Origin of the sequence: Microbacterium sp. NPDC086615 (assembly GCF_040686055.1) — a bacterium.
In the GTDB taxonomy this organism is placed as follows: domain Bacteria; phylum Actinomycetota; class Actinomycetes; order Actinomycetales; family Microbacteriaceae; genus Microbacterium.
The window spans coordinates 1-43345 of the sequence record NZ_JBFBJJ010000022.1; the positions used below are offsets into that span (position 1 = coordinate 1).

The following is a 43345-nucleotide window of genomic DNA, read 5'->3' on the forward strand; positions in this document are numbered from 1 at the left end:
GCGGGAACCGGGAATTGGTGCACCGACGACGACCAGGCGGTCCCCGTCCGGATGAGGACAGTGGTCGGGGTGACAGGATTTGAACCTGCGGCCTCGTCGTCCCGAACGACGCGCGCTACCAAGCTGCGCCACACCCCGTGGCCAACCCTGAAAGTCTACCCCGTTCGCGGACGTGCGCCCAATCGGCGTGCACAGCGGGAGTGTCGGTTGCGTGGCTCGTCCTCGCGGAAGCGTCGCCCGCGGCGTGCGGGCGGGCTCCCGCGAGGACGTCGGCCCCGGACGTCGGCCCGGACGTCGGCCCCGGACATCGACCGAACGTCAGGAATCCGCGTCAGGGGTGACGTGTCGGGCGGCGCCTCGCGACGATGGCTGCCCCGGTGCCGAGCACGATCGCGATGATTCCTCCGACGGCGGCTCCGCCCGCGGAGGCGCTCGAGACGCCCGTGGCGGCGAGGGCCGTGGGAGCGGGGGACGCCGACGGAGCCGGCGATATCGTCGGAGCGACCGTCGGCGTCGGCGTGTGCGACGGTGGGGTGGGGGCGAGCTGCTCCGTCTGCGACGGGGAGGCGAAGCGCTCGGCCCAGGCGTATCCCCGAGGCAGGTGCGGCGCGACAGCCGGGTCCTGCTCATCGCGGGAGATCCGCCAGACGGCGGTGTACACGCCCGGACCCGGAAGACGGTCGGCGAGCTCGACCCGGTAGGTGCCCGGTCCTCGGGCGGGATCCGTCGCCAGCGTGAGTCGCGCCACGGGGGAGAGGTTCGAGGGCACCTCGTCCGACTCCGCGGGGAATGCCCCGGTCCGGTAGAGATCGGCCGTCGCGCTGAGCGGGACGAAGGAGCCGTCCGCGAGGCGCGGCCACACGCCGTCGTCGACGGAGACGGTCACGTCATCGATGAACCGATCATTCTCGATGCGAGCCGAGGTCTCGATCCGAGGACGGAACTGCACGGGGCGCGCGGAGGTGTCCTCCGTGGCGAGGGCGAAGGTCTGCGGATCCGCGGGACCCGCGGACTCCTGCTGACCGGGCGTGCTGTACAGGCGCACCGCAGCCGCGCGCACGGTGAACGTCCCGGACGCGCGAACGGTGTATGGACGCCCGTCGCTGCCCTCCGGGCGGGGAGCAGAGATCGGGTAGACGACGCCGGCTCGGACGTCGTTCCGTTCCGCGGAGCCCGTGTCGGCGAACACGGCGTTCTCGAGGCGCAGGACGCCACTCGCGTCGGGGTCGACGTCGGCGACGATGGTGCCCTCGGTCGGCTCGTCGGCGGCAGTCGTCAGGGTGAGGGAGCCGCCGACGCGCGGCACGCGAACAGCCGCGGCCTCGGTGAGGTACTGCTCGACCCGTGTCTGGATCGCCGAGCTGTTCTCCGGGCTGGCGCGGCGCATGATGTAGTCGATCGCTTCGCTGAGCGAGTCGCCGCTGTACCCCCAGGAGTGAAGCGTGGTGTCGCGGTCGACGATCGCCTTGACGGCCCACCCCACGCTCGCGGCTTGGACGGGATCGTCGGTCTGGCCGTACGTGGAGACGAGATGGTTGATCGAGACGAGCTGCTGGGCGCTGAGCCCCCGTACGTCGGAGCTGACGCCGAGGTCGGTCGTCGTCCCCGTCGCGACGGGCAGTCCGGGATGGATGCAGTACGTGTGAACGGCGCCGACGCGCATGGACCCGTGCCATCCCGTGGAGGACAGGGGTGCCCACGTGCCGAATCCCGTTCCGCGATCAGCAGCCGTCGCCGGCGCGGCGAAGAGGGCTGTGGCGGTAGCGACCAGAGCGAGCACGGCGAGCAGCGCGCGTCGACGTCGGGGAGGTCGGGAGGAGCGGGGGTGATGCATGGAGAGTCCCTTCGATTGAGAGACTCGATCTTCGCTTCGCGACGAGTTCGCGAAACGGGCGGAGGGGCCGTTCCGTGGACGGAACGGCCCCTTCGGACGGTGTGCAGGAGCGGTCAGCGGGGCAGCAGCGTGAGCAGCGTCGCCTCCGGTCGACACCCGAAACGAACGGGTGCGTAGATGGAGTGGCCGAGGCCCGCGCTCACGTTCAAGGGCACCGAGCGGCCGCTGTGGGACCACTCGCTGAGGCCGCGCGCCTGGTCGAGCGGGAGGTCGCAGTTGGACACGAGTGCTTTGCGGCTGAAGGGCACTCGCACCTGACCGCCGTGGGTGTGTCCCGCGAGAAGGATGTCCGCCCCCAGGTCGGTGAACGTGTCGAGCGTTCGACGGTACGGGGCGTGCATCACTCCGAGCGTGAGGTCGGCGGCATCCAGAGTCGCCAGGACAGGCGGAATCTGGTCGGGGCGGTCCCACTTGCGGTGGGCGTCGTTCACTCCGAACGCCGTGATGCGCACACCCTTCACCTCGAGCGATACGGCGGTGTCGTCGAGGATGTTCCAGCCGAGGTCGTCGGCGAAGAATCGGTCGAGAGCCTCGACGTCGAGGTGCTTGTGGGCGGGGACGTTTCCGGAGGGGCCGAGGAAGTACCGCAGGGGATTGCGCGGCGACGGCTCTTGGAAGTCGTTCGATCCGTGCACCACGAGCCCGGGGATGCCGCGCAGGGGTGCGAAAGCGGTACGGATGCCGGTAAGCCCGTCGCGGTGGCCGAGATTGTCGCCCGTGTTCACGACGAGGTCGGGTGACAGGTCAGCGAGCCGGGCCATCCATTCCTGCTTACGGTGTTGCCATGGAGCCATGTGCGCGTCCGACACGTGGAGGACGCGAATCGGTTCCGCGCCCTTCGGAAGGACACGGAGGGCGTGATAGCGGACCGTGAAGAGGTAGCGCTCGATGCCGACGCCCCAGACGGCGGCGCCGACAGCGGCCGCCCCCGCAACCCCGAGGGGTGCGAGGGCGGCCGTCACTGCGGGACGGGTCACGGGCAGTCCTTCGCGGCGATGCTCAGCGACACCGGGGTGTTCTTGTTCGTCGCGGTGCCCGCGGCGGGGTTCGTCCCCGTCACGCGGCCCTCGGCGGGCGCGCTCGCGTCCTTCTCGCAGCTGCCGATCGAAACGGTCCCGAAGCCTGCGGCGAGCAGAGCGGCCCGGGCGGAGCTGACGGGGTTTCCGGACACGTCCGGGACCGTGGCACCCTGGCCGTTGCCGGGGCTGATCGTGATCGTCGATCCCGCGGGCGCCGTTCCGCCACCGGGGTTCTGCGCCGCGACGCGATCGCCGCCCATGTCGGAGTCGACGGGGGAGCCCACGGTCACGCTGAAGCCTGCGGACTCGAGCGTCGATCGGGCGTCGTCGATGCTCTTGCCCACCACGTTCGGCAGGTCGCGCTGGATCGTGCGCGTCAGGTTCGACGGCGGCTGCGGGAAAGCGTCCCCTCCGTAGAACTCGTCCGCGGCGCTCTGAGCGCCCTCGGCGATCGTGTACCTCATGTTCGAGAGCTGTTGCCCGTTCCAATACTTGCCGAACAGGGTCTCGGTGCCCTCCCAATTGCCGACCCACACCGCGGTGGTGACGTTGGTCGAAGACTCGATCATCCAGGTGTTCCAGCCCTCGTGGGTACCGGTCTTGCCGATCAGGGCGGTTCCGTCGAACGGGTTGGCCGACTGTCCGGTTCCGCCGCCGGTCATGACCCCCTGCAGAGCGTAAGCGGCCGCGGCGGACACCTCAGGCGTCAGGGTACCGGGCGTGCACTGGCGGTCGGGGATCGGACGCTCGGCACCGTCGCTGTCCGTCACCTTGTCGATGACCTTCGGCTGGCAGTGGGTGCCGCCGTTGGCGACCGTCGCGTAGGCGCCGGCCATCGCGATCGGAGAGACGTTGTCATCGCCGATGACGTTGTTGGCGACCCGCATCTCGATGTCGGTGCCGTCGCCACGGGTGACGCCGAGCTTCTTGGCGACCTTGGCGATGTCACAGAGGTCGAGCTGCGCGGCCATCGCGAGGTAACCGGTATTGAGCGAGTTCTTGGTGAAGGTCATCGGGGTGCCGTAGTAACCCGGGTCGGACGCGAAGTTGTTGATGACGGTGCCGCCCCCGTTGATCCAGTCGCCGTAACAGGAGTTCTTCATGTTCGGCACCGGACGCAGGCGACCGTTGAGGTTCTCGTTGAGCGAGTGGCCCTTCTCCAGCCAGTCCACGAGTGTGAAGAGCTTGAAGGTCGATCCGGCGTTGAAGCCGATGGAACCGCCGGTGTCCTTGTCTCCCGCGAAGACGATGGAGTTGTAGGCCGGATCGGATTCCGCCTGCGTGGGGTCCTGCGTGAACTTCGTGTTCTGCGCGATGCCGAGGATGCGGCCGGTCTTGGCCTCCATGCTGACCGCGGTGGAACCGAATTTCATTCCGTCGAAGCTCTGCGGCGCGTTCTCGTTCATCGCGGTCTGCGCGGCATCCTGAATACGCCAGTCGAGCGTGGTCTGGATCGTGAGACCGTCCTGGCGGAGCGCGTCGACGCGGTCGTCGACGGTGGCGCCGAAAGCGGGGTCGTTCAGGATCGTCGCGACGACGTACTGGCAGAAGTACGGGGCGCCCGAGTTCGCGCAGCCCTGGTCGGTCGCGGTGATCTGCGGGGTGATCGGCTCGATGGCCGCCGCGACGTATTGCTCGTGCGTGATCTTGCCGTCCGCCTCCATGCGGCTGAGGACATACAGCTGGCGACCCTTGGTCTCGCTGTAGCCGTCGGCGGCGTTCACGAGCTGCTCCTGCGTGATCTCACCGTTGTCGCGCAGTGTGTAGAGCGCCTGGATGGTGCTTTGGTCGACGTCGTCGATCGACCCGTCCGGCGCCTTGTTCCACGAGGTCTCGCCGTCGCTGATCGACCCTTCCGGGCGGTCGATGCGGAAGCGGTTCGGGTTCTGCACCATGCCCGCGAGGACGGCGGCCTGGCCCACGTTCAGCTGCGCAGCCGGGACGTTGAAGTAGTACTTGGCGGCAGCGTCGATGCCGTAGGTCACGCCGCCGAAGTTCGCGATGTTGAGGTACCCGAGGAGGATCTGATCCTTCGTGTACTGCTTCTCGAGCTGGATCGCGTACCGCATCTCCTGCAGCTTGCGCTGGTAGCCCGCGACGCCGTCGGACTGGATCGCCTCGAGGGCGCACGCCTGGAGGGCCTCATCGCGCGTCTGCGCGGGCTGGCCGTCGGAGCCGTCCGTCGCTTTGGCGTCGCGCTCGCATCGCTGCACGAGCACGTTCTTGACGTACTGCTGGCTGATCGAGGAGCCACCCTGGGTCTCGCCGCCCGAGGCGTTGCTGAGGAGCGCACGGGTGGTGCCGATGAGGTCGACGCCGCCGTGCTGGTAGTACCGCGGGTCCTCGGAGGAGAGGATCGCGTCGTACATGACGGGGTTCACCTGGTCGAACGTGACGGGGGATCGGTTCTGGTCGTAGAACTTCGCGAGGACCCGGTCGCCGGCCATGAGCGTCGTGGGCAGCATGAGCGCGTCAGGCTGCAGGTAGCTCGGCATATTGTCGAAGATCGTGATGGCGCTGCTGGCAGCGGCACCTGACACGGCGATCGCCGGGGTGACGGCGGCGGTCAGCAGAACACCGGCGGCCGTGCTCAGACCGACGAGGCCGAGGATGCCGCCGAGCGCACCGCTAGCCGTTCGTTTGTTCTCAGGCATAGGGTTGATGCTAAGCGACGTTGCTGGGCGATGCCTCGATGGCGTGCGCTCGCGCGCGTACGCGTCCTGGCCGCGCACACCTCGTGCGCGGCATCCGAGTCACCTTCGGGAGCTGCGAATGACCACGTGGGAGTACCTCACCACGCCGCTGTTGATCCACAACACCGCGGCGATCCTCAACAACTGGGGAAAGCAGGGGTGGGAGCTCGTGCAGGTCGTCACCGGCCCCGAAGGCGGGCTCGTGGCGTACTTCAAGCGCCCGACCGGCGGTGGCACGGCCAACGCGGGCCTCGGGGCAGCCGAGGCCGCGGCGCGTCAGTTCGAGGGTCAGCAGTGAGCGTCGCGGAGCGCCTCGCCGCGCTGGGTGTCGAAGTCCCCTCGGTCGTGCCCCCGGTCGCGGCCTACATCCCCGCGAAGCAGCACGGCGATCTCATCTACACCTCCGGTCAGCTGCCGATGGTGCAGGGCGCCCTGCCCGAAACGGGCAAGGTCGGCGAGTCCGAGGGTCTCGTGAGCCCCGCGGATGCCAAGACCTACGCGCGCCAGTGCGCGCTCAACGCCCTCGCGGCGGCGGCGGCCGTCGCCGGCGGTGTCGACAAGCTGACGGGCGTGCTCAAGCTCACCGGGTTCGTGGCATCCGTCCCCGAATTCACCGGGCAGCCCGGCGTCATAAACGGCGCGAGCGAGTTCCTGGGCGAGGTCTTCGGCGATGCCGGGGTCCACGCACGCTCCGCCGTCGGTGTTCCCGTCCTGCCGCTGGACAGCCCCGTCGAGGTCGAGGTCGTCTTCACCGTCGCCTGAGCCGCACGAACGTCGGAGGGGGCGGGACCGCACGGGTCCCGCCCCCTCTCGCATTCCTACGCCTCTTCGGGTCGGGCCGCGGCGGCGCGGTCCGACCCGGACGCGACGTATCCCCCGACGTGCCGTTCGTCGACGCCGGTGTACGCCGACAGCGGGCGGATGAGGGCGTTGGATGCCGTCTGCTCCATGACGTGAGCCGTCCAGCCCGTGACGCGGGCCGCGACGAACAGCGGGGTGAAGGTCGGGGTGTCGAAGCCGATGAGGTGGTATGCCGGTCCGGACGGATAGTCGAGGTTCGGGTAGATGCCCTTCCGCGCGACGAACGCGGTCTCGAGCTCGTCGTATAGGGCAGCGAGTTCGTCGGCGCCGTAGTGGGCGACGAGCGTGTCGAGGGCCGCCTTCATCGTGGGAACGCGAGAGTCGCCCTTCTTGTAGACCCGGTGCCCGAAGCCCATGATCTTCCGCTTGTTCGCGAGGGCGTCGTCGAGCCAGCCCGCGACCCGCTCGGCCGAACCGATCTCGTCGAAGATGTGCATGACCGCCTCGTTCGCGCCTCCGTGCAGAGCGCCCTTGAGGGCACCGATGGCGCCGACGACGGCCGAGTACAGATCAGCTGTCGTCGAGGTGATGACGCGCGCGGTGAACGTCGATGCGTTGAACGAGTGCTCGGCGTACAGGATCATCGACACGTTGAACGCCTCGGCGACGACGTCCACCGGCTCTTCGCCGAACGTCATCCAGAGGAAGTTGCGCGAGTAATCCAGGTCGTTCCGGGGAGGAACCAGCTCCTGCCCCCGTCGGCGGCGCTGGTCGTAGGCCACCATCGCGGGGATCTTGGCGAACAGCAGCTTCGCCTTGGCGAGATCGGCCGACGGAGAGTTGTCGGCCACGTCGGCCGCCGAGGCGCCGAGGGCCGAGACGGCGGTCCGCACGACGTCCATGGGGTGAGCGTCGAGCGGGAGGAGGTCGATCACGGTCTTAATGTCGTCGTCGAGGTCGCGGTGCGCGCGCTCGAACGTCTCGAACTCCGCGCGCTCCGACTCGGTCGGCAGGTCGCCGTTCCACAGCAAGAGGGCGACGGCCTCGAACGACTGCGTCGCGGCGAGCTCTTGCACGGGATACCCGCGGTACAGGAGCGAATTCGTCTCGGGATTGACCTTGCTGATGGCGGTGTAGTCCACCGTGACGCCGGCGAGGCCCTTCTTGATGTCGTCCTGGGTGTCAGCCATGCTCACTCCTTCGTGATGGTGAAGTCGAAGATGTTCGTGTCGAAGTGGTTGTACTGCTCGTAGTCGATCAGGTCGTAGAGATCGGCGCGATGCTGCATCGACCCGAGCTGGCTCTTCAGATGTCCCTCGTCCTGGAGGACCTCCAGGGCGCGGTCGGCGGCCCCCATCGCGAGGCGCAGGAGCGAGACCGGCCAGATGACGATGTTCACGCCGACGCTCCGCAGGTCGTCGACGCTGAAGAGGTCGCTCTTGCCGAACTCGGTCATGTTCGCCAGGATCGGCACGTCGACCGCAGCGCGCACCGCTTCGAACTCGGCCAGGGTGCGCATCGCCTCGGGGAAGATCGCGTCCGCTCCGGCGTCGACGAGCTGTCGAGCGCGGTCGATCGCGGCGTCCAGGCCGTCGACGGCCCGGATGTCGGTGCGGGCCATGACGAGGAAGTTGTCGTCACGCCGCGCATCGATCGCCGCGCGGATGCGCTTGATCGCGGTGTCGGTGTCGACCACCGCCTTCCCGTCGAGGTGGCCGCACCGCTTCGGGTTGATCTGGTCTTCGATGTGGCATCCGGCCAGTCCCGCGTCTTCGAGCGTCTGGATGGTCCGCGCGACGTTCATGGGTTCACCGAAACCGGTGTCGGCGTCGATGATCGCGGGGAGGTCGGTCATCCGGGCGATCTGCTGCCCGCGACCGGCGACTTCGGTGAGGGTGGTCAGACCGATGTCGGGAAGCCCGAGATCGGCGCTCAGCACCGCTCCCGAGATGTACACGCCCTCCAACCCCTTGCGTTCGATGAGGCGGGCCGACAGCGGGTTGAACGCCCCGGGGAAGCGGAGGAGCTCGCCGGATGCCAACCGCTCGCGGAACGCCCGCCGCTTCTCGGCCGCCGAGACCGACGAGTACAGCATCAGAACAGTCCCTTGGGTGCGGGAGCGGATGCCAGGACGCCGGGCTTCGCGACGATGGTGAGCTGCATGACCTCGGCGGGGGTGAGTTCGGGCAGGCGCTCGGCGAGGGCGAGGAAGCGTTCGATCTCCTCGGGGAGGAGGACGGGCTCGGCGAGGATCCGGAACTTGCGGATGTAGTCCTCGCGGGCGAAGGGCCGGGCGCCGAGGGGGTGGGCGTCGGCGACGGCGATCTCGTCCTCCAGGGTCGACCCGTCGGTGAGGGTGATGACGACGCGCCCGCCGAAGGCCTTCTCGTTCGGGTCCTCGGAGTGGTACCGACGGGTCCACTCGGCATCCTCCGCCGTCGTCACCTTGTGCCAGAGCTCCACGGTGTCCGGCCGGCCCGCGCGTGCGGGGGCGTAGGAGTCGACGTGATGCCAGGCGCCGTCCTGCAACGCCACGGCGAAGATGTACGGGATGGAGTGATCCAGCGTTTCGCGCGAGGCCGTGGGGTCGTACTTCTGCGGGTCGTTCGCGCCGGAGCCGATCACGTAGTGCGTGTGGTGACTGGTGTGCAGCACGATCGAGGCGATGTTCGCCGGGTCGGTGAGGTCGGGGCGCTCGTGGTGGAGCTTGCGGGCGAGGTCGATCCACGCCTGCGCCTGGTACTCGGCGGAGTGCTCCTTCGTGTACGAGTCGAGGATCGCCCGCTTGGACTCCCCGTCACCGGGCAGCGGGACGTCGTAGGTGGCGGTGGGGCCGTCGAGCAGCCACGCGATGACACCGTCTTCGCCTTCGTAGATCGGGGACGGCGACGTCTCGCCCCGCATGGCTCGGTCGACGGCTTCGATCGCCATCTTCCCCGCGAACGCGGGGGCGTGCGCCTTCCACGTGGAGATCTCGCCCTTGCGGGACTGGCGGGTCGCGGTGGTGGTGTGGAGGGCTTGGCCGATCGCCTGGTAGATCGTGGCCTGATCGAGGTCGAGGAGGGTACCGATGCCGGCGGCGGCCGAGGGGCCGAGGTGGGCGACGTGATCGATCTTGTGCTTGTGCAGGCTGATCGCGCGGACCAGGTCGATCTGCACCTCGTACGCCGTCGCCAGCGCCCGCACCACGGCGACGCCGTCACGGCCGGTGTGCTGGGCGACGGCGAGGATCGGGGGGATGTTGTCGCCGGGGTGGGAGTAATCCGCCGCGAGGAACGTGTCGTGGTAGTCGAGTTCTCGCACGGCGACGCCGTTCGCCCACGCCGCCCACTCCGGGCTCGAACGTCGCTCCAGCGCGCACCCGAACACCGTCGCCCCGGCCCCGCCGATCGACACCGCGTGATCCAGCGCCTGCTGACGCGCCGCGCTGACCGGCTCGCGCGACAGCGACGCCGCAGCGACGGCGGCGTTGTCGATCACCCGGTTGATGATCATGTCCGCCACATCGGCGTCGACCGCCACCGGATCGACCGCGATTCGCGCGAGAGACCATGCGAGTTGTCCCTCACGGGCCAGGTTCTCTTCGCTGCGGTGGACACGAACGTGGTGCGTGATCGTCATGATCTTCTCTTTCGGCCGGTGGATTGCGTGCTGGACGCGAGGGTCGGGGAGGTCTCGAGCGAGTCGAGGATGCTGGTGAGGGCGTTGTGCAGGTGGACGTGGACGGCATGCGCGGCGAGGTCGCCGTCGCCGGCCGCGATGGCCGAGGCGATCAGGCGGTGCTCGGCGACCGAGGCGGCGAGTCGTTCCGGGCGGTACCGGGCGAGACGCCGGACGCGCACGAGGTGAGCGCGGACGGTGCGCAGCGCGCCGACCAGATAGTCGTTGTCGGCGGCGGCATCCATCTCCTCGTCGAACTCGGCGATGAGCGCGTAATACGCGTCGCGGGCGGTATCGCCGTCAAGATCGGCGGCGGCGAAAGCGTCCGCCAGACGGGCGAACGCTGTCGCCGAGGGCGATGCCGCGGCCAGGCGGGCCGCCGTCTCCTCGAGGGCGCGGCGGACGGTGAAGAGCGCGCGGATGTCGTCGCTCTGCACGTCGGTGACGACGGTGACCCGGGGGGACGACTGGGCGACGAGTCCGTCGGATGCCAGGCGAGCGAGAGCCGTGCGCAGGGGAGTCCGGCTCACGCCCAGGCGGGCGGACTGCTCGACTTCGCCGAGGACGGTGCCCGGCGCGAGGACGCCTGTCTGGATCTCTTCGAGGAGGGTTGCGTAGGCCCGATCGCTCGCGCGCATGCTGGCCTCCTCGACATCGCCGGTCACCGCTGAGTGTATACGCAAGGCGCCCTGCGGGGCGGCGATCGGGTCATTGAGGGGTTCAATGTATCCAGAACACGAAGGATCCCGGATGCCGAGGGCATGGCATCCGGGATCTTCCTTGTCGTGTCGTCTACTTCACCTGCGCGCTGATCACGCTCATGACGGCGGTGTCGGCGAGGGTCGTGGTGTCGCCGACCTCGCGGCCTTCGGCGACGTCGCGGAGGAGACGTCGCATGATCTTGCCGGAGCGCGTCTTGGGCAGCTCGCCGACGATGTAGACGTCGCGCGGGCGGGCGATCGGGCCGATCTGCTCGCCGACCCACTTGCGCAGCTCGTCGCCGAGCCCCTCGACCGGGTGCTGTTTGAGGTAGCTGCTCTTGATGATGACGAAGGCCACGACCGCCTGCCCCGTGGTCTCATCTGACGCGCCGACGACGGCCGACTCGGCGACGCCCTCGTGCCCCACGAGGGCCGATTCGATCTCGGCGGTCGAGAGACGGTGACCCGAGACGTTCATGACGTCGTCGACCCGCCCGAGGAGCCAGACGTCCCCGTCGTCGTCGAGGCGGGCTCCGTCGCCCGCGAAGTAGTAGCCCCTGTCGGAGAACTTGTCCCAGTACGTTTCGCGGTAGCGGTCGGGGTCGCCCCAGATGCCCCGCAGCATGCTCGGCCAGGGCTCGGTGATCACGAGCAGACCACCGCTGCCGTTGCCGACCGGCTCGCCCTGGTCGTCGACGACGGCGATCGAGATCCCGGGGATCGGCACCTGCGCCGAGCCGGGCTTCGTCTCGGTGACACCGGGGAGGGCGGAGATCATGATGGCGCCCGTCTCGGTCTGCCACCAGGTATCGACGATCGGCGTCCTGTCGGCGCCGATGATGTCGCGGTACCAGACCCACGCCTCGGGGTTGATCGGTTCGCCGACCGATCCGAGCAGACGGAGCGAGCTCAGATCGAACTTCTGCGGCACGTCGCGGCCGATCTTCATGAACGAGCGGATCGCGGTCGGCGCGGTGTAGAAGATCGTGACGCCGTGCTTCTCGATGAGCTCCCACCACCGGCCGGGGTGCGGGGTGTCGGGAGTGCCCTCGTAGAGCAACTGCGTCGCGCCGTTGGCGAGCGGACCGTAGGCGACGTAGGTGTGGCCCGTGATCCAGCCGATGTCGGCGGTGCACCAGTAGACGTCGGTCTCGGGGTGCACGTCGTGCACGACGCGGTTGGTGAAGGCCGCCTGCGTGAGGTAGCCCCCGGAGGTGTGGAGGATGCCCTTGGGCTTTCCGGTGGTGCCGGAGGTGTAGAGGATGAAGAGCGGCGTCTCGGCGGGGAACGCCTCGGCCTCGTGCTCGCCCGAGGCCTGTGGTACGACGTCGTGCCACCAGACGTCGCGGTCGTCGATCCACTCGACGTCGTTCTCGCCGCGCTTGACCACGAGCACGTGCTCGACGGTCTCCTGGATGCCGGACCCGTTGCGGTCGGCGAGCGCTTGGTCGACCGCGGGCTTGAGGGGAGACACCTTTCCCTTGCGCCAGCCGCCGTCGGCGGTGATGACGAGCTTCGCGCCGGCGTCGTCGATGCGGGAGCGGAGGCTGTCGGCCGAGAAGCCGCCGAACACGACCGAGTGCACGGCGCCGATGCGGGCGACGGCAAGCATGGAGGCGATGGCCTCGGGGATCATCGGCAGGTAGATCGCCACGCGGTCGCCGCGCTCGATCCCCAGATCGATCAGGACGTTGGAGAGGCGCTTCACCTCGTCGGTGAGCTCGGCGTAGGTGACGTTCCGCTGATCGCCGGGCTCACCCTCCCACCGCAGCGCGATGCGGTCGCCGTGGCCGGCCTCGACGTGACGGTCGAGGCAGTTGTACGCGACGTTCAGCTCGCCGTCGCCGAACCACTCGGCGAAGGGTGGGTTCGACCAGTCGAGCACTCGTGTGAACGGCGTGTGCCAGTGCAGTTCTCGTGCCTGGTCGGCCCAGAATCCCTCGCGGTCGGCCGCGGCACGCTCGTAGAGACTCGCGTCGGCGACGGCGTTCGCGGCGAACTCCGCCGAGGGGGCGAAACGGCGGGTTTCGTTGAGGAGATGGTCGATCTGGCTGCTCATCGCGGCGCTCCTTCGCGGTCGAGGGGATGCCGCGTCGTCGCAGGCATCGTCACCGTGATGACGCTAGCGAGAGCCCCCGACAACCGGCCACCTCCGATAGTTGGCATCCCCGCCGGAAGAAACAGGTGATATATCAGGGTGCGGTGGTGCGTGGTGAGTTGGCGCGGCCGTCTGAGGCGCGTAATCTAACAACGCCCGAACATCGCTTCCGGCATCCGCGTCGGTGGGAGCCCCCCAATTTCCGCCGGCGCGTGGCGGCATCCCTCGCCCCCCACTGACGGGATGCCGCCCCCTCTTTTTTCTGCCCCGGTCCACTGTCGGACCGTGTGGGGCGGCACTTCTTCTCCCCGAGCCGCGGGCTCGGCGATCTCTCCACGAATCCGACATTCGGCTCGGTGCGAGGCGGGCTCGCCCTCGTACCGTCGTCGGCATGTCTCCCGTCCTTCCTCTCCGGTCTCCCTCGGAGGTCTGGCGCGACCCGGCGCTGTCCTTCCTCCGGCCGTTCCTCGATGACCCCGCGGTCACCGACCTGTTCCTCAACGGCGAAGAGGGACTCTTCGTCGACCGGGGGAGCGGGGTCGAGTGGGTTCCGTCGTGGCGAGCGGGTGAGGGGGAGGTCCGTCGACTCGCCGTTCGTCTGATCGCCCTCGGAGGGCGGCATCTCGACGACGCGTCGCCGTGCGTGGACGTACGCCTGGACCGCGGAATCCGGGTGCACGCGGTGCTGTTCCCCGTCACGACGAGAGGGACGGCGGTGTCGATCCGCGTGCCGCGGTGGGATGCGCCCGACCTCGACCGGCTGGAGTCGGCGGGCATGTTCACCGCGCACGGTCGGTCGCACCTCGATGCGCTCGTCGATGAGCGGGCCAACCTCCTCATCACCGGTGCCACGGGGGCGGGGAAGACCACCCTGCTCAGCGCTTTGCTCTCGCGGGTTCCGCACGGGGAGCGCCTCATCACGATCGAAGAAGTCGCGGAGCTCCGGCCCGATCACCCGCATCACGTGGCTCTCGAAGCGCGGCAGCCCAACCTTGAGGGCGCCGGCGGCATCGGCCTGGCCCGTCTGGTCCGTGAGGCGCTGCGGATGCGGCCCGATCGCCTCGTCCTCGGGGAGTGCCGCGGAGAAGAGCTCCGCGAGCTTCTCCTGGCGCTGAACACGGGGCACGACGGGGGAGCGGGAACCCTCCACGCGCGCAGCCTCTCCGACGTTCCGTCGCGTCTCGAAGCGTTGGGGGCGCTCGCGGGAATGGACGCGGCGGCAACGGCGCGGCAGGTGCACAGCGGCATCGACGTCGTCGTCCATGTGGAACGAACCCCCGTGGGTCGACGCATCGTGGGGATCGGTCGACCCGTGGTCCGCGATGAGCGCCTGTCGATCGAACCGGAGCGGTGGGGATGACCGTCCTCGGCCCCCGGTCGCGCCCTGTCGGACCGGATCCCCTCGACACCGTCCTGCGCCTCGCCGTTCTGCTGGCGGCGGGTCTGAGCACGGCCACCGCGTGGCGGCACCTGGCCGAAGACGCGGGTCCGGTGGGACGCGACGCGGCCGCAGCCGCCGCGATCGGTGACGACGTCTCCCGAGTTCTTCGCGAGGCGGGCGAGGGGTGGCTCGACATCGCGGCGGTGTGGGCCGTCGCGACCGCGGTGGGCGCACCGCTCGCCGACACGCTCCGCGGGGTCGGGACGTCGCTTCGCGAGGCGCGTGACATCGTCGACGACGTCCGGGTGGCTCTTGCCGAGCCGCTCGCGACCGCGCGCCTGCTCGCCGGGCTTCCGCTCGTGGGTGTTCCCCTCGGCATGGTCCTCGGATTCGATACCGTCCGGGTGCTCGTCACCGACCCGATCGGTCAGGTCTGTCTGGGGGCGGGGCTCGCGCTGACCGTCGTCGCGCGCGTGTGGTCGAAGCGCCTCGCGCGGAGCGCGACGCCGCCGCTCGGCGTCCCGGGAATGACCGCAGAGCTCTTCGCGGTCGCCCTCTCGGCCGGTGCCTCGGTCGAACGCGCGCGTGCCCTCATCGCCGCGGAGCGACACCGCACCGATCCTGCCGCGGTCGATGACGACGTGCGGCGTGCTGAGGCGACGCTCGAGCTGTCGCTGCGCGCCGGTGTCCCCGCGGGCGAACTCCTCCGCGGCGACGCGTGGCTCGCCCGACAGGCGGCCCGAACCGCGGGTCGAGAGGCCGCAGCACGGTTGTCCACGCGTCTTCTCCTCCCGCTCGGGGTGTGCACGCTCCCCGCCTTCCTGCTGCTCGCCGTCGCGCCGCTCATGATCGGCATCCTCCGGTCCGGCGTCTCGCCGTTCTGATGCGTCCGTTCGTTCCATCCACACCCATGAAAGAGGTCTCCATGTCCGCCCCGTTCTTCTCACCTGCTGCACCCGCTTGCGCTGTGCCCGCGCTGCCCCCTCTGACGACCCGCCGTGCCGGAGCGCTCTTCCTCGACGACCGCGGCGCCGCCACGGCGGAGTACGCCATCGCGACCATGGCCGCGGTGGCCTTCGCGGGCTTGCTGGTCGTCATCATGAGGAGCGATGAAGTGCGCGGCATCCTGACCGATCTCGTCCGTCGTGCGCTCACGGTCCAGTGAGGAGCCTCTCGTGAGGCGGACGTGGCGCGATGAACGCGGATCGGTGACCGCCGAGTTCGCGGTCGCGGTCCCGGCCGTCGTCATCGTCCTCGCGCTCTGCGTGGGCGTGCTGGCATCGGCTGCGACGGCCGTTCGGCTCCACCACGTGTCGGCGGAGTCCGCGCGAATGCTCGGGCGCGGTGACGAGGCGCGAGCGTTCGCGGCGGTCGGCGAGGTCGGCGCATCCATGGCGGTGTCGCGGGCCGACGGGCTCGTCTGCGTCGACACGTCGGCCCCGGTATCGCTCTCCGTCCCGCTCCCGCCCGTGACGGCGCGAGCGTGCGCTCTGGACGGGGGCGAGTGATGGCCGGCACCGTCACCGTCGTCGGGATCGCGGCGGCGACCGTCGGTCTGACGCTGGCGCTCGCCGCCGCGTGCGGCGCGGCCGTCCAGGCGCAGAAGCTCGCCGGGACAGCGGATGCCGCCGCCCTCGCCGCCGCCGACACGGTGAGCGGCGCCGTCGACGGCGTGCCCTGCGACGCCGCCGCCGCGGTCGCTGCGGCGGGCGGAGCGACCCTCGAGGAATGCGTGCTCGACGGCCTCGTCGCCACGGTGACCGTCGGCACGGCGTACGGTGGAATTCCGTTCGATGCACACTCGCGAGCCGGTCCACCCGATACGACCGCCCGAGCGGTCTCCGGGAACCCCACCAGGAATGCGTGTGTATGGTGTGCAGCGAAGAAAGGACCCCAGTGGCAAACGGCAAGAAGCTCGTGATCGTCGAGTCCCCGACCAAGATGAAGTCGATTCAGGGATACCTCGGTGACGACTATGAGGTCCTCAGCTCGGTCGGGCACATCCGCGACCTCGCGTCGAAGAAGGAGATCCCGGCCGACAAGAAGGCGGCATACGGGAAGTACTCGATCGACGTCGAGAACGACTTCGACCCCTACTACGTCGTCAACGACCGCAAGACGAAGACGGTCGCCGAGCTGAAGCGGGCGTTGAAGACGGCCGACGAAGTCCTGCTCGCCACTGATGGTGACCGCGAGGGCGAAGCCATCGCGTGGCACCTCCTCGAGGTCCTGAAGCCCAAGGTTCCCGTGCGTCGCATGATCTTTCACGAGATCACGAAGGACGCCATCCGCGAAGCCGCCGAGCACACGCGCGACCTCGACGTCTCGCTCGTCGACGCGCAGGAGACTCGTCGCGTCCTCGACCGCCTCTACGGGTGGGACGTCTCGCCGGTCCTCTGGCGCAAGGTCGGCTCCGGCCGCGAGGGGACCGCGCTCAGCGCGGGCCGCGTGCAGTCCGCCGCGACCCGCATGGTCGTCGAGCGTGAGCGCGAGCGTATGGCGTTCGTGTCCGCGTCGTACTGGGACGTCGAGGCTCGCGCGTCGCAGGCGGGCTCGTCGTTCACCACGCGGCTGAACCGACTCGACGGAGCCCCGATTGCACGCGGTGGCGACTACGACGACAACGGTCAGCTGAAGAAGGCCGTCGTCGTCCTCGACGAGGCGCAGGCTCGCGCGCTCGCCGACGCCGTGACTGCCGCCGGACGCGCCACGGTCGCCAAGGTCGAGGCCAAGCCCGGAACCCGCAGCCCCCGTGCCCCCTTCACGACATCCACGATGCAGCAGGAGGCCGGTCGCAAACTCTCGATGAGCGCCAAGCACGCCATGGGCGTCGCGCAGCGGCTCTACGAGAAGGGGTTCATCACCTATATGCGAACCGACTCCGTCGCGCTCTCCGCCCAGGCGATCTCGGCGGCTCGCGCGCAGGCGGTGTCCCTCTACGGCGACAAGGCCGTGCCCGCCAACCCCCGCGTCTACAAGAGCAAGTCGAAGAACGCGCAGGAGGCGCACGAAGCCATCCGCCCCTCGGGCGAGACCTTCCGGACCCCGGCGTCCGTGGCCTCCTCGCTCGACCGTGACGAGCAGAAGCTCTACGACCTCATCTGGAAGCGCACCGTCGCCAGCCAGATGGCGGATGCCAAGTACGAGACGACCACCGTCACCCTCACGGTCCAGGCGGACGAGAAGGTCGCGGAGTTCACGGCATCCGGAACCGTCTACACCTTCAAGGGCTTCCTCGAGGCCTACGAGGAAGGCGCCGACGAGAAGCGCAACGGCCGCGACGACGACGAAGACCAGTCGCTGCCCGCGGTCGCCGTGGGCGACGAGCTCACCGTCAGCGACGTCGAGCCCAAGGGGCACAGCACCTCGCCGAAGCCGCGGTACACCGAGGCGAGCCTCGTCAAGGCGCTCGAAGAGAAGGGGATCGGTCGTCCCTCGACCTTCGCCAGCATCATCGGCGTGATCCTCGACCGCGGGTACGTCACGAAGCGCGGCCAGGCGCTCGTTCCGAGCTGGCTCGCGTTCAGCGTCGTCCGTCTGCTCGAGGAGCACTTCGCCGACCTGGTCGACTACGACTTCACCGCGGCCCTCGAAGACGACCTCGACGCGATCGCCCGCGGCGAGCAGCGTCGCACCGAGTGGCTCAAGGAGTTCTACTTCGGCTCCGACAAGCAGATCGGTCTGCGTCACATCGTCGACAACCTCGGCGAGATCGACGCGCGTGAGCTCAACTCCACGCGGATCACCGACACCGCGACGCTCCGTTTCGGCAAGTACGGCCCGTACCTCGAGGTCACCGAGCCCGGTGCCGATCCCGAGGCGAAGCCGCGCATCGTCAACATCCCCGAGGACCTCGCGCCCGACGAGCTCACGCCCGAGAAGGCGCAGGAGCTCATCGACGCCCCCGTGGCCGGTGACCGTGTGCTCGGGGAGAACCCTGAGAACGGCAAGCTCGTCGTCGTGAAGGACGGCCGCTTCGGTCCGTACGTGCAAGAGGTCGAGCCCGAGGACCCCGAGGAGGTCGACCCCGCCACGGGTGAGGTCGTCGAGCAGCCGAAGAAGAAGACGACGAAGAAGGATGCGGCTCCCAAGCCGCGCACCGCGTCGCTGTTCCGCTCGATGTCGGTCGACACCATCGACCTCGACACCGCGCTGCAGTTGCTGTCGCTCCCGCGTGTCGTGGGCGTCGACTCTGAGTCGGGGGCCGAGATCACGGCGCAGAACGGGCGCTTCGGCCCGTATCTGAAGAAGGGCACCGACTCGCGTTCGCTCGACAACGAGCAGCAGATCTTCGACATTACGCTCGAAGAGGCCCTCGCGAAGTACGCCGAGCCCAAGTACGGGGCACGTCGCGCGTCGAGCGCCCTGAAGGAGTTCGACGCCGATCCCGTGAGCGGCAAGCCGATCAAGCTCAAGGACGGCCGCTTCGGTCCGTACGTCACCGACGGCGAGACGAACGCCACGGTCCCGCGCGGTGAGGATGCCATGGCCATCACCTTCGAGCGCGCCGTCGAGCTCATCGCCGACAAGCGTGCCAAGGGTCCCGCCCCGAAAAAGACCGCCGCACGGAAGACGACGACCACCCGCAAGGCCCCGGCGAAGAAGTCGTGACCGCGGATTCGACCCGGCCGCCGCGCGCTCCCCGAGCCGCGACGGCCGGGGGACCCGGTCTGTTCGTCACGTTCGAGGGCGGCGACGGCGCCGGCAAGACCACCCAGGCGGCGCTCCTCGAGGAGTGGCTTCGCGAGAGCGGCCGCGAGACCGTCCGCACGCGTGAACCCGGCGGTACCGAGGTGGGCATCCTCGTGCGCGACATCGTGCTGCACCACCGCGGACACATCGCGCCACGCGCCGAGGCTCTGCTCTACGCGGCGGATCGCGCGCACCACGTCGAGACCGTCGTCCGCCCGGCGATCGCGCGTGGCGAGGTCGTCATCCAGGACCGGTACCTCGACTCCTCCGTCGCGTACCAGGGGGCCGGGCGAGTGCTCGACTCCGACGACATCCGCGAGCTTTCACTGTGGGCGACCGGCGGGCTGCTTCCCGATCTGACCGTGCTCCTCGACCTCGACCCCGCTGCGGCCCGGACGCGCCTCGACGCAGACGCCAAGCCGTTCGACCGACTCGAGGCCGAGAAGGAGGAGTTCCACGCTCGGGTGCGCGCGGGTTTCCTGACCCTCGCGGCGGCCGAGCCCGCACGCTTCCTCGTGCTGGACGCACGCCAGCCCGTGCCCGTCCTCGCCGCCCGCGTGCGCGAGGCCGTGGCATCGCGTATCGGGTGACGCCGTTTCACGAGGCGAGCGCACAGCGGATCGCCAGCGGCGCTGTCGGAACCCGCGTCTAGGGTGGAACGCATGCCCGCCGTGCTCGACCCCTCACCCGACGTGGCCGTTCCCGCGCCGTTCCCCTGGGACGCCGTGTGGGGACAGCCCGAGGCCGTACAGACGCTGCAGGCGGCGGCCTCCGACCCCTCGGCTCTCGCGCACGCCTGGCTCATCACCGGGCCTCCCGGTTCGGGTCGTTCCACCCTCGCCTACGCCTTCGCGGCTGCGCTCATCGCCGACCCGGGTGACATACCCGCACAGCGTCAGGTGATCGCCCGTACCCATCCCGACCTCACGGCGCTCCGGACCGAGCAGGTCGTCATCCGCATCGACGAAGCGCGCCGGCTCGTCGAACGCGCCTCGTTCGCCCCCTCGCTCGGGCGATACCGCGTCATCGTGGTCGAAGACGCCGACCGCATGGCCGAGCGCACCTCCAACGTCCTCCTCAAGGCGCTCGAAGAGCCGCCCGAGCAGACGGTATGGGTGCTCTGCGCGCCCAGCGACGCCGACCTGCTCCCCACGATCCGCTCGCGAGTTCGCGTCCTGCGCCTGCGAGAGCCCTCGGTTTCCGATGTCGCGGCACTCATCGTCGAGCGCACGGGGGCCGCCCCCGATGTGGCCGAAGAGTCGGCCCGTCACGCGCAGCGCCACATCGGAATGGCTCAGCGGCTCGCGACCGACGACGACGCGCGCGCCCGTCGGGCTGAGACGCTCGCCGCGGTCCTCGGCGTCCGCGGCATCGGCGACGCCGTCGAGGTCGCCGGGCGGATCGTGCGGCTCGCGACTGACGACGCCAAGGCGCTGACCGCGACCCGAGACGAAGAAGAGCGACGCAACCTGCTGCGCATGCTCGGTGTCGCCGAGGGCGCCGCGGTACCCCCGTCGGTGCGCGGCCAGGTCAACGCCCTCGAAGACGACCAGAAGCGGCGGGCGACACGGAGCCTCCGCGACGGAATCGATCGCGTGCTGACCGACCTGCAGTCGCTCTTCCGCGACGTCGTCATGCTGCAGTTCGGCCGCGACACCGATCTGGTCAACGGCGAGCGCGCCGACGGCCTCCGCGTGCTCGCGGGGGAGTGGTCTCCGGCGCGCACGCTCGGCGTGCTCGATCGGATCTCCGAGACCCGGCGCAATCTCGAGCAGAACGCGGCCCCACTGCTCGCGCTCGAGAGTCTGCTGATCACCGTGGCCGACGGGTCGGCGCCGTGAACGCGCGTCGTCGTGTCGTCGCCCTGGTCGCGGGTCTCGCGACCGCGATCCTCGCCCTCTCGGGCTGTCTCTACGCCCAGATCCCGCCCGCCGCGCCGGCCCCGGGGCCCTCTCTCGCGCCGCAGACCGACGGCGTGGCCCCCGAGCTGCTGCCCTACTACTCGCAGGCGTTGACCTGGGAGGAGTGCGGCACCGGTCTCGACTGCACCACGGTCACGGCCCCCCGCGACTACAGCGACCCCTCGAAGGGTGATCTGCAGCTCGCCGTCGTCCGACACCGCGCGACCTCCGGCACGCCCCTCGGCTCGCTCCTGACCAATCCCGGCGGCCCCGGCGCCAGTGGCGTCGACCTCGTGAAGTCGTCGCTGTCGATCCTCGTCGACCAGAAGCTGGCCGACGCGTACGACGTGATCGGCTTCGATCCCCGCGGCGTGGGTGCCTCGACGGCGGTCAGCTGCTACGACGCGAAGGGTCTCGACAGCTACTTCTACGACATCCCGCCCGGCGCGCGCGGCAGCGACGAACGCGAGCAGGCCCTGAAGGAGCGCGCCGCCGCCTTCGCCCAGGCGTGCGACGCGAACAGCGACGGCATCCTGCCCTACATCAGCACCGAGAACTCCGCACGCGACATGGACCTGCTGCGCGCGGTCCTGGGCGACCCGAAGCTCAACTACCTGGGCTTCTCGTACGGATCGTTCCTCGGCACCACCTACGCGGGACTCTTCCCCGAACGGGTCGGCCGCATGGTGCTCGACGGGGGGATCGACCCGACCCAGTCGCAGTCCGAGGCCTCGATCGGTCAGGCCGAGGGCTTCGAGCAGTCCCTGCGCGCCTTCATGGCCGACTGTCTCACCCTGTCGGAGTGCCCCTACGGGGGCTCCGTCGACGATGCGATGTCCGACCTGGCGGCGACGCTCGCCCGGGTCGACGCGCGCCCGATCACGGCGAGCGACGGGCGTCAGCTCGGCGGAGACACGCTCATGACGGCGATCGTCGCCGCGCTCTACAGCCAAGACAGTTGGCCGTACCTGCGTGCAGCCCTGACGGATGTCGGCAACGGCCGCGCCGACGTCGCGTTCCAGCTCGCCGACTTCTACAACGATCGCCAGGGCGGCAGCTACGCCAGCAACACCATGGAAGCCTTCATCGCGTACAACTGCATGGACTACCCCGACGAGGGGTCCGATGCCGATGACGCGGCGTTCCGTCAACGTCTGGCCGAGGCCGCCCCGACGACGGCCCCGTACTGGGAGGGTGTCGACGTCTGCGCCTCATGGCCGGCCCCGCCGACCGGGACGCGCGGAGCGATCACGGCGGAGGGCTCGCCGCCCATCGTCGTCATCGGAACCACGGGCGACCCCGCCACCCCCTACGTGGGGGCGCAGCGCCTCGCCGAGCAGCTCTCGCAGGGCGTCCTCATCACGAACGTCGGCGAAGGCCACCTCGGTTACAACAAGGGCAAAGCGTGCGTGACCGACGCCGTCGATGCTTATCTCGTCGACGGGACCGTGCCCGAGAACGGCCTGCGCTGCGAGTGAGGGCGGTCCGCTCCGTCTCGCCGCCGCCCAGGTCGGAACACCTAGGCTGGTTCACGTCCCACCCGAAGGAGTCCCCATGACCGCGCCCGTCACCGACCTGGCCCGCTACATCGACCACACGCTGCTCAAGCCCGAGGCCACGCGCGCCGACGTCGAGCGCATCATCGCCGAGGGCGCTGAGCTCGGCACGTACAGCGTCTGCCTGTCGCCGTCGTTCCTGCCCGTCGATGTGCCCGCCGGGCTCAAGGTCGCGGTCGTGTGCGGTTTCCCGAGCGGCAAGCACCACGCCGAGGTCAAGGCCGCCGAGGCCGCGCTCTCCGTGGCCCAGGGTGCCGACGAGATCGACATGGTCATCGACGTGGGCGCGGCGATCGAGGGACGCTACGACATCGTCGAGACCGAGATCCGCGCCGTGCGTGCCGCCGCTCCCGCGCCCACGGTTCTCAAGGTCATCATCGAGTCGGCTGCACTCTCCGACGACGCCATCGTCGCCGTCTGCGAGGCGGCGGTCGCCGCGGGCGCCGACTTCGTGAAGACCTCGACGGGCTTCCACCCCGCCGGCGGCGCGAGCGTGCACGCGGTCGAGCTCATGAAGCGCACCGTGGGCGATCGCGCCGAGGTCAAGGCATCCGGGGGCATTCGCACCCGCGCCGCGGCCGAAGAGATGATCGCCGCGGGCGCCACGCGGCTGGGTCTGTCGTCGAGCCGCGAGATCCTCGCCGACCTCTCGGCGACCGGCGACTACTGACGCGTGCGTCGACACGCGCTGGAGCATGTAAGATCGATGATCGTGCACGCGACAGCGCGCACACGCCGCCTTAGCTCAGACGGCAGAGCGATTCACTCGTAATGAATAGGTCAAGGGTTCGATTCCCTTAGGCGGCTCCACCACAGAAGGCCCGGGACAACCCCGGGCCTTCTGTCGTTCGCGGCCGCTTCGACGCGGTGGGTGCTCGCGGCCCCGGAACTCGGCGTGCGACCCCTGCCCGGTTCCCTCGCCGCGGTCGCTCGCCATCGAGGCATCTCGCGGCGCCACGACGGCCGCGGTCGTACTCTCGGGAGCACAGCCCGGGAGGCCGCATGACCCTCGCACCCGCACTACTGCGCCGCGTCCGCTTCTGTCTGACGGTGGTCGTCGTCGGTCTCGTCGTGAGTGGAGTGACCGCTTTCCCCCTGCGCGAGGAGCTTGCTCTGGCGCGGGACGTGCTGGCGCAGCTGAACGTGGGGTCGATCCTGCCGGGCGCCGTGTGGTGGGTGAACCGCGTCGCCGAGGGCCTGGATGCCACGGCCGCGGCGTATCCGTTCATCTCCTACGGCACGGACTGGCTCGCGTTCGCCCATCTCCTCATCGCGGTGGCCTTCCTCGGGCCGCTCGTCGATCCCGTGCGCAATGTCTGGGTCATCGTCTGGGGTCTCATCGCGTGCGCCGGCATCGTGCCGCTCGCGGCCATCGCGGGCGCGCTTCGGGGACTGCCGCTCGGGTGGCAGCTGATCGACATGTCGTTCGGCGTGGTCGCGGCGGTCCCGCTCGTTCTCGCGCTGGTGTGGACGCGTCGCCTCGCCAGTCCGATCGAGGCGGCCCGCTAGGCTGACGTCACCCGTTCTGCCCTGGCCCGACGGAGGCCGTCCCGTCCGCGACCCGCAGGAGACCCCCGTGTCGAACGCCCTCGACGCCGTCATCGAGATCTTCACGTGGGTGGGGCTGGGCGGTGGGACGTTGCTGGCCCTCCTCGCCGTCGTGCTGCTGCTCGCCGACGGGACCTGGCTTCCGGCCCGTGCCGTGGTCGAGGAGGTCGACGGGGGCCGCGTGGTCCGGTGGTTCGACGATCACGGTGGGGTCAACGAAGCTCCGCTCTCCGCCCACGACGACGCGAAGATCGGGTCCGCCGACATGGCCGACATCTTCTACCGCCGGGGAAGCGCGCACCGCATGCGGCTCACGCGTGCGTCTCCCGTGGTGCGGTTCGTCTCGCTGCTCGCGGCCGGGATCCTCGGGCTCGGGCTCGTCGCCTTCGTGCTGTCGATCGTGGTGCTCTTCGCGCGGGGCTGAGAACTGGCGCGAAAGCTATGTAGCTAGATAAGCTAGCGACATGGCTCGCTCCTCCTCCACCCCTGCTCTTCGTCGCGACCGCGTCGCGCCGCGCGTCTCACGCTGGCTGCGCATCGGCATCCCGAGCCTGCTCGTGCTGATCTGGGTGGTCGGCGGATCGATCGGCGGTCCGTTCTTCGGCAAGGTCGACGAGGTCGCGACGAACGACCAGTCGTCGTTCCTTCCGCAGTCGGCCGATGCCACGCGTGTCAGCGAGCGTCTCACCGACTTCACCGGCGGCGACACGATCCCGGCCCTCATCGTCGCCGAGACGACGGACGGCACGGCGCTCTCGGACGCGCAGCTGACGGCGTTGAAGACTCTCGCCACCGCGGCCGCCGGACTCGAGGGAGTCGAGGGGGAGGCATCCCCGCCCGTCGTCTCCGAGGACGGGCAGGCCGCGCAGATCTTCCTGCCCCTCGACAGCTCCGGCGAGGTGCGCGACGTCGTGGAGTCGGTGCGATCCCTCGTCGCGGCGGACGTGCCGCCCGGGGTGCAGGCGTGGGTGACCGGGCCTGCGGGGTTCACGGCCGACCTGGTCAAGGGTTTCCTCGGCATCGACGGTCTGCTGCTCATCGTCGCCCTCGGCGCCGTGTTCGTCATCCTCGTGGTCGTCTACCGGTCGCCCCTCCTGCCGATCCTCGTGCTGCTCACCTCGGTGTTCGCCCTGTGCGTGGCTCTGCTGACGGTGTGGTGGCTCGCGTTCGCCGGCATCGTCGTGCTCAACGGTCAGGTGCAAGGCATCCTGTTCATCCTCGTCATCGGGGCTGCGACCGACTACGCGCTGCTGTACGTGGCGCGGTTCCGCGAGGCGATCGGCGCGGGAGACAAGCGGTGGGATGCCACGATCCGGGCGTGGAAGGGAGCGGTCGAGCCGATCCTGGCCTCGGGTGGCACCGTGATCGCGGGGCTCCTCTGCCTGCTACTGTCCGACCTCGCCACCAACCGCGCCCTCGGTCCGATCGCCTCGATCGGCATCGCCTTCGCCGTGCTGTCGGCGTTGACGTTCCTGCCGGCTCTTCTCGCCCTGTTCGGGCGCGCGGCCTTCTGGCCTTTCCTCCCCAAGGCCGGTGCGACCGATCTCCCCGACGACCTCACGGCTCCGGTGAAGGGGCTGTGGCCCCGCCAGGCGCGCTTCGTCGCCCGACGGGCGCGACCGGTGTGGATCGTCTGCACGGTCGTCCTCCTCGCGGCGTGCGCGGGCCTGACGCAGCTCCGCGCGGACGGCGTGCCCTCGAGCGACCTCGTGCTGGGCGCCTCCGAGGCCCGCGACGGTCAGGCGGCACTCGCCGAGCACTTCCCGGGCGGCTCGGGCAGCCCCGCGTACGTCCTGGTGTCCGAGGACCGTGCCGCGACAGCGGTCGAGGTGCTCGACCGGGCGAGCGGCATCGACTCGGTCGCCGTCCTCTCCACCGATGCGATCGGCGGACAGGCACCCGTCCAGGCGGTGGACGGCAGCCTCGTGACGACCGCGTTCGGCCCTCCGGGGACACCGGCACCCGCGCCCACCGTGTCGGACGGGCAGGTCCTCCTCGCCGCGACGCTCGCCGACACGGCCGACTCGGCCGCGGCCGACGACACGGTCCGTCAGCTCCGCGTCGATCTCACCGATGCGCTGGGGGAGGGAAAGGCCCTGGTGGGAGGGGTGACCGCGACCGACATCGACTCGATCGACACGTCGATCCGCGACCGCACTCTCATCATCCCGATCGTCCTCGCGGTGATCCTGCTCATCCTGATAGCGCTGCTGCGGTCGATCGTCGCGCCGGTGCTCCTCATCGGCACCGTCATCCTGTCGTTCGGGGCGGCGCTGGGCGTCAGCGCCCTCGTCTTCAACGGGCCCCTGGACTTCCCCGGCGCGGACCCTTCGGTTCCGCTGTACGGCTTTGTGTTCCTCGTCGCCCTCGGGGTCGACTACAACATCTTCCTGATGTCGCGTGTGCGCGAGGAATCCCTGGCTCACGGCACCCGCTCCGGCATCCTGCGCGGGCTCGTCGCGACGGGCGGGGTGATCACGTCGGCGGGTCTCGTGCTCGCGGCGACCTTCGCGGCGCTGGGTGTGATCCCCATCCTCTTCCTCGCCCAGCTCGCGTTCATCGTGGCCTTCGGCGTTCTGCTCGACACCTTCGTCGTCCGCTCGCTCCTCGTTCCGGCGCTCGCGTACGACCTCGGCTCGGCGATCTGGTGGCCGTCGAAGCTGTGGCGTCGCGACCGCGCGCGGTCCGCTACCGGCGCGAGCGCGGGCCGGGACCCGCGCGACGGGCAGCCCGCCACCCGCGGGAGCGCGCGTAGGCTCGACGCATGACCAGGGCACTGTTCATCGTCGATGTCCAGAACGATTTCACCGAGCACGGGGCGCTCGGCGTCGAGGGAGGCGACGCGGTCGCCGAGCGCATCTCGCGCTTCCTCGCCGCGCACGCCGACGAGTACGCCGTGATCGTCGCCTCGCGCGACTGGCATCACGGCGACGACGACAACGGCGGTCACTTCTCGACCACGCCCGACTTCGTCGACTCGTGGCCCGTGCACTGCGTCGCGGGCACCGAGGGGGCCGAGTACGACGCCGTCTTCGACGCGGGGCGGGTGACTCATCACCTCAAGAAGGGGCAGGGGCGTCCGGCGTATTCGTTGTTCGAGGGTGTCTCGGATGACGGGCAGACCGCGGCCGACATCCTCGACGCCCACGGCATCCGTGACATCGACATCGCCGGCATCGCGACCGACTATTGCGTGCGCGCCTCAGCCCTCGACGCCATCGCGGCGGGACGCACGGTGCGGGTCTTCACCGACCTCGTCGCCGGCGTGCACCCCACATCCAGTGAGGCCGCGCTGGCCGAGATCGAGCGCGCCGGGGCGACGCTGGTGCCCTCAGAGCTCTAGATCGTCGGCCCGCGGCACCGAGATGGTGACCCGGGTCCCCACTCCCGGCTCGCTGGTGATGCGCAACACACCGTGATGCTCGGTCACGACGCGCTGAACGCTCGCGAGACCGATGCCGCTTCCGCCGTCGTGGGGGTCGGCGAACCGGCCGCGTTCTCCCTCTTCGACGATCGAATGCAGATCGTCGGGATGGATGCCGCGACCGCGATCGCTCACGGAGATCACTGCTCCCTCGTCGGTCTCATACGTCTCGACGGTGATCTCGTCGTCAGAGTACTTGGCCGCGTTCTCGAGGACGTTGGCCACCGCGCGGCGCAGACCCAGGACGTCGCCCGTGACGGGGATGGCATCCATTCGTCCGAAGACGACGCGCCCCGTACTGTCGCCCGGGAGGACGAGAGCCACGGCCCCGCGTGCGACGAGATCGAGCGTCGCCCGCCGTCGCTCGCGCTCGGGCCGTGTCGCGGCGTCGGTCATGAGGGCCTGTGCCATCGCCACCAGGTGCTCGCTCGCCTCGGACGCCAGGCGCAACAGCCGGTGGTCGGCGGGGAGCTCGTCGGCGAGAAGGTCGAGGTAGCCGCGCAGAGCGGTCACCGGGGAGAGCAGGTCGTGGGCGAAGGTGCGCTGAAGGGCAGCTTGTTCGTCGGCGGCCTGCTTCTCGCTCGTCAGGTCGCGCACGATCTTGACGAACCCGAGGACCTGCCCCTGGTCGCTGCGGATGGCGGAGATGGTGACGCGCGCCCAGAACTCGGTCCCGTCCTTGCGGACCCGCCATCCCGTGTCTTCGACGTGACCGTCGCGCTGGGCGGACGCCAGGAGGCTATCCGGAACGCCGCGTCGCCGATCCTCCTCGCGATAGAAGCGTGAGAAGTGCGAGCCGACGATCTCGTCTTCGGTGTAGCCCTTTATGAGCTCCGCCCCGAGGTTCCATCCGCGGACGAAACCCCCGCCGTCGAGCTTGACGATGGCGAACTGATCGACCTGATCGTCCCAGTCGGTCGGCAGGACACGGCGGAAGGTCGCCAGCGGTCGTTCACCGCGGGCGGTTCCGTCGAGTCCGGAACCGCCGGGAGGAGAAGACTGCGCGGATGCGTTCACCGGGACAGGGTGGAACACTCGGGAATGCTTGCTGAGGGCATTTCTTGATTTTCCTGTCCGTGCGAGGATCGCACCAGGACTTGACAGGGCGAACAGCGTGAGGAAACCATCGCGCGCTTCAGCTGACGGTCACGAGGGTGCGCTGCCACCCGCTCGACCCGTTCGGGGCGATGGCCGCCTGCTCCTGGATCTGCAGATTGCCCTGCTTATCCCGCGCGCGCACGACGATGTAGTGCGTGCCCGCGTCGGCGTTCCAGTCGAGCTTCCACTGCACCCACGACTGATCGTTGATCGGGGTCGACAGGGTCGCCTGCTGCCAGTCGCCATCGTCGATACTCACTTCGACGGCCTGCACGCCGACGGGCTGCGCCCACGCCATACCGGCGATGACCACGGTGCCCGCCGGAACCGGATTGCCGATCTTCGGGGTGTCCACGCGCGACGACATCTTGATCGGCGCTTCGGCCGCGTAGCCGCGGGGTGTCCAGTACGCCTCCGCCTGATCGAAACGCGTCACGGTCAGCTTGGTGACCCACTTCGTCGCCGACACGTACCCGTACAGTCCCGGAACGACCATGCGTACCGGGAAGCCGTGCTCGAACGGCAGCGGTTCGCCGTTCATGGCCACCGCGAAGATGGCGTCCAGGTCGTCGTCGACGAGAGAGGCGAGGGGAGTGGATGCCGTGTATCCGTCGACGCTCTCGGAGAGCACCATGTCGGCACCGCTCTGGGGGCCCGCTTTGCGCAGCACGTCGCGGATGGGAACTCCGGTCCAGATCGCGTTTCCGACGAGGTTTCCGCCGACCTCGTTCGACACGCAGGTGAGGGTCACGCCGTACTCGTCGAGCCCCATGCCGACGAGGTCGTCGAAGCTGAGCTCGATCGGCGTGTCGACCATTCCCTCGATCGACAGCCTCCAGGTCGTCGGGTCGACGTTCGGGACGGTGAGCGCGGTGTCCACGCGGTAGAAGTCCGGGTTGGGCGTGATGATCGGCGTCACACCCGGCACGCCGAGGTCGGCACCCGCGGGGACGGTCACGGTGCTGCGCGCCGCGGGGAGACGGAGGGCGTCGCGAGCGGCTGCGACCGACGCCGTCGCGACATTCACGACGCGAGCGCCGACGCCCACGACGATCGCGGTCGCGGCGGCGATCCCCGAGACGATGAAGAATCCGCGACGATCGACCCCGGCAGCGGGAGCGTCCGCGGCCGAGGCATGGGCCACCCAGCGGCGCAGCCGCGCGGTCAGGACGAGCAGGATCGCGACACCGGCGGCGGTGCCGACGACGGGCGGCAGCCATGCCAGAGCGCCGGCGCCGGTGCGGGTCACGATGGCGGCGGTGGCCAGCGCCCCGCCGATCGCGAGGAGGACTGCCCCGACGAAGCGGAACCGGTACTCGAGCACGCCCGCGACCGCGGCGGCGACGGCGGCCCCCAGACCCACTCCGACCAGGAGTGCGATCTTGTCCGATTCGCCGAACAACGTGATCGCCAGCTCCTTCAGCGGGCGCGGCACGATGTCGACGATGAACGAGCCCACGGCGAGGACCGGGCTGGCCGATCGGGCGAAGATCGCCGCCAACAGCTCCGCGCTGCCGAGCAGAACGAGAGCCGACACGATCCCGGTGAGCGGCGCCCAGATCCATGAGCGCGGTCGGCGAGCAGCACCTGCGTCCGTCGTGGTTTCGGTGGCCATGGCATCCCTCGTTCCCGACGGACGCACGCGGCATGCCCGTCACACCGTATTCGGAACCATGCGGAGAACGGATGCCGCGGGCTCAGCGCCGCGGCGCCAGGTTGAACACCGCGACGCCCGACACGATCAGCGCGAGAGCGATCGCGAGGCCCGCGGTGAGCGGTTCGTTCAGCAGCGGGACGGCCACGACCGCGGTGAGGACGGGACTGAGAGCCCCCGCGCTCGAGGCCAGGCTGCTCCCGAGGTGCTTCACGGCGAGCACGTAGCACGCGGTCGAGAGCAGGCCCGTGCCGACGCCCTGGACCAGCGCGTACGTCGCGATCTGCGGGGCCGGGAGCGTCCCGGCGAACAGGTGCGAGGGGAGCACACCGGTCACCGCCAGGGCGAGCGCGACGATCGCGGAGGTGACGCTGATGACGACGATGACGCTCACCAGATCCAGTCGAAGGGATGCCAGTCCCACCGTGTAGAGCGCCCACACGAGGCCCGCGGCCAGGAGCACGACGACCCCGCCGAGATCGGCCGCGCCGCCTCGGAGCATCGCGCTCGCCGCGACACCGAGGACGATGGCGGCGAGAGCGCCGAGACGTCGCCGCGAGACGGGTGTGCGGTGACGGAGGAAGAGCAGGAGCGTGACGAAGAGCGGAACCGTGCCGGGGACGAGGAGACCGGTCAGCCCGGCCGAGGTGAGCTCTGCGCCCCACGCGAAGAGGAGGAAGTGCGGGAGGCCGGCGAGGAGCACGAGACCGAGCGCGCCTGCGCCGGCGCCGCGGAGGGCGCGCAGTGTTCGAGGGATCCACGGGGTGAGAAGGAGCGCGGGCACGGTGAAGCGGAGGATCGCGGCATCCCCGGTCGTGAGGCCTGCTCCCTCGATCGCGCGTGTCGACAGCGCGAACGCCGACCACAGCGCGACGACGCCGGAAAGAGCGGCGACGCCGATGAGCGTGCCGCGCGACAGGGCGAGACGCGGGGACAGGACGAACGAGGTCACCTGGTCAGCGTAGGAATGCGGCGTGCGCAGTCGATTGCGAATATTGCTCTGTGGCGTCGAATATTGGCAGAATCTGCTCCATGCACGCTCTCGACGATATCGACCGCCGTATTCTGCGAGAACTCCAGCGCGATGGCCGACTGTCCAATCAAGACCTCGCCGACCGTGTGGGCCTGTCGCCGTCGCCGTGTCTGCGCCGCGTTCGCCAGCTCGAGCAGGCCGGCATCCTCGAGGGATACCGTGCGGTCGTCTCTCCGAAGGCCGTCGACCTCACGATCACGGCGTTCGTCCGCCTGCGTCTCGCCTCTCACGAGGGGGCGACGGTCGACGCCGTCGAGGAGCGTCTGCGAGCTCTCCCGAACATCGTGGAGGCGCACCTCCTCGCGGGCGACTGGGACTACCTCGTGCGCATCGTGACCCCGAGCTTCGAAGAGTACGAGCGCCTGCTCCGGGAGCACCTGCGGGCCATTCCGTCGCTCGCGTCCATCGACACGACGTTCGCTTTCGGGGTGACCAAGCCGCTGTCGCCGTTGCCTCTCGGATGACGACGCCCGCCGATACGATGGCACGACCCATGGCATCCGGGATCCGCCCCTGCCCGAGAGGAGTCCGCACGTGGATGACCTCACCCGGTGGACGGCGGCGCTGACGACACTCGTCGGACTCGGGTTGACGCTCGGCCTGAACCCCGCGCTCTACGGCGCCACGGCCGACATGCTGGCGCAGAACGTCCGCGTCGTCCCGCGCATGGCGTTCATGATCGCGGGTCTCGCGACCGGAGCCACGATCCTCTACCTCGCGCTGCAGAGCTTCGACCCGACCGAGTTCGTGTCGGCGGCCGAGCGCCAGGCCACCGAGGCGGTGCTGGACCGCCGCGTGGATCTCGCCGCGGGCGCGCTGTTCCTCGCGGGCGCGGTCGCGATGGTCGTCTGGCGTCTCCGGGTTCCGATCCGCGCGCCGCGGGCCAAGCCGGTGAAGAGCCGTGCGCACTCGTGGAGCTACTACGTGCTCGGGGTGAGCTGCTCGATCATCGGCTTCACGACGCTGCCGATCATGTACATGACCGGTCGGATCGCCGACGGGGTGAGCGATCATCCCGCGCTTCGATGGACCGCGTACGCCGTCTTCCTGGTGGCGCTCGCCGCGCCGTTCGTGCTCCTCGCCACAGCGTGGCTGCACTTCCCGACGACCGCGGCCCGCGTCAACGGCTACTACACCCGCGCCATCGATATGGACCACCGATGGCTGTACTCGGCCGTCCTGGGAGTCGCGGGCATCGCTTCCGTCGTGCTGGGCGTGATCCCGGGGCGCTGAGCTCAGCGCTTCGCGCGCTGCTTCCGCATCTTCGCCACGACCCGGCGGCGCACCTTCTGCACCTTCGGGTCGGTCCACACGCGGTAGGCCACCGTTCCCGCGGCGACCGCGCGACCGATCGCCGTTCGTGCGAGCACGGCTCCCGCCAGCCCCACGGCTCCGGTCCCGACCCAGCGTGCAACTCCCATGGCATCCCTCGTTCTCTCGGTGGAGAGACCAGCAGACACGAGGAGGGTCCGGATGCCAGGCGGCTTGCGCCGCGGGAGGGGATGTGCGTGTCACGGGCGAGCCGTCGTCCCATCGGGAATGCGTCTGCCTTTGCGCAGTGCGGTGACGATCAGGGTGATGCCGATGACGGATTGCACTGACCCGATGGCGAGCCAGGATGTGGCAGGAGTCACCGGCGGGAGGAGCGTGCCGGCGATCACGGTGCCGACATGGAATCCGCCGTGCACCCCCACCGCAGCCCAGAGCGAGCCCGTCCACAAGAGCAGGCCGACCGCGAGCAGGGCGAAACCGAACGGTAGTGCGAGGTACAGCACGTGCTCCCACGGTGATTGCTGCCCGCCGTTGGACACGAGATGGATGAGTGTGAACGCGAGAGTGGTGACAGCCACGGCGAGAACCGGGCGCCCCCGCAGTCGCCAGAGCAGCATCCCGCGGAAGAGCAGCTCCTCAGGAATTCCCTGCTGCAGGAAGGCGAGGCCGAGGGCGTACGCGATCAGCAAACAGATCATGACCGGATCCGTTTGCTCATGGAAGAACGTCGAGTCGCTCCGGACGGGATCGTCGGCGGGGATCAGCGCGGTCACTACGACGACCGTGCCGGCGGAGAGCGCGATGCCGAGCAGGAGCCACACGGCCGAAAGCCTGTTCGCGCTCCATCCGGTCGCGCGGAGCGGAGCGCGCTCGACTCCGTTCATCCACCCCCACACACCGAGCACGACGGTGCCGAGGACGAGAGACTGCAGGACGACCGCGAGCCCGAAGCCCCACGGGGACGATCCGCCGAAGATCTCGGACGCTCCGGGCACCAGGACCAGGAGGCCCGTCGCGAGCGCAGGAACGAGGTTGGCGATGATCAGGATGCCGATGGCCACGACGACTCGGACGGTGATGCCGAGCGGTCCCAGCGCCAGTCGCGGAGCACTCGTTCTCGTGCCGGGGGCGGGCGGGACATGGATGACGTTCATGTCGAGGACGCTACGGAGCGTCGGGGCGGCGATCCCGTCCCGGGAGTCACGATCGCGGACGACTCCGGTCACGCTCGAGCGGGCCGAAGTCGTGACCGCAGTCACGTGTGAGGGACGAGAGCGCGTGCTTAGCTGAAGCGTATGTCCGGGACCCCGAACCGTCGCGCGCTGTTGCTCGATCTCGCCGCCGTCATCGGGTGGGCGGGACCGGCTCTCATGGTTCTCGCTTCGCTGGACCGGAGGCCGGGGTGGGCCTCGGTCGTGGTGTCCTCGCTGCTGATCGGCTCCATGGTCGTGTGGGTGCTGTGGCGTCGCTCGGGGCAGCGGTCTCGCGCTGCCGCGATCGCCTTCGCGACCATCGCGACGGTGACGATGGCGTTCGGAAACGGATCGTTGTACTACGGCATCGTCTGGGCGGCATGTCTCGTCCTCGGTGTGACATTCACGGCGGCCGCCGTGGTCTGGGGCTACGCTGCCGCTCTCGTGGGACTCGTCGTCGCCCTCCATCTGTCCGCCGGGAGCGCACCCGAGCTCATGATCGGTGAAGCCGCCGTCGCCGCGGTCTTCGCCGGCGTGGCGGCGGCCGTGGCGGCGATACTGCGCGACAGCTTCCGGGTTGGGGAGGAACTGCGTGCGGCACTCGTACAACTGGATGCCGTCAACGCCGAACTCCGCAGCCGTCTCGACACCGACCGTGACCTCGCACTCGCTCGCGAACGCGAGCGCACGGCGCGGGAACTCCACGACGGCCTGGGGCACCGGCTGACCGCCATTGGGATGTCGCTCGACTATGCGGATCGCGTGGGCGACTCGCCCGCGGCGCGCGAAGAGACGCGTCGTGCGCGACAGCTGGTGGGGGAGTCGCTCGATGCGATGCGTCGGCTCGTCCGTGCCATGCACCCCGTCGAGCTCACCACCCTCCGCAACGCCGAGGCGTTCCGCGCTGTCGCCGAGGCGTTCCGGGGCACGGGGATCGACATCCGGGTGTCCATCGAGGGCGACGACTCCGCGCTGAGTCATGAACACGCGCTCCTGCTGCTGAGTTTCGTTCAGGAAGGGTTGACGAACGTCGTGCGTCACTCCGATGCGGCATCCGTCGATCTGCGAATGGTCGTGGGCGCCGCCGACCTCTCCGCGGTGATCGAGGACGATGGGGCCGGAGCGTCGACCGGCCCGTTGATCGAGGGCTTCGGTCTGCGATCGCTCCGCGCGCGCGCCGAGCGGATCGGTGGGGCATTCACCGCGGAGCGGACTCCCACCGGCTTCCGGGTGGCGCTCGAACTCCGTCCCGCGCTGATTCGCGGGCTCGCGTGAGTTCCGTGCGCGTCTTCATCGTCGATGACCAGGAGCTTCTCCGGCGAGGCCTTCGCATGATCCTCGAGACGGACTCTGCGATCGAGGTGGTCGGTGAGGCCGAGAACGGGCAGCGGGCACTCGCTCTCATACCGGGGCTTGCGCCCGACCTCGTGCTGGCCGATGCCCGCATGCCGGTGCTCGACGGTCTCGGACTCGTCCAGCGGTGCGCGGTGTCTCATCCCGACCTTCCGGTCCTGGTCCTCACGACGTTCGACGACGCGCGTCTCGTGCGTCAGCTGCTGGACGCGGGGGCCGCTGGATTCCTGCTGAAAGATATCTCAGCGGACGCGTTGATCGGCGCCATACGCCATGTCCTGGCGGGTGGGCTCGTGCTGGATCCGCGCGTCGCCCGTGCTGTGCTGTCGTCGACGCCGGTGCAGATGGAGCAACCCGTCCTCACCGAGGCGGAGCGAGCGGTAGCGGACCTCGTCGCCCGGGGGCTCCCCAACGCCGAGATCGCCGCACGCCTTCATCTCGCACACGGGACGGTGAAGAACACCGTCTCCGCTCTGTTGCGCAAGTTCGGCGAGCCCGATCGCACAGCCCTCGCTCTGCGGCTGGCGCGGGAACCGGTGGCCGGGGCCTGAGGGTGGCCTCGGAGCGCAGTATCCGCCCTGCGGACGGACCCGTTCCGTCTCAGTGGCCGACGGCAGCCCCGCTAAGGTGAGCCGGGTGAGTGACGCGGAAGAGGGTCAGGCGGGGTCGGGCGACTTCGTGCAGTCTCTCGCGCGCGGCCTCGAGGTCATCCGCACCTTCGATGCCGAGCACCCGGCGCTGACGCTCAGTGACGTGGCCCGTCGCGCGGATCTCACCCGCGCCGCCGCGCGGCGCTTCTTGCGCACCCTCGAGACGCTCGGATACGTGCGCGCCGACGGCCGATTCTTCTCGCTCACGCCGCGGGTGCTGGAGCTCGGCTTCAGCTACCTCTCGGCGCTGTCTCTTCCTGCTCTCGCCCAGCCCTACCTCGAGCGCCTGTCGCGCGAGGTCGACGAGAGCGTGTCGTCCGCCGTCCTCGACGGCGCCGACATCGTGTATGTCGCGCGCGTCCCCACGCGGCGGATCATGAGCGTCGGGATCACGATCGGCACGCGATTCCCCGCCTACGCGACGAGCATGGGGCGCGTTCTGTTGGCCGCGCAGCCCGAGGGTCGCGCTCGCGAGATCGTCGCGGCATCCCATCCCGAACCGCTCACGTCCCGCACCCGCACCGATGTCGAGGCGATCCTCGAGGAGCTCGCATCCGTGCGCGCGCAGGGGTGGGCGCTCGTCGACGGCGAGCTCGAGGAGGGGCTTCGCTCGCTCGCCGCGCCCATCCGCGACCGCGAGGGGACCGTCGTCGCGGCGCTCAACATCTCCGCCACAGCACGGGGCGACGGCGACGCGTGGCGCGAGCAGTGCCTCCCGGCCCTCCTCGCGGCGGCCGCCGATATCGACGCGGATCTTCGTCTGATCTGACGGGCTCGCGCGTCGCGATCGCGTCGTGAGTGTCCAGAACACCCGGACGTTTTTCCTGAGACCGCCTCCCGGCGGTCCGGGTGTTCTGGACACTCGAGCCCCCGTTTGAACGACCCGGATGCCGTCGCGCCGCCGTTCTGCGCGCCCACTCTTGTCGCCGTCGCGCCGTGGGCGTAGAGTGTTCGCAAGACGTACGCATGTACGCAGAGCGAACAAATGGGAGCCCGCGTGATCGACAAGACCGTCCCCGACGTCGCGGCGGCCGTCGCCGGCATTTCGGACGGAGCCACCGTGATGATCGGCGGCTTCGGACGTGCCGGACAGCCGGTCGAACTGATCGACGCACTCATCGCGCACGGCGCCCGTGACCTCACCGTCGTCAACAACAACGCCGGCAACGGCGACACGGGGCTCGCCGCCTTGTTGGCCGCCGGCCAGGTGCGCAAGATGATCTGCTCGTTCCCCCGGCAGAGCGACTCGTGGGTGTTCGACCGGCTCTACCGCGCAGGCGAGGTCGAGCTCGAGCTCGTTCCCCAGGGGAACCTCGCCGAGCGCATCCGTGCCGCGGGCGCCGGTATCGGCGGGTTCTTCACTCCGACCGGGTTCGGCACGCAGCTCGCCGAGGGCAAAGAGACCCGGCGCATCGACGGGCGCGACTACGTGCTCGAGTACCCGATCCGTGCCGATGTCGCCCTCATCAGCGCCCGCGCCGCCGACCGCTGGGGCAATCTCATCTACCGCGAGACCGCGCGCAACTTCGGACCGATCATGGCTGCAGCCGCTGCGACCACCGTCGTGCAGGTCGACGAGATCGTGCCGCTCGGCTCGCTCGACCCCGAGGCCGTCGTGACTCCGGGCCTCTACGTCGACCGCGTCGTCGCGGTCGGGGAGCGCGCGTGGCTGCGCGACGGGGAGTTCGTCGGCGGCGTCGACATCGAGGGCCGCGTCCTCTCCGAAGAAGGTGCCTGATGGCATCCGTCATCCACTCCGCACCGGCACGTCGTCGAGCTCGCGCGCAGCGCGCGGGGAAGAGAGCAGCACAGTGACCACCCGCATCTCCCGCGCGCAGCTCGCCGCCCGCGTGGCATCCGACATCCCCGAAGGTGCCGTCGTGAACCTCGGCATCGGCGCCCCGACCCTCGTCGCCGACTACCTGCCCGACGGTCTCGAGATCGTGCTGCACACCGAGAACGGCATGCTCGGCATGGGACCCGCTCCCGAGCGCGGGCGCATCGACCCCGACCTGATCAACGCGGGGAAGCAGCCCGTCACCGCCCTCGCGGGGGCGGCGTTCTTCCACCACGCGGACTCGTTCGCAATGATGCGCGGCGGTCACCTCGACGTGTGCGTGCTGGGCGCGTTCCAGGTGTCGGCGGGGGGAGACCTCGCCAACTGGTCGACGGGTGAGCCCGGCGCGATTCCCGCGGTCGGCGGGGCGATGGACCTCGCGATCGGCGCGAAGGACGTCTACGTCATGACCGACCTGCTCACCAAGGGCGGCGAGCCCAAGCTCGTGGAGGCGTGCACGTATCCGCTCACGGGCGTCGGCTGCGTCTCGCGCGTCTACACCGACCACGGCGTCTTCGACGTCACCCGCGACGGCTTCCGCGTGCGCGAGCTGTTCGGCGACAACACGCACGCCGAGATCTCGGCCCTGCTGGGTCTCGACCTCATCGAACAGGAAGCCTGAGCCATGACCGCATCCTTCGTGTACGACGCCGTCCGCACGCCTTTCGCGCGGCACGGCAAAGCGTTCGCCGACGTCCGCCCCGACGACCTCGCCGCGACCGTGATGGCATCCGTCGTCGAGCGCACGGGTATCGACCCGGCCCGCATCGAGGACGTGATCTTCGGCGACGCCAACCAGGCCGGCGAAGACAACCGCAATGTCGCGCGCTTCGGCGCCTTGCTCGCGGGCTTCCCGTCGTCGGTTCCCGGAACGACGATCAACCGCCTGTGCGGATCGTCTCTGGATGCCGTGATCCAAGGCTCACGTGCAATCGAGGCCGGGGATGCCGACGTGATCCTCGCGGGTGGCGTGGAGTCGATGACCCGCGCCCCGTTCGTCGTCGAGAAGAGCCCGCGCCCCTTCCCCGCGGCGAACCAGACGATGTGGAACACCTCGATCGGCTGGCGCATGACGAACCCGCGCCTGCGCAAGGACTGGACCATCTCGAACGGCGAGAGCGCCGAGAAGCTCGCGCAGATTTACGGCATCTCCCGTGAGGAACAGGATGCCTTCGCCGCCCGCAGCCACCGCCTGGCCGCCGCCGCGTGGGCCGCCGGGACCTTCGACGACGAGATCGTGCAGGTCGAGGGCCACGCGCTCGCGCGCGACGAGGGCATCCGCGACGACTCCACCGCCGAGGTGCTCGCGGGTCTCCGCCCGGCGTTCCAGAAGGACGGGACGGTCACGGCCGGCAACTCGTCGCCCATCAACGACGGCGCCTCGGCGGTGCTCCTCGGCTCCGAGGGAGCTCTGGATGCCGAGCCCCTCGCGCGCATCGCCGGTCGCGCCGCGTTCGGTAACGACCCCGATGTCTTCGGCGTCGCCCCCGTCGAGGCCGCGAACCGCGCCCTCGCGCGCGCCGGTCGCTCGTGGAGCGACGTGACCTTCGTCGAGCTGAACGAGGCCTTCGCCTCGCAGACCCTCGCGTGCGCGCAGCTGTGGACCGAGCTCGACCCGGCGAACCTCAACGAGAACGGCGGCGCCATCGCCATCGGTCACCCGCTCGGTGCCTCCGGCGGTCGCATCATCGCCCGCGCGGCACACGAGCTGAAGCGTCGCGGCGGGGGACTGGCTGTGACGGCGATCTGCATCGGCGTGGGTCAGGGCCTTGCGGTGGTTCTGGAGCGCTGAGCGGAAAGCTCCTCGTGATTCTCCGACGTCGAGCGGGCGCGGCCTTCGTAGACTCCGGGCATGGCCTTTCCCTCGTTTCAAGATGACGCGGCCATCCTGATGGCGGCGATCGGTGGCAGTGAGCGGTCGTCGAGGTCGGTCCGCTCGGTCATCGGGACCTGGGACATGATCAACGTCGACGTCCCGTCGCGGGAGATGATCGAGTCCGCGGCCGGTGCGCTCCAGCGCGCGGGTCTCGTGGTCATCGACGAGGAATGGCGCCTCCGTCCCACCGCGGAAGGAGCCCGTCTCCAGCGCACGCCACGCCGCGTCTCGATGCGCGGGCTCCCGAGCGCGATCCGCGAGCTCTTGCCACCCCTGACGCTCGACCCGTCCGTCGTGATGCCGCAAGAGATCTATGACGCGGCCCTCGAGGACTACCTGCATCCGAAGCCGCTGCTTCCGCGGTGGCTGACGGGGTTGTTCCGGTGATGGATGATTCGAATGCCGCGGACGGTTGTGAATCGCGGCGATAGATGTCGTGCTTGTCGCGTCGTTCAGCGTCCGATGAGGAGGGCTTCTTGGGCGGCGTCGACAGCCTCGGGGGTGAGGTGTGTATGCCCGTTGATGTCGAGAATCGGTCTGACTTGGGTTACGAGGCGATCGGCGAGACGGAAGTTCCCGTTCGTGGCGCGCACGATAGCGGCTAGGGCAGCGGCGTGTGCGAGTCCGGCGTCGGCTGGGTCTGGTGCGGGGAGGCGTTGCGTGACGACGGCGGTGAGTTCGTCGCTGCGGAGTGGGCGGTATTCGTGGGCGAAGCCGATGCGGCTGTAGAGCTGGGGGTAGCGGGCGAGGCGTTTCTCGATGCCCGGCATGCCGATGAGGATGACGCCCATGCGGTGACGGTCGTAGAAGTCACGGACCTGTTCGAGGCCGGCGGTCTTGAGCCGGTCGGCTTCGTCGATGATGAGCAGTTCTGTGTTCCCGCTGTGTTGGGATTCGGGGTGGACGTAGGGGTCGACGTGGCCGTGTTGGGCTCCGACGATTACCAGGGCACCGTGGCGGCGTTCTCATCGAGGAATTGACCGTTCGCGGCTGCGGTAGGGGCGGCAGCGAGAGTGACGATCGTCGCGGCACCCTCCTGGGGTGTGAGGGCCGCATTGCCTGCCGTCAGGTCTGTCGCGACGTGACCTGGCGACACAGCCGTAACCGCGAAGCCCTGCGGGCCAAGCTCCCGGGCAAAATGGACGGTGATCGCATTGAGGGCGGTCTTGGCGCTGCCGTAAGCGGTCGACCAGGGGCCGATCCACTCGGCTTTCGAGCCGAGAGAGCCGCGGAAGCTCGAAACGTTCACAATTCGCGGGTAGGGAGACGTCTGCAACAGGGGCAGGAACGTCAGGGCGACGTCGACGACGCCGAACACGTCGGTGCCATACACGGCTCGGTAGTCCTCGAGGTGCGATTGCGAGGGCTTGTCGAGGTAGCCGACGTTGATGCCGGCGTTGTTCACCAGCCCGTCGAGGCGGCCGAGGTGATCTTTGGTCGTGTGGGCGGCGGCTTGGATGGAGTCGTGGTCGGTGACGTCGATTCGTACCGCATGGACGTCACCGGGGATGTTCGCGGCTGCGGTGCGGCCGCGATCGAGGTCCCGGGCGCCGAGGAGCACGGTGTGCCCCTCGGCGGCGAGAGCTTCGACGGCCGCGTGGCCGATGCCCCGGGTCGCGCCGGTGACCAGGACGATGCGTGGGTTCGTCGTCACCATGCGAGCTGCACGTCATCTTCGAACACCGCACCGGTCGGGCCGTCGGCGGGGAGGGTGGCGAGGCGGACCGCGACGGCAGCACCCTCGTCGGGGGTGCGGGTTCCGCGGAAGTTGTTGAACTCGGTAGCGACGTGCCCGGGGGCTGCGCCGTTGATCTTCAACGCCGAGTCGGCGAACTCGCGAGCGTAGTGCACGGTGAGGGCGTTCAGGGCCGTCTTCGAGCTGGAGTAGACCATCGATGGCTGACCGGTCCAAGCACCCTCCTCGCCGATCGAACCGCGCATGCTGGTGACGTTCACGATCCGGGGCGCATCTGCCTTCGTCAGTAGCGGCAGGAATGCGTTGATCATGCGAACGACGCCGAAGACGTTGACCTCGTAGACGTTCTTGATGTCGTCGACGGTCTCCTCGGTGGGCTTGGGCAAGTGGTCCATCGGGTGGAAGGTCAGCGTGTTCACGCCCGCGTTGTTGACCAGCACATCCAAGTGCCCGAACTCGGCGGCGATCTTTGCGACCAGGGCGTCGACCTGCCCCTGATCGGTGACGTCGAGCACGACCGGGCGGACGTCCCCGGTGAGGGTGTCTGCGGCCGCCTGCCCGACCTCAATGCTGCGCGCACCGAGCAGGACGGTAAAGCCCTCAGCTGCGAGCCCGCGGACGATCGCGATGCCGATGCCCTTGTTGCCGCCGGTGACGAGCGCGACCTTGCTTGCCTGATTCTCATCTGTTGTCATGACAACATTATTGTTCGCTTATGTTGTCGCGTCAACAGCGACCCGAAGCAGATCGATTTACAAACGGAAGCCGCCGCTTGCCTCGATCCGTTGGCCAGTGACCCACTCTCCAGCGGGGCCGGCCACGGCCATGACCGCGGACGCGACGTCGTCGGGCGAGGCGACGCGGCCAAGGGCGGTCATGCTGGCCATCGTGGTCTGCACGTCGTCACTGGCACGGATGTATCCACCGGCGAAATCGGTCGGCACGGGGCCCGGTGCGATCGTGTTCACGGTGATGCCCCGCGACCCCAGCTCCTGCGCCCAGTACCTTGTGAGCACCTCCACGGCCCCCTTCATCGAGGCATAGACGGCATTGGGTGCGGTGACGAACCGCGCCAGCCCGGTCGACAGGTTCACGATCCGCCCCCCATCCGCCAAGAGCGACGGCCCGGCAACCGGGGCGACGATGCCTTGCGTGAGCAGGTACACCCCCTTGAAGTGCACTGCGAACAGCTGATCGATGACCGACTCTTCAGTGGACCCCAGCACGGTCGGGCCCGCAAAGCCAGCGTTGTTCACGAGCACGTCCAGGCTGCTGCGATCCCAGCTCGCGCGAAGCGCCTTGCGCAGGTCCAGCACGAAGTCCGAGAACGCCGCGGTATCCGTCGTGTCGAGCTGTAGCGCCACCGCCGTCCCGCCTCGCGCAGCGGCGCTCGCTACGACCTCTTCGGCCTCTTCCGCATGGGATCGGTAAGTCAGCACGACTCCAGCGCCGGCATCGATGGCCGCTTCGACGATCGCCCTCCCGAGGCCGCGATTGCCGCCCGTCACGAGCACGATCTTGTCGGTAAGAACTGTTGATGTCATTCGACGAGCATGCACCCCGCAATGTTGTCACGTCAACATAAGTCAGGTAGGTTGGGAGCAAATGGATGACCTACTGAGTGAGAACGAGCTACGCCTCTGGCATGCCTGGAAGGCAGCGACCGACACAGTGCGAACGCGCGTCGCGGAAGAGATCACGACCGTCACCGGACTCTCCGACCCCGACTACGGGGTGCTCAGCCGGCTCGTCGACCTCGGAGACGGCGAACTACGGCAGAACAAACTCGCCGCGTCCATGGGGTGGCATCGCAGTCGCCTCTCCCACCAGCTCACCCGGATGGAACAACGCGGCCTCGTAACTCGCGCCGACGCCGATGGCGGAGTGCTCGTGACCATCACACCGACCGGCCGAGAACAGATCGACAAGGCGCGGCCCGTCCATGCCCGCGCCGTCCGACGTTCGCTATCCGCACACGTCCCACTGGAAGACTTCGCCCGGGTGTTGATGGTGCTAGAAGCACTGACCGCACCATAGAGACGACTCCACCGCCGAGCCAGGGTGAGAGTGCGCGATCAATGGTCGTCAATACCCAGTGGCGAGTGTCTACTTCTGTCTCATCGCGACTATGGCGCTCGGAGCGGCCTTTGCTCGTGGCGAGCGGAGCGACCGCGTCTTTCGAGTGCTTAAAGTGGCATCGGCTGCCTTCATCTCTCCCGCCGTTGTCTGGCTCTTCGGACATCCGGTGGGGGTGAGGCTCGCGGGGTGATGGTCGGTGTGTAGGGGTCGAGGTCCCCGAGGATCAGAAGCGCTAA

At 69.3% G+C, this 43345-nt stretch carries 43 protein-coding genes, 2 tRNA genes and 1 pseudogene; 27 read left to right on the forward strand and 19 right to left on the reverse strand.

Features of this window, described 5'->3' with window-relative positions:
* Nucleotides 1-61 precede the first annotated feature (61 nt).
* The 4 genes from AB0O24_RS16670 to AB0O24_RS16685 all read right to left on the reverse strand — a co-directional run bounded on the left by AB0O24_RS16670 (nucleotide 62) and on the right by AB0O24_RS16685 (nucleotide 5567).
* Nucleotides 62-138, reverse strand: a tRNA-Pro gene (locus AB0O24_RS16670).
* A 193-nt stretch (nucleotides 139-331) separates the two neighbouring features.
* Nucleotides 332-1834, reverse strand: a complete 1503-nt coding sequence (locus AB0O24_RS16675; protein ID WP_275801509.1) for a hypothetical protein — start codon at nucleotides 1832-1834, stop codon at nucleotides 332-334.
* Between the two features lie 113 nt (nucleotides 1835-1947).
* Complete coding sequence (locus AB0O24_RS16680) at nucleotides 1948-2871, reverse strand: metallophosphoesterase (protein WP_363376529.1); 924 nt, start codon at nucleotides 2869-2871, stop codon at nucleotides 1948-1950.
* Nucleotides 2868-5567 carry a transglycosylase domain-containing protein gene (locus tag AB0O24_RS16685; protein ID WP_275801096.1) on the reverse strand — a complete coding sequence of 900 codons (2700 nt, stop codon included), beginning with the start codon at nucleotides 5565-5567 and terminating at the stop codon, nucleotides 2868-2870. Before AB0O24_RS16685 ends, AB0O24_RS16680 begins: the two co-directional genes overlap by 4 nt.
* Before the next feature lie 118 nt (nucleotides 5568-5685).
* On the opposite strand from AB0O24_RS16685, the gene AB0O24_RS16690 reads away from it, so the two are divergent.
* Complete coding sequence (locus tag AB0O24_RS16690; protein WP_013585749.1) at nucleotides 5686-5904, forward strand: hypothetical protein; 219 nt, start codon at nucleotides 5686-5688, stop codon at nucleotides 5902-5904.
* Nucleotides 5901-6368, forward strand: a complete 468-nt coding sequence (locus AB0O24_RS16695) for a RidA family protein (protein WP_363376531.1) — start codon at nucleotides 5901-5903, stop codon at nucleotides 6366-6368. Before AB0O24_RS16690 ends, AB0O24_RS16695 begins: the two co-directional genes overlap by 4 nt.
* 56 nt (nucleotides 6369-6424) lie before the next feature.
* Here AB0O24_RS16695 and AB0O24_RS16700 read toward each other — a convergent pair whose 3' ends face one another.
* The 5 genes from AB0O24_RS16700 to acs form a co-directional block, all read right to left on the reverse strand.
* Nucleotides 6425-7597 carry a bifunctional 2-methylcitrate synthase/citrate synthase gene (locus tag AB0O24_RS16700; RefSeq protein ID WP_363376533.1) on the reverse strand — a complete coding sequence of 391 codons (1173 nt, stop codon included), beginning with the start codon at nucleotides 7595-7597 and terminating at the stop codon, nucleotides 6425-6427.
* A gap of 2 nt (nucleotides 7598-7599) precedes the next feature.
* Nucleotides 7600-8502, reverse strand: coding sequence for a methylisocitrate lyase (gene prpB, locus AB0O24_RS16705; RefSeq protein WP_363376535.1), 903 nt, complete (start codon nucleotides 8500-8502; stop codon nucleotides 7600-7602).
* Nucleotides 8502-10028, reverse strand: a complete 1527-nt coding sequence (locus tag AB0O24_RS16710; protein WP_275799465.1) for an MmgE/PrpD family protein — start codon at nucleotides 10026-10028, stop codon at nucleotides 8502-8504. The genes prpB and AB0O24_RS16710 overlap by 1 nt, the downstream gene beginning before the upstream one ends.
* Nucleotides 10025-10705: a GntR family transcriptional regulator gene (locus AB0O24_RS16715; RefSeq protein WP_058614319.1), complete on the reverse strand. Its 681-nt coding sequence runs from the start codon at nucleotides 10703-10705 to the stop codon at nucleotides 10025-10027. Before AB0O24_RS16715 ends, AB0O24_RS16710 begins: the two co-directional genes overlap by 4 nt.
* Before the next feature lie 154 nt (nucleotides 10706-10859).
* Nucleotides 10860-12827 carry an acetate--CoA ligase gene (acs, locus tag AB0O24_RS16720; RefSeq protein ID WP_363376537.1) on the reverse strand — a complete coding sequence of 656 codons (1968 nt, stop codon included), beginning with the start codon at nucleotides 12825-12827 and terminating at the stop codon, nucleotides 10860-10862.
* A 430-nt stretch (nucleotides 12828-13257) separates the two neighbouring features.
* Between acs and AB0O24_RS16725 the strand changes: the two genes are divergently transcribed.
* The 15 genes from AB0O24_RS16725 (at nucleotide 13258) to AB0O24_RS16795 (ending at nucleotide 27287) form a co-directional block, all read left to right on the forward strand.
* Nucleotides 13258-14226, forward strand: coding sequence for a TadA family conjugal transfer-associated ATPase (locus tag AB0O24_RS16725; protein ID WP_363376539.1), 969 nt, complete (start codon nucleotides 13258-13260; stop codon nucleotides 14224-14226).
* Nucleotides 14223-15131 carry a type II secretion system F family protein gene (locus AB0O24_RS16730; protein ID WP_363376541.1) on the forward strand — a complete coding sequence of 303 codons (909 nt, stop codon included), beginning with the start codon at nucleotides 14223-14225 and terminating at the stop codon, nucleotides 15129-15131. The genes AB0O24_RS16725 and AB0O24_RS16730 overlap by 4 nt, the downstream gene beginning before the upstream one ends.
* A 41-nt stretch (nucleotides 15132-15172) precedes the next feature.
* Nucleotides 15173-15412 carry a DUF4244 domain-containing protein gene (locus AB0O24_RS16735; RefSeq protein WP_275799460.1) on the forward strand — a complete coding sequence of 80 codons (240 nt, stop codon included), beginning with the start codon at nucleotides 15173-15175 and terminating at the stop codon, nucleotides 15410-15412.
* A gap of 10 nt (nucleotides 15413-15422) precedes the next feature.
* On the forward strand, nucleotides 15423-15755 hold the full coding sequence (locus tag AB0O24_RS16740) for a TadE family protein (RefSeq protein WP_275799459.1): 333 nt from the start codon (nucleotides 15423-15425) through the stop codon (nucleotides 15753-15755).
* The gene (locus AB0O24_RS16745; protein ID WP_275799458.1) at nucleotides 15755-16168 is read left to right on the forward strand and encodes a helicase; all 414 of its coding nucleotides are present in this window, start codon (nucleotides 15755-15757) and stop codon (nucleotides 16166-16168) included. Before AB0O24_RS16740 ends, AB0O24_RS16745 begins: the two co-directional genes overlap by 1 nt.
* Nucleotides 16144-18858: a type I DNA topoisomerase gene (gene topA / locus AB0O24_RS16750; protein ID WP_363376544.1), complete on the forward strand. Its 2715-nt coding sequence runs from the start codon at nucleotides 16144-16146 to the stop codon at nucleotides 18856-18858. Before AB0O24_RS16745 ends, topA begins: the two co-directional genes overlap by 25 nt.
* Entirely contained in the window at nucleotides 18855-19529 is a 675-nt protein-coding gene (gene tmk, locus AB0O24_RS16755; protein WP_275799457.1) for a dTMP kinase, read from the forward strand. The genes topA and tmk overlap by 4 nt, the downstream gene beginning before the upstream one ends.
* A 72-nt stretch (nucleotides 19530-19601) precedes the next feature.
* Entirely contained in the window at nucleotides 19602-20780 is a 1179-nt protein-coding gene (locus AB0O24_RS16760; RefSeq protein WP_275799456.1) for a DNA polymerase III subunit delta', read from the forward strand.
* A complete protein-coding gene (locus AB0O24_RS16765; RefSeq protein WP_363376546.1) occupies nucleotides 20777-22318 on the forward strand; it encodes an alpha/beta hydrolase in 1542 nt (513 codons plus the stop codon). The genes AB0O24_RS16760 and AB0O24_RS16765 overlap by 4 nt, the downstream gene beginning before the upstream one ends.
* Before the next feature lie 76 nt (nucleotides 22319-22394).
* On the forward strand, nucleotides 22395-23066 hold the full coding sequence (deoC, locus tag AB0O24_RS16770) for a deoxyribose-phosphate aldolase (protein ID WP_275799454.1): 672 nt from the start codon (nucleotides 22395-22397) through the stop codon (nucleotides 23064-23066).
* A gap of 64 nt (nucleotides 23067-23130) precedes the next feature.
* A tRNA-Thr gene (locus AB0O24_RS16775) sits at nucleotides 23131-23206 on the forward strand.
* Nucleotides 23207-23398: 192 nt separating this feature from the next.
* On the forward strand, nucleotides 23399-23905 hold the full coding sequence (locus AB0O24_RS16780) for a hypothetical protein (RefSeq protein ID WP_275799453.1): 507 nt from the start codon (nucleotides 23399-23401) through the stop codon (nucleotides 23903-23905).
* 67 nt (nucleotides 23906-23972) lie between these two features.
* Entirely contained in the window at nucleotides 23973-24368 is a 396-nt protein-coding gene (locus tag AB0O24_RS16785) for a hypothetical protein (protein WP_363376548.1), read from the forward strand.
* 40 nt (nucleotides 24369-24408) lie between these two features.
* Entirely contained in the window at nucleotides 24409-26712 is a 2304-nt protein-coding gene (locus AB0O24_RS16790) for an efflux RND transporter permease subunit (protein ID WP_363376550.1), read from the forward strand.
* Nucleotides 26709-27287, forward strand: coding sequence for an isochorismatase family protein (locus AB0O24_RS16795; protein WP_363376552.1), 579 nt, complete (start codon nucleotides 26709-26711; stop codon nucleotides 27285-27287). The genes AB0O24_RS16790 and AB0O24_RS16795 overlap by 4 nt, the downstream gene beginning before the upstream one ends.
* On the opposite strand, the gene AB0O24_RS16800 is transcribed toward AB0O24_RS16795, so the two are convergent.
* From AB0O24_RS16800 to AB0O24_RS16810, 3 genes are all read right to left on the reverse strand, one after another.
* On the reverse strand, nucleotides 27276-28403 hold the full coding sequence (locus AB0O24_RS16800) for a PAS domain-containing sensor histidine kinase (RefSeq protein ID WP_363376554.1): 1128 nt from the start codon (nucleotides 28401-28403) through the stop codon (nucleotides 27276-27278). The genes AB0O24_RS16795 and AB0O24_RS16800 overlap by 12 nt on opposite strands.
* A 100-nt stretch (nucleotides 28404-28503) precedes the next feature.
* Nucleotides 28504-30081, reverse strand: coding sequence for a molybdopterin-dependent oxidoreductase (locus AB0O24_RS16805; protein WP_363376556.1), 1578 nt, complete (start codon nucleotides 30079-30081; stop codon nucleotides 28504-28506).
* Nucleotides 30082-30163: 82 nt separating this feature from the next.
* The gene (locus AB0O24_RS16810; RefSeq protein WP_363376558.1) at nucleotides 30164-31072 is read right to left on the reverse strand and encodes a DMT family transporter; all 909 of its coding nucleotides are present in this window, start codon (nucleotides 31070-31072) and stop codon (nucleotides 30164-30166) included.
* An 80-nt stretch (nucleotides 31073-31152) separates the two neighbouring features.
* Between AB0O24_RS16810 and AB0O24_RS16815 the strand changes: the two genes are divergently transcribed.
* Nucleotides 31153-31617 (forward strand): Lrp/AsnC family transcriptional regulator, encoded by a 465-nt coding sequence (locus AB0O24_RS16815; RefSeq protein WP_307385537.1) that lies wholly within the window; start codon nucleotides 31153-31155, stop codon nucleotides 31615-31617.
* A 70-nt stretch (nucleotides 31618-31687) separates the two neighbouring features.
* Nucleotides 31688-32386, forward strand: a complete 699-nt coding sequence (locus AB0O24_RS16820) for a hypothetical protein (RefSeq protein WP_363376560.1) — start codon at nucleotides 31688-31690, stop codon at nucleotides 32384-32386.
* 2 nt (nucleotides 32387-32388) lie between these two features.
* On the opposite strand, the gene AB0O24_RS16825 is transcribed toward AB0O24_RS16820, so the two are convergent.
* Both AB0O24_RS16825 and AB0O24_RS16830 read right to left on the reverse strand, forming a co-directional pair.
* Nucleotides 32389-32574 (reverse strand): hypothetical protein, encoded by a 186-nt coding sequence (locus AB0O24_RS16825; protein ID WP_275799444.1) that lies wholly within the window; start codon nucleotides 32572-32574, stop codon nucleotides 32389-32391.
* A 90-nt stretch (nucleotides 32575-32664) separates the two neighbouring features.
* Complete coding sequence (locus AB0O24_RS16830; RefSeq protein ID WP_363376563.1) at nucleotides 32665-33579, reverse strand: CPBP family intramembrane glutamic endopeptidase; 915 nt, start codon at nucleotides 33577-33579, stop codon at nucleotides 32665-32667.
* Nucleotides 33580-33720: 141 nt separating this feature from the next.
* On the opposite strand from AB0O24_RS16830, the gene AB0O24_RS16835 reads away from it, so the two are divergent.
* The 7 genes from AB0O24_RS16835 (at nucleotide 33721) to AB0O24_RS16865 (ending at nucleotide 39721) form a co-directional block, all read left to right on the forward strand.
* Nucleotides 33721-34893 carry a sensor histidine kinase gene (locus tag AB0O24_RS16835; RefSeq protein ID WP_363376565.1) on the forward strand — a complete coding sequence of 391 codons (1173 nt, stop codon included), beginning with the start codon at nucleotides 33721-33723 and terminating at the stop codon, nucleotides 34891-34893.
* A 5-nt stretch (nucleotides 34894-34898) separates the two neighbouring features.
* Nucleotides 34899-35522 carry a response regulator transcription factor gene (locus AB0O24_RS16840; RefSeq protein WP_275799441.1) on the forward strand — a complete coding sequence of 208 codons (624 nt, stop codon included), beginning with the start codon at nucleotides 34899-34901 and terminating at the stop codon, nucleotides 35520-35522.
* A gap of 85 nt (nucleotides 35523-35607) precedes the next feature.
* Nucleotides 35608-36390, forward strand: coding sequence for an IclR family transcriptional regulator C-terminal domain-containing protein (locus tag AB0O24_RS16845; RefSeq protein WP_275799440.1), 783 nt, complete (start codon nucleotides 35608-35610; stop codon nucleotides 36388-36390).
* Nucleotides 36391-36618: 228 nt separating this feature from the next.
* Entirely contained in the window at nucleotides 36619-37359 is a 741-nt protein-coding gene (locus AB0O24_RS16850; RefSeq protein ID WP_275799439.1) for a 3-oxoacid CoA-transferase subunit A, read from the forward strand.
* A gap of 73 nt (nucleotides 37360-37432) precedes the next feature.
* On the forward strand, nucleotides 37433-38080 hold the full coding sequence (locus AB0O24_RS16855; RefSeq protein WP_275799438.1) for a 3-oxoacid CoA-transferase subunit B: 648 nt from the start codon (nucleotides 37433-37435) through the stop codon (nucleotides 38078-38080).
* A gap of 3 nt (nucleotides 38081-38083) precedes the next feature.
* Entirely contained in the window at nucleotides 38084-39250 is a 1167-nt protein-coding gene (locus AB0O24_RS16860) for a thiolase family protein (protein WP_275799437.1), read from the forward strand.
* 60 nt (nucleotides 39251-39310) lie between these two features.
* Nucleotides 39311-39721, forward strand: a complete 411-nt coding sequence (locus AB0O24_RS16865; RefSeq protein WP_275799436.1) for a hypothetical protein — start codon at nucleotides 39311-39313, stop codon at nucleotides 39719-39721.
* Between the two features lie 65 nt (nucleotides 39722-39786).
* Here the strand turns inward: AB0O24_RS16865 and AB0O24_RS16870 are convergent, their stop codons facing one another.
* The 5 genes and pseudogenes from AB0O24_RS16870 to AB0O24_RS16890 all read right to left on the reverse strand — a co-directional run bounded on the left by AB0O24_RS16870 (nucleotide 39787) and on the right by AB0O24_RS16890 (nucleotide 42574).
* Complete coding sequence (locus AB0O24_RS16870; RefSeq protein WP_275799435.1) at nucleotides 39787-40125, reverse strand: ATP-binding protein; 339 nt, start codon at nucleotides 40123-40125, stop codon at nucleotides 39787-39789.
* Between the two features lie 15 nt (nucleotides 40126-40140).
* A pseudogene (locus tag AB0O24_RS16875) lies at nucleotides 40141-40281 on the reverse strand (hypothetical protein); the annotation flags it as partial.
* Nucleotides 40275-40991: an SDR family NAD(P)-dependent oxidoreductase gene (locus AB0O24_RS16880; protein WP_275799434.1), complete on the reverse strand. Its 717-nt coding sequence runs from the start codon at nucleotides 40989-40991 to the stop codon at nucleotides 40275-40277. The pseudogene AB0O24_RS16875 and the gene AB0O24_RS16880, both read right to left, overlap by 7 nt.
* Entirely contained in the window at nucleotides 40985-41725 is a 741-nt protein-coding gene (locus AB0O24_RS16885; protein WP_275799433.1) for an SDR family NAD(P)-dependent oxidoreductase, read from the reverse strand. Before AB0O24_RS16885 ends, AB0O24_RS16880 begins: the two co-directional genes overlap by 7 nt.
* A gap of 57 nt (nucleotides 41726-41782) precedes the next feature.
* Complete coding sequence (locus AB0O24_RS16890; RefSeq protein ID WP_275799432.1) at nucleotides 41783-42574, reverse strand: SDR family oxidoreductase; 792 nt, start codon at nucleotides 42572-42574, stop codon at nucleotides 41783-41785.
* 61 nt (nucleotides 42575-42635) lie between these two features.
* Here AB0O24_RS16890 and AB0O24_RS16895 point away from each other — a divergent pair, with 61 nt between their 5' ends.
* Nucleotides 42636-43067 (forward strand): MarR family transcriptional regulator, encoded by a 432-nt coding sequence (locus tag AB0O24_RS16895; RefSeq protein ID WP_275799431.1) that lies wholly within the window; start codon nucleotides 42636-42638, stop codon nucleotides 43065-43067.
* The last annotated feature ends 278 nt before the right edge of the window (nucleotides 43068-43345 follow it).

Coding starts and splice junctions, on each gene's coding strand:
- AB0O24_RS16880 (WP_275799434.1), bottom strand. CDS start 40,991: ATGGTGACGACGAACCCACGCATCGTCCTGGTCACCGGCGCGACCCGG.
- AB0O24_RS16805 (WP_363376556.1), bottom strand. CDS start 30,081: ATGGCCACCGAAACCACGACGGACGCAGGTGCTGCTCGCCGACCGCGC.
- AB0O24_RS16885 (WP_275799433.1), bottom strand. CDS start 41,725: ATGACAACAGATGAGAATCAGGCAAGCAAGGTCGCGCTCGTCACCGGC.
- acs (WP_363376537.1), bottom strand. CDS start 12,827: ATGAGCAGCCAGATCGACCATCTCCTCAACGAAACCCGCCGTTTCGCC.
- deoC (WP_275799454.1), top strand. CDS start 22,395: ATGACCGCGCCCGTCACCGACCTGGCCCGCTACATCGACCACACGCTG.
- AB0O24_RS16735 (WP_275799460.1), top strand. CDS start 15,173: ATGTCCGCCCCGTTCTTCTCACCTGCTGCACCCGCTTGCGCTGTGCCC.
- AB0O24_RS16745 (WP_275799458.1), top strand. CDS start 15,755: ATGGCCGGCACCGTCACCGTCGTCGGGATCGCGGCGGCGACCGTCGGT.
- prpB (WP_363376535.1), bottom strand. CDS start 8,502: ATGCTGTACTCGTCGGTCTCGGCGGCCGAGAAGCGGCGGGCGTTCCGC.
- AB0O24_RS16795 (WP_363376552.1), top strand. CDS start 26,709: ATGACCAGGGCACTGTTCATCGTCGATGTCCAGAACGATTTCACCGAG.
- AB0O24_RS16865 (WP_275799436.1), top strand. CDS start 39,311: ATGGCCTTTCCCTCGTTTCAAGATGACGCGGCCATCCTGATGGCGGCG.
- AB0O24_RS16830 (WP_363376563.1), bottom strand. CDS start 33,579: ATGAACGTCATCCATGTCCCGCCCGCCCCCGGCACGAGAACGAGTGCT.
- AB0O24_RS16715 (WP_058614319.1), bottom strand. CDS start 10,705: ATGCGCGCGAGCGATCGGGCCTACGCAACCCTCCTCGAAGAGATCCAG.
- AB0O24_RS16895 (WP_275799431.1), top strand. CDS start 42,636: ATGGATGACCTACTGAGTGAGAACGAGCTACGCCTCTGGCATGCCTGG.
- AB0O24_RS16725 (WP_363376539.1), top strand. CDS start 13,258: ATGTCTCCCGTCCTTCCTCTCCGGTCTCCCTCGGAGGTCTGGCGCGAC.
- AB0O24_RS16890 (WP_275799432.1), bottom strand. CDS start 42,574: ATGACATCAACAGTTCTTACCGACAAGATCGTGCTCGTGACGGGCGGC.
- AB0O24_RS16730 (WP_363376541.1), top strand. CDS start 14,223: ATGACCGTCCTCGGCCCCCGGTCGCGCCCTGTCGGACCGGATCCCCTC.
- AB0O24_RS16870 (WP_275799435.1), bottom strand. CDS start 40,125: ATGGGCGTCATCCTCATCGGCATGCCGGGCATCGAGAAACGCCTCGCC.
- AB0O24_RS16760 (WP_275799456.1), top strand. CDS start 19,602: ATGCCCGCCGTGCTCGACCCCTCACCCGACGTGGCCGTTCCCGCGCCG.
- AB0O24_RS16860 (WP_275799437.1), top strand. CDS start 38,084: ATGACCGCATCCTTCGTGTACGACGCCGTCCGCACGCCTTTCGCGCGG.
- AB0O24_RS16790 (WP_363376550.1), top strand. CDS start 24,409: ATGGCTCGCTCCTCCTCCACCCCTGCTCTTCGTCGCGACCGCGTCGCG.
- AB0O24_RS16690 (WP_013585749.1), top strand. CDS start 5,686: ATGACCACGTGGGAGTACCTCACCACGCCGCTGTTGATCCACAACACC.
- AB0O24_RS16710 (WP_275799465.1), bottom strand. CDS start 10,028: ATGACGATCACGCACCACGTTCGTGTCCACCGCAGCGAAGAGAACCTG.
- AB0O24_RS16815 (WP_307385537.1), top strand. CDS start 31,153: ATGCACGCTCTCGACGATATCGACCGCCGTATTCTGCGAGAACTCCAG.
- AB0O24_RS16700 (WP_363376533.1), bottom strand. CDS start 7,597: ATGGCTGACACCCAGGACGACATCAAGAAGGGCCTCGCCGGCGTCACG.
- AB0O24_RS16780 (WP_275799453.1), top strand. CDS start 23,399: ATGACCCTCGCACCCGCACTACTGCGCCGCGTCCGCTTCTGTCTGACG.
- AB0O24_RS16685 (WP_275801096.1), bottom strand. CDS start 5,567: ATGCCTGAGAACAAACGAACGGCTAGCGGTGCGCTCGGCGGCATCCTC.
- AB0O24_RS16835 (WP_363376565.1), top strand. CDS start 33,721: ATGTCCGGGACCCCGAACCGTCGCGCGCTGTTGCTCGATCTCGCCGCC.
- AB0O24_RS16675 (WP_275801509.1), bottom strand. CDS start 1,834: ATGCATCACCCCCGCTCCTCCCGACCTCCCCGACGTCGACGCGCGCTG.
- AB0O24_RS16825 (WP_275799444.1), bottom strand. CDS start 32,574: ATGGGAGTTGCACGCTGGGTCGGGACCGGAGCCGTGGGGCTGGCGGGA.